The sequence below is a fragment of the Rhodobacter maris genome, assembly GCF_900217815.1.
GTDB classification, from domain to species: Bacteria; Pseudomonadota; Alphaproteobacteria; order Rhodobacterales; family Rhodobacteraceae; genus Rhodobacter; species Rhodobacter maris.
Genome location: NZ_OBMT01000014.1, coordinates 1 through 45,472, shown reverse-complemented (window position 1 = coordinate 45,472; position 45,472 = coordinate 1). Strand labels below are relative to the sequence as shown.

The 45,472-nt window shown below is 64.7% G+C and carries 48 protein-coding genes, 1 tRNA gene and 1 pseudogene; 25 read left to right on the top strand and 25 right to left on the bottom strand.

Translation table 11 applies throughout. The features are described from left to right. The first annotated feature begins 197 nt into the window (after nucleotides 1-197). The 11 genes from CRO22_RS15205 to CRO22_RS15155 all read left to right on the top strand — a co-directional run bounded on the left by CRO22_RS15205 (nucleotide 198) and on the right by CRO22_RS15155 (nucleotide 10,626). Nucleotides 198-416 (top strand): pilus assembly protein, encoded by a 219-nt coding sequence (locus tag CRO22_RS15205; RefSeq protein WP_097071017.1) that lies wholly within the window; start codon nucleotides 198-200, stop codon nucleotides 414-416. 77 nt (nucleotides 417-493) lie between these two features. Continuing rightward, entirely contained in the window at nucleotides 494-1,363 is an 870-nt protein-coding gene (cpaB, locus tag CRO22_RS15200) for a Flp pilus assembly protein CpaB (RefSeq protein WP_097071016.1), read from the top strand. Nucleotides 1,364-1,549: 186 nt separating this feature from the next. Next, nucleotides 1,550-2,968 (top strand): type II and III secretion system protein family protein, encoded by a 1,419-nt coding sequence (locus CRO22_RS15195; RefSeq protein WP_097071015.1) that lies wholly within the window; start codon nucleotides 1,550-1,552, stop codon nucleotides 2,966-2,968. Nucleotides 2,969-2,971: 3 nt separating this feature from the next. Next, a complete protein-coding gene (locus tag CRO22_RS15190; protein ID WP_394341499.1) occupies nucleotides 2,972-3,649 on the top strand; it encodes an OmpA family protein in 678 nt (225 codons plus the stop codon). A 264-nt stretch (nucleotides 3,650-3,913) separates the two neighbouring features. Continuing rightward, a complete protein-coding gene (locus CRO22_RS15185) occupies nucleotides 3,914-5,185 on the top strand; it encodes an AAA family ATPase (RefSeq protein ID WP_097071013.1) in 1,272 nt (423 codons plus the stop codon). A gap of 22 nt (nucleotides 5,186-5,207) precedes the next feature. Continuing rightward, nucleotides 5,208-6,686, top strand: a complete 1,479-nt coding sequence (locus tag CRO22_RS15180) for a CpaF family protein (protein WP_097071012.1) — start codon at nucleotides 5,208-5,210, stop codon at nucleotides 6,684-6,686. A gap of 5 nt (nucleotides 6,687-6,691) precedes the next feature. Beyond that, nucleotides 6,692-7,660, top strand: a complete 969-nt coding sequence (locus CRO22_RS15175) for a type II secretion system F family protein (protein WP_097071011.1) — start codon at nucleotides 6,692-6,694, stop codon at nucleotides 7,658-7,660. A gap of 9 nt (nucleotides 7,661-7,669) precedes the next feature. After that, complete coding sequence (locus CRO22_RS15170; RefSeq protein ID WP_097071010.1) at nucleotides 7,670-8,680, top strand: type II secretion system F family protein; 1,011 nt, start codon at nucleotides 7,670-7,672, stop codon at nucleotides 8,678-8,680. Between the two features lie 3 nt (nucleotides 8,681-8,683). Further along, nucleotides 8,684-9,238: a tetratricopeptide repeat protein gene (locus CRO22_RS15165; RefSeq protein WP_097071009.1), complete on the top strand. Its 555-nt coding sequence runs from the start codon at nucleotides 8,684-8,686 to the stop codon at nucleotides 9,236-9,238. 25 nt (nucleotides 9,239-9,263) lie between these two features. Then, entirely contained in the window at nucleotides 9,264-10,118 is an 855-nt protein-coding gene (locus tag CRO22_RS15160) for a tetratricopeptide repeat protein (protein ID WP_097071008.1), read from the top strand. Between the two features lie 4 nt (nucleotides 10,119-10,122). Beyond that, nucleotides 10,123-10,626 (top strand): prepilin peptidase, encoded by a 504-nt coding sequence (locus CRO22_RS15155; RefSeq protein ID WP_097071007.1) that lies wholly within the window; start codon nucleotides 10,123-10,125, stop codon nucleotides 10,624-10,626. A gap of 6 nt (nucleotides 10,627-10,632) precedes the next feature. Here CRO22_RS15155 and CRO22_RS15150 read toward each other — a convergent pair whose 3' ends face one another. The 3 genes from CRO22_RS15150 to CRO22_RS15140 all read right to left on the bottom strand — a co-directional run bounded on the left by CRO22_RS15150 (nucleotide 10,633) and on the right by CRO22_RS15140 (nucleotide 14,990). Continuing rightward, entirely contained in the window at nucleotides 10,633-11,502 is an 870-nt protein-coding gene (locus CRO22_RS15150; RefSeq protein ID WP_097071006.1) for a 4-(cytidine 5'-diphospho)-2-C-methyl-D-erythritol kinase, read from the bottom strand. Beyond that, entirely contained in the window at nucleotides 11,489-13,234 is a 1,746-nt protein-coding gene (locus CRO22_RS15145; protein WP_245860998.1) for a tetratricopeptide repeat protein, read from the bottom strand. The genes CRO22_RS15150 and CRO22_RS15145 overlap by 14 nt, the downstream gene beginning before the upstream one ends. A gap of 109 nt (nucleotides 13,235-13,343) precedes the next feature. Then, nucleotides 13,344-14,990 (bottom strand): electron transfer flavoprotein-ubiquinone oxidoreductase, encoded by a 1,647-nt coding sequence (locus CRO22_RS15140; RefSeq protein ID WP_097071004.1) that lies wholly within the window; start codon nucleotides 14,988-14,990, stop codon nucleotides 13,344-13,346. Between the two features lie 245 nt (nucleotides 14,991-15,235). Here CRO22_RS15140 and greA point away from each other — a divergent pair, with 245 nt between their 5' ends. Both greA and CRO22_RS15130 read left to right on the top strand, forming a co-directional pair. Beyond that, entirely contained in the window at nucleotides 15,236-15,706 is a 471-nt protein-coding gene (greA, locus tag CRO22_RS15135) for a transcription elongation factor GreA (protein ID WP_097071003.1), read from the top strand. A gap of 30 nt (nucleotides 15,707-15,736) precedes the next feature. Next, on the top strand, nucleotides 15,737-16,762 hold the full coding sequence (locus CRO22_RS15130; protein WP_097071002.1) for a hypothetical protein: 1,026 nt from the start codon (nucleotides 15,737-15,739) through the stop codon (nucleotides 16,760-16,762). Between the two features lie 20 nt (nucleotides 16,763-16,782). On the opposite strand, the gene CRO22_RS15125 is transcribed toward CRO22_RS15130, so the two are convergent. Together CRO22_RS15125 and mobA are read right to left on the bottom strand one after the other, a co-directional pair. Then, on the bottom strand, nucleotides 16,783-17,367 hold the full coding sequence (locus CRO22_RS15125; protein WP_097071001.1) for a GNAT family N-acetyltransferase: 585 nt from the start codon (nucleotides 17,365-17,367) through the stop codon (nucleotides 16,783-16,785). Continuing rightward, a complete protein-coding gene (gene mobA, locus CRO22_RS15120) occupies nucleotides 17,364-17,951 on the bottom strand; it encodes a molybdenum cofactor guanylyltransferase MobA (protein WP_097071000.1) in 588 nt (195 codons plus the stop codon). The genes CRO22_RS15125 and mobA overlap by 4 nt, the downstream gene beginning before the upstream one ends. Nucleotides 17,952-18,037: 86 nt before the next feature. On the opposite strand from mobA, the gene CRO22_RS15115 reads away from it, so the two are divergent. Together CRO22_RS15115 and CRO22_RS15110 are read left to right on the top strand one after the other, a co-directional pair. After that, nucleotides 18,038-18,757 (top strand): AzlC family ABC transporter permease, encoded by a 720-nt coding sequence (locus CRO22_RS15115; RefSeq protein ID WP_097070999.1) that lies wholly within the window; start codon nucleotides 18,038-18,040, stop codon nucleotides 18,755-18,757. Continuing rightward, nucleotides 18,754-19,095: an AzlD domain-containing protein gene (locus CRO22_RS15110; RefSeq protein ID WP_097070998.1), complete on the top strand. Its 342-nt coding sequence runs from the start codon at nucleotides 18,754-18,756 to the stop codon at nucleotides 19,093-19,095. The genes CRO22_RS15115 and CRO22_RS15110 overlap by 4 nt, the downstream gene beginning before the upstream one ends. Before the next feature lie 54 nt (nucleotides 19,096-19,149). On the opposite strand, the gene CRO22_RS15105 is transcribed toward CRO22_RS15110, so the two are convergent. The 3 genes from CRO22_RS15105 to CRO22_RS15095 form a co-directional block, all read right to left on the bottom strand. Continuing rightward, nucleotides 19,150-19,782, bottom strand: coding sequence for a hypothetical protein (locus tag CRO22_RS15105; RefSeq protein ID WP_097070997.1), 633 nt, complete (start codon nucleotides 19,780-19,782; stop codon nucleotides 19,150-19,152). Between the two features lie 163 nt (nucleotides 19,783-19,945). Then, nucleotides 19,946-20,980: an MBL fold metallo-hydrolase gene (locus tag CRO22_RS15100; protein WP_097070996.1), complete on the bottom strand. Its 1,035-nt coding sequence runs from the start codon at nucleotides 20,978-20,980 to the stop codon at nucleotides 19,946-19,948. Continuing rightward, the gene (locus tag CRO22_RS15095; RefSeq protein ID WP_097070995.1) at nucleotides 20,977-22,659 is read right to left on the bottom strand and encodes an acyl-CoA dehydrogenase; all 1,683 of its coding nucleotides are present in this window, start codon (nucleotides 22,657-22,659) and stop codon (nucleotides 20,977-20,979) included. Before CRO22_RS15095 ends, CRO22_RS15100 begins: the two co-directional genes overlap by 4 nt. A 136-nt stretch (nucleotides 22,660-22,795) precedes the next feature. Here CRO22_RS15095 and CRO22_RS15090 point away from each other — a divergent pair, with 136 nt between their 5' ends. Further along, on the top strand, nucleotides 22,796-23,749 hold the full coding sequence (locus CRO22_RS15090; protein WP_176518663.1) for an L-threonylcarbamoyladenylate synthase: 954 nt from the start codon (nucleotides 22,796-22,798) through the stop codon (nucleotides 23,747-23,749). 3 nt (nucleotides 23,750-23,752) lie between these two features. Here CRO22_RS15090 and CRO22_RS15085 read toward each other — a convergent pair whose 3' ends face one another. Further along, nucleotides 23,753-24,121 (bottom strand): ribbon-helix-helix domain-containing protein, encoded by a 369-nt coding sequence (locus CRO22_RS15085; RefSeq protein ID WP_097070993.1) that lies wholly within the window; start codon nucleotides 24,119-24,121, stop codon nucleotides 23,753-23,755. 24 nt (nucleotides 24,122-24,145) lie between these two features. After that, on the bottom strand, nucleotides 24,146-24,703 hold the full coding sequence (locus CRO22_RS15080; RefSeq protein ID WP_097070992.1) for a DJ-1/PfpI family protein: 558 nt from the start codon (nucleotides 24,701-24,703) through the stop codon (nucleotides 24,146-24,148). A 165-nt stretch (nucleotides 24,704-24,868) separates the two neighbouring features. Between CRO22_RS15080 and CRO22_RS15075 the strand changes: the two genes are divergently transcribed. The 3 genes from CRO22_RS15075 (at nucleotide 24,869) to neuC (ending at nucleotide 28,014) form a co-directional block, all read left to right on the top strand. Continuing rightward, complete coding sequence (locus CRO22_RS15075; RefSeq protein ID WP_097070991.1) at nucleotides 24,869-25,768, top strand: lysophospholipid acyltransferase family protein; 900 nt, start codon at nucleotides 24,869-24,871, stop codon at nucleotides 25,766-25,768. Next, a complete protein-coding gene (locus tag CRO22_RS15070; protein WP_097070990.1) occupies nucleotides 25,765-26,793 on the top strand; it encodes an N-acetylneuraminate synthase family protein in 1,029 nt (342 codons plus the stop codon). The genes CRO22_RS15075 and CRO22_RS15070 overlap by 4 nt, the downstream gene beginning before the upstream one ends. Before the next feature lie 87 nt (nucleotides 26,794-26,880). Then, nucleotides 26,881-28,014 (top strand): UDP-N-acetylglucosamine 2-epimerase, encoded by a 1,134-nt coding sequence (gene neuC, locus CRO22_RS15065; RefSeq protein WP_097070989.1) that lies wholly within the window; start codon nucleotides 26,881-26,883, stop codon nucleotides 28,012-28,014. 29 nt (nucleotides 28,015-28,043) lie between these two features. Here the strand turns inward: neuC and CRO22_RS15060 are convergent, their stop codons facing one another. The 8 genes from CRO22_RS15060 to ettA all read right to left on the bottom strand — a co-directional run bounded on the left by CRO22_RS15060 (nucleotide 28,044) and on the right by ettA (nucleotide 33,972). Next, on the bottom strand, nucleotides 28,044-28,991 hold the full coding sequence (locus CRO22_RS15060) for a Gfo/Idh/MocA family protein (protein WP_097070988.1): 948 nt from the start codon (nucleotides 28,989-28,991) through the stop codon (nucleotides 28,044-28,046). Next, a complete protein-coding gene (locus CRO22_RS15055; RefSeq protein ID WP_097070987.1) occupies nucleotides 28,985-29,770 on the bottom strand; it encodes an SDR family NAD(P)-dependent oxidoreductase in 786 nt (261 codons plus the stop codon). Before CRO22_RS15055 ends, CRO22_RS15060 begins: the two co-directional genes overlap by 7 nt. Next, on the bottom strand, nucleotides 29,767-30,477 hold the full coding sequence (locus CRO22_RS15050) for an acylneuraminate cytidylyltransferase family protein (RefSeq protein WP_097070986.1): 711 nt from the start codon (nucleotides 30,475-30,477) through the stop codon (nucleotides 29,767-29,769). The genes CRO22_RS15055 and CRO22_RS15050 overlap by 4 nt, the downstream gene beginning before the upstream one ends. A gap of 231 nt (nucleotides 30,478-30,708) precedes the next feature. Then, nucleotides 30,709-30,930, bottom strand: a complete 222-nt coding sequence (rpmE, locus tag CRO22_RS15045; RefSeq protein WP_097070985.1) for a 50S ribosomal protein L31 — start codon at nucleotides 30,928-30,930, stop codon at nucleotides 30,709-30,711. 11 nt (nucleotides 30,931-30,941) lie between these two features. Next, on the bottom strand, nucleotides 30,942-31,316 hold the full coding sequence (gene rplS, locus CRO22_RS15040) for a 50S ribosomal protein L19 (protein WP_097070984.1): 375 nt from the start codon (nucleotides 31,314-31,316) through the stop codon (nucleotides 30,942-30,944). A 273-nt stretch (nucleotides 31,317-31,589) separates the two neighbouring features. Beyond that, nucleotides 31,590-31,904 carry a divalent-cation tolerance protein CutA gene (gene cutA, locus CRO22_RS15035; RefSeq protein WP_176518661.1) on the bottom strand — a complete coding sequence of 105 codons (315 nt, stop codon included), beginning with the start codon at nucleotides 31,902-31,904 and terminating at the stop codon, nucleotides 31,590-31,592. 183 nt (nucleotides 31,905-32,087) lie between these two features. Continuing rightward, nucleotides 32,088-32,225 (bottom strand): entericidin A/B family lipoprotein, encoded by a 138-nt coding sequence (locus CRO22_RS15030; protein WP_097070982.1) that lies wholly within the window; start codon nucleotides 32,223-32,225, stop codon nucleotides 32,088-32,090. Between the two features lie 91 nt (nucleotides 32,226-32,316). Beyond that, entirely contained in the window at nucleotides 32,317-33,972 is a 1,656-nt protein-coding gene (gene ettA / locus CRO22_RS15025; protein WP_097070981.1) for an energy-dependent translational throttle protein EttA, read from the bottom strand. Between the two features lie 122 nt (nucleotides 33,973-34,094). Here ettA and CRO22_RS15020 point away from each other — a divergent pair, with 122 nt between their 5' ends. After that, entirely contained in the window at nucleotides 34,095-34,856 is a 762-nt protein-coding gene (locus CRO22_RS15020; RefSeq protein WP_097070980.1) for a zinc ribbon domain-containing protein, read from the top strand. 63 nt (nucleotides 34,857-34,919) lie between these two features. On the opposite strand, the gene CRO22_RS15015 is transcribed toward CRO22_RS15020, so the two are convergent. Together CRO22_RS15015 and rimO are read right to left on the bottom strand one after the other, a co-directional pair. Further along, complete coding sequence (locus CRO22_RS15015) at nucleotides 34,920-35,126, bottom strand: cold-shock protein (RefSeq protein ID WP_097070979.1); 207 nt, start codon at nucleotides 35,124-35,126, stop codon at nucleotides 34,920-34,922. 191 nt (nucleotides 35,127-35,317) lie between these two features. Next, a complete protein-coding gene (gene rimO, locus CRO22_RS15010) occupies nucleotides 35,318-36,712 on the bottom strand; it encodes a 30S ribosomal protein S12 methylthiotransferase RimO (protein ID WP_097070978.1) in 1,395 nt (464 codons plus the stop codon). A 205-nt stretch (nucleotides 36,713-36,917) separates the two neighbouring features. On the opposite strand from rimO, the gene CRO22_RS15005 reads away from it, so the two are divergent. Further along, complete coding sequence (locus CRO22_RS15005) at nucleotides 36,918-38,195, top strand: OmpP1/FadL family transporter (protein WP_097070977.1); 1,278 nt, start codon at nucleotides 36,918-36,920, stop codon at nucleotides 38,193-38,195. A gap of 355 nt (nucleotides 38,196-38,550) precedes the next feature. Here CRO22_RS15005 and CRO22_RS15000 read toward each other — a convergent pair whose 3' ends face one another. Continuing rightward, nucleotides 38,551-39,450 (bottom strand): LysR family transcriptional regulator, encoded by a 900-nt coding sequence (locus CRO22_RS15000; RefSeq protein WP_097070976.1) that lies wholly within the window; start codon nucleotides 39,448-39,450, stop codon nucleotides 38,551-38,553. Between the two features lie 119 nt (nucleotides 39,451-39,569). Between CRO22_RS15000 and CRO22_RS14995 the strand changes: the two genes are divergently transcribed. Together CRO22_RS14995 and ygiD are read left to right on the top strand one after the other, a co-directional pair. Then, the gene (locus CRO22_RS14995; RefSeq protein ID WP_097070975.1) at nucleotides 39,570-39,992 is read left to right on the top strand and encodes a DoxX family protein; all 423 of its coding nucleotides are present in this window, start codon (nucleotides 39,570-39,572) and stop codon (nucleotides 39,990-39,992) included. Nucleotides 39,993-40,047: 55 nt separating this feature from the next. Beyond that, nucleotides 40,048-40,884 (top strand): 4,5-DOPA-extradiol-dioxygenase, encoded by an 837-nt coding sequence (ygiD, locus tag CRO22_RS14990; RefSeq protein ID WP_097070974.1) that lies wholly within the window; start codon nucleotides 40,048-40,050, stop codon nucleotides 40,882-40,884. Between the two features lie 3 nt (nucleotides 40,885-40,887). On the opposite strand, the gene rnd is transcribed toward ygiD, so the two are convergent. From rnd to CRO22_RS19235, 4 genes are all read right to left on the bottom strand, one after another. Further along, the gene (gene rnd, locus CRO22_RS14985) at nucleotides 40,888-42,048 is read right to left on the bottom strand and encodes a ribonuclease D (protein WP_097070973.1); all 1,161 of its coding nucleotides are present in this window, start codon (nucleotides 42,046-42,048) and stop codon (nucleotides 40,888-40,890) included. A 110-nt stretch (nucleotides 42,049-42,158) separates the two neighbouring features. Next, a complete protein-coding gene (gene purN, locus CRO22_RS14980; protein ID WP_097070972.1) occupies nucleotides 42,159-42,746 on the bottom strand; it encodes a phosphoribosylglycinamide formyltransferase in 588 nt (195 codons plus the stop codon). Then, a complete protein-coding gene (gene purM / locus CRO22_RS14975; protein WP_097070971.1) occupies nucleotides 42,743-43,789 on the bottom strand; it encodes a phosphoribosylformylglycinamidine cyclo-ligase in 1,047 nt (348 codons plus the stop codon). The genes purN and purM overlap by 4 nt, the downstream gene beginning before the upstream one ends. A gap of 144 nt (nucleotides 43,790-43,933) precedes the next feature. Then, the gene (locus CRO22_RS19235; protein WP_245860997.1) at nucleotides 43,934-44,128 is read right to left on the bottom strand and encodes a DUF805 domain-containing protein; all 195 of its coding nucleotides are present in this window, start codon (nucleotides 44,126-44,128) and stop codon (nucleotides 43,934-43,936) included. A 456-nt stretch (nucleotides 44,129-44,584) separates the two neighbouring features. On the opposite strand from CRO22_RS19235, the gene CRO22_RS14965 reads away from it, so the two are divergent. Further along, nucleotides 44,585-44,660 (top strand) — tRNA-Ile (locus CRO22_RS14965). Between the two features lie 90 nt (nucleotides 44,661-44,750). Next, nucleotides 44,751-45,472 (top strand): annotated as a pseudogene (locus CRO22_RS18685) (hypothetical protein); the annotation flags it as partial.

The following is a 45,472-nucleotide window of genomic DNA, read 5'->3' as shown; positions in this document are numbered from 1 at the left end:
AGCACCTTCGACGCGACCGAAACCGCCGCGGAATAATTGCCGCGATCATCCATTGCCCAGGCCGCCCCTCCCGGGCGGCCTGTTGCTTTTGGCGCCAGGCCGCGCCGGTTATCGAGAATATAACCCCATTCCGCCGCAATTGCGCCGCCTTCACGGGCGAGCATCGGGCAACAGCAGTCAGATCAGGGACAATCGCCGTGACAAAGCTCGATTTCGCCACAGATTTGGGGGGGCGACTGCGCGAGGACGAGGGCGCCGTGACGGTTGACTGGGTCGTGCTGACGGCCTCGATCGTCTCGCTCGGAATGATCGTGGGCACGGTGATCTGGGGGCAGTCTGGTTCGATCGCCGGGGTCATCTCGTCCTATATTGGCGAGCAGGAGGTCATTTCCACCTTCGCCGAGGCCGGGTCCTGACCCGAAGACCGCGCGATCCGGTGTCGCGCGGCGCGTAAACGGGGCCCGGCCGGGCCCGGAAAGGATCGGGTGGACCGATGCGGATGCTTTTTGCACTGTTTCTCGTTCTGGGCGTGGCGCTCGGCGGGGCGGCAATCTACATGGCGCAGCAACAGATCGCGCAATACCAGGCCGAGCGCGACTATCTGGCCGCGAAGCGCAACGAGATGCCCCGGCTCGCAGATGTGGTGGTGGTGAAGCGCGCTTTGAAATACGGCGAACGTTTCACGCGCGAGGATCTCGACATCACCAAGATGCAGGCCGACAAGCTTCCCGAAGGGGCATTCTTGTTCCTGTCTGCGCCGGAGGGCACGCCCAAGGCCGAGCGCGCCGCCTTTGTCGAGGGCGAGACGCGCCCGCGGGCCGCCTTGCGCGCCTATGTCGCCAATGAACCGCTGCTCGCGCAGAAAGTCACCGCGCCCGGTGTCGATGCCGGCATCACCGCCGCGCTCGCGCCGAACATGCGCGCTTTCACCATCGAGGTGAACGTTTCCTCCGGCGTCTCGGGCTTCCTGCGCCCGGGCGACCGCGTCGATGTCTACTGGTCGGGCACAGTGGGCCCCCAGCCGGTGACGAAGCTGATCGATACCAATCTCAAGCTGATCGCCATCGACCAAAGCTCCGATGCCGACCGCACCGCCGAAACCAAGGTGGCGCGTACGGTCACCGCCGAGGTGACACCCGAACAGGTGGCGGCGCTGACGCTCGCGCAATCGACGGGGCGGCTGACGCTCGCGCTCGTCGGCATGCGTGACACGCTCGACGTCGGCCAGATCGAGATCGACCGCAACAAGCTTCTGGGCATTTCGGTGCAGGAGGCGGTGCAGGTCGAGGCGGAAAAAGTCTGCACGATCAAGACCCGCCGCGGCACCGAGGTCGTCGAGACGCCGATCCCCTGCAAGAACTGAACACCGGCCCGCTTTTCCCCTGCCCCCGGTGCAGCTTGACACGCTCCGGGGCAATTTTCACGCCAAACGGTTGATTCTTGCATAATTTCGCGGTTTCGGGCAATGTGGACCCAGAACGGGCGAACAGCCCATCGGACCGGGCGCAAGATCCGGACGGCAGAGCGTGATCGGAGAGGCAGGATCACAATGAAAATGAAAAGCTTTCTTCGGGCCTGCGTGCTGGGCTGCGCGCTCGGAACGTTTGGCGTTGCGCCGGTGCATGCCGAGACGCTGCGGGTCGTGTCAGGCAGTGCGAGCACGCCGCTCAACGTGCCGATGAACCGCGCCGTTGTGGTGGAAAGCGACCAGCCCTTCTCTGAACTCTCGATCGCCAACCCCGGCATCGCCGATGTCACGACGCTCTCGGACAAGACGATCTATGTGCTCGGCAAACTGCCCGGGCGCACCACGATGACGATCCTTGGCGCCGATGGCACGCTTTTGTCGAACGTCGAGGTGCAGGTCACCCCCGATATCGGCGAGTTCAAGGAACGGCTCAAACAGATCCTGCCCGGCGAGAACATCGAAGTGCGCACCGCCAATGACGGGATCGTGCTCTCGGGAACCGTTTCCTCCACCGCCCGGCTCGACCGCGCGCTCGATCTGGCCAAACGCTATGCGGGCGAGCGCGTTTCTAACTTGATGACGGTGGGCGGCACACAACAGGTGATGCTGAAGGTGCGCTTTGCGGAGATGCAGCGCTCGGTCTCGAAAAACCTCGCCTCCTCTTTGGCGATGCGCGGCACGGTGGGCAGCGGCAAGGGGGCGACCGGCGTTGCCTCCGGCACCGGCAACTATTCCGCTTCGGGCGCGGTCGATGGCGTGTTTGACAGCGGCACGATCCCGGTTTCGGGCTCTTCGGGCAACCTCAACCTCGGCTTCACCGTCGGCAACATGGAATTCGGCGTGCTGCTCGAGGCACTCGAGAGCAAGGGCATGGTGCGCACCCTCGCCGAGCCGAACCTGACAGCCCTTTCCGGCCAGCAGGCGAAGTTCCTCGCCGGCGGCGAATATCCGATCCCGGTGGTCGACGACGGGACCGTCTCGATCAAATACAAGCCCTTCGGCGTGGAGATGACCTTCACGCCACGCGTCGTCGACGGCAATCTGATCAACCTCGAGATCGCCGCCGCGGTCTCGGCGATCGACACCACGGTGACGATGTCCTCGGGCGGCTTCAGCGTGAACGCCTTCAAACGCCGCGAGACCTCAACCACCGTCGAGATGCGCGACGGCGAAAGCTTCGCGATCGCGGGCCTGCTGCAGGACGATTTCAACGATCTCAACAGCCAGATCCCGTGGCTCGGCGATGTGCCGGTGCTGGGCGCGCTGTTCCGCTCAACCGAATTCGAGCGCAAGCAATCGGAACTCGTCATCATCGTCACGCCGCATCTGGTCACGCCGACCCGTGGCGAGGCGCTGGCCCTGCCCACCGACCGGGTGCGCCTGCCCACAGAATCGGAGCTTTTCCTGCTCGGCAAAACCTCGGCCAAGCCCGTTTCGGGCGCCGCGGGCGAGGTGGCCCGGCAGGATTTCTCCGGCTCTTACGGCTATGTGATGGAGTGAGCGATGCGGCTTGATAGAGCGGGAATGCACAAAAGCGCGCGACGCTACGCTTGGATCGGAGCGCTCTTGGCGCTGGCGGCCCTTGCGGGATGCAGCGATGACCGGTTTCGCTCCGAAGTGGGCGGCGAATACGAATCCGGCGGCTTCGGCAATGCGACCATGACCAACACGCTGGCGATGACCGGGCGGGGCGATTTCGCCATCAGCCTGACGCGCAAATTCGCCGCGGATGTGCCCAATACCGTCAACTTTGCTTTCAATTCGGATGTGCTCGACGGCACGGCCCGGGCCGCACTGGTGCAGCAGGCAAACTGGATTCGGCAATTCCCCGAAGTGAAATTCCGCGTCTACGGCCATACCGACCTTGTTGGCTCGGATGCCTATAACAAGGCCCTCGGCCTGCGCCGGGCAAAAGCCGTGGTGGCGTTCCTGACCAGCGAGGGCATTTCGCGCAGCCGCCTTGAAGCGGTTGTTTCCTATGGCAAGACGCAGCCGCTCGTCTACACACCCGAACCGAATGCGCAAAACCGCCGCACCGTGACCGAGGTCACCGGGCTTCTCAAACGCGAGCCGCAGTATCTCAACGGCAAATATGCCGATCTGATCTTCCGGCAATATATCCGCGATTCCGCCCCGACCCAGGCCGCAGACATCTCCACTGTCGGCAACGGCGGCCAGTAAAGGCCCTCTTCCCGGCTCTGGCCTGCCCCAAGCGGGGCCGATCTTTGGCCGATCTTTGGTTGTCGTCGCCCGGATGCCATTCCGGCTGCCATGGCCCGATCGTCTCACCTTACCCCACAATTTGAACATTCCGGCCCCAATGTCGCCCAGATTGGTCGCGACTTTGGCGGAAGAGAAAGGCACGTCTTCCGAGTCGTGCCGGGTCGCGGCCGGTGCCCGGGTCATTGCGGGCCGGTCGACGTACCATAACAAAGGACCGAGGCCATGAGTGCAGCCCCCATTCTATCTCCCGAACCGGCGCCGATCGTCGCCTGCACGGTCTCGCGCGACGTCGCCAATTTCGACTTGCTGATCGAGGACATGGAGGCAGAGCTTGGCGAGAGCTGGGGGGACTTGACCTTCGAGGATGCCGTGATCTTCCTCAACCAGCCCGATGCCGAGATGCTCGATTTCGTCGCCATCGCGGTCGACAGCGACGATGAGGGCGATCTGACACGGATCTCCGGGATCATCACCACGGCGAAGGAAAAAGGGATCCGGGTGATCCTGATCGCCGAGGAGGTGAGCCCGATCGCGCTGCATCAACTGTTGCGCCTTGGTGCCGACGATTTTGTTCCCTACCCGCTGCCCGAGGGCGCGCTTCACGAGGCGGTCGAACGGCTCGGCCAGGGTGTGGCGCTGCCCGAACCGCAACCCGCCATCGCTGCCCCCCCCACCACGGGCCAACGTCCGGGCGGCGGGCGCGACGGCGTGGTGTTGCCGGTACACGGGCTTTCGGGGGGGACAGGGGCGACGACTTTTGCCGTCAACCTCGCCTGGGAGCTGGCCAATCCCGAGCAGTCGCGCAAGAACCCGGTAACGCCGCCGCGCGTCTGCCTGCTCGATTTCGACTTCCAGTTCGGCTCAGCCTCGACCTATCTCGACCTGCCGCGCCGCGACATCGTCTTCGAGATGCTGCAAGATACGACCCATATGGATGCCGAGAGCTTCCAACAGGCGCTCTTGAGCTTCAACGACCGGCTGCAGGTGCTCACCGCGCCCGCCGACATGCTGCCGCTCGACATCGTCACCGGCGAGGATATCGGCCGGGTGCTCGAGATGGCGCGGGCGCAGTTCGATTTCGTCGTCATCGACATGCCCACGACGGTGGTGAGCTGGACCGAGACGGTGCTGAACCAGGCGCATCTCTATTTCGCGCTGATCGAGCTCGACATGCGTTCGGCGCAAAACACGCTGCGGATGCTGCGCGCGCTAAAGGCCGAGAACCTGCCTGCCGAGAAGCTGCGCTTCGTGCTCAACCGCGCCCCGAAGCTGACCGATCTGACTGGCAAGTCGCGCGTGAAGCGGCTCTCCGAGAGCCTCGAGATCGCGCTTGAGGTGCAACTTCCGGATTGTGGCCGGGTGGTGACCCAGGCCAATGACCACGGCCTGCCGCTCGCGCTTTCAGCCGCCAAGGCGCCGCTGCGCCGGGAGATCCAGAAGCTTGCGCACTCTATTGCCGCGCTGAACCGTGCCACCGAGGCCGCAAAGGCCTGAAGCTTTTTCCGGAGGAAGGCGCATGTTCTCGCGTTACAAGAAACCCGCCGCCCCCGCGGCTTCCCCCCCCGCCGCCCCCCGCCCGGCGAGCCCCACCGTCGCCGCGCCGCCGCCGGTGCCGCTTGCTGCCGGAGGCTCCGTCCCCGCCAAGGCGCAGGTGCAGCGCCGCGCCATGCCCGCGGGCGCCCCTGTCTCCGCCCAGCCCGGCCAGGTTGACAAGGAGCGCAAGCGCAAGGAGCGGATGAGCGAGCTGAAGGTGGAGCTGCACAAGCGGCTTTTGGAAAACCTCAACCTCGCCGCGCTCGAACACGCCTCTGAAGCCGATCTGAAAGCCGAGATCGCAGCGATCTCGGGCGAGGCGATGAGCGAGATGTCGGTCGCGCTCAACGGGGCCGAACGGCAGAGCCTGCATCAGGAACTCTATGACGAGGTGATGGGGCTCGGGCCGCTTGAGCCGCTCCTGAAAGACGACACCGTCTCCGATATTCTCGTCAACGGGCCCAACCAGATCTTCATCGAGCGGTTCGGCAAGCTCGAACTTTCCGATGTGACCTTCAAAGACGAACGCCACCTGTTGCGGATCATCGACAAGATCGTCTCCGCCGTGGGCCGGCGCGTCGATGAATCAAACCCCTATGTCGACGCGCGGCTGCGCGACGGTTCGCGGTTCAACGCGATGGTGCCGCCGATTGCGGTGGATGGCTCACTCGTCTCGATCCGGAAATTCAAAAAAGACAAGCTTGCGATCGACGATCTCGTCAAATTCGGCGCCTTCACCGAGGAGATGGCGGCCTATCTGCAGGCCGCCGTTGCCACCCGCCTCAATGTGATCGTCTCGGGCGGGACGGGTTCCGGCAAGACGACGACGCTGAACGCGCTCTCAAGCTTCATCGACAACTCCGAACGCATTTTGACGATCGAAGACACGGCCGAACTCCAGCTCCAGCAGACCCATGTGGGCCGGATGGAAAGCCGCCCGCCCAACGTCGAGGGCAAGGGCGCCGTCACTCAGCGCGACTGCTTGCGCAACGCCCTGCGGATGCGCCCCGACCGGATCATCGTCGGCGAGACCCGCGGCGAAGAGGTCATCGACATGCTGCAGGCGATGAACACCGGCCACGACGGCTCGATGACCACGATCCACGCCAACAACGCGCGCGACGGCATCTCGCGCCTTGAGAACATGGTCGCCATGGCCGGGATCGAGATGCCGCTCAAGGCGGTGCGCAGCCAGATCGCCTCGGCTGTGAACCTGATCGTGCAGGCCTCGCGCCTGCAGGACGGCTCGCGGCGGATGGTCTCGATCACCGAGATCACCGGCATGGAGGGCGAGGTGATCTCGATGCAGGAGATTTTCCGCTACGAGAGGCTTGGCCTCGCCCCCGATGGCAAGATCATCGGCCGTTTCACCGCGACGGGCGTGCGCAGCCATTACTCGGACCGGTTCCGGCAATGGGGCTATGACCTGCCCGCCGCGATCTATGAACCCGTGCAGGACTGAGACCCATGCCCATCTCTCCGACCCCCATCATCTATGCGCTGATCTTCGTCGCGGTGCTTTTGCTGGTCGAGGGCATCTATCTGCTGGTCTTCGGCAAGTCGATCTCGCTCAACAACAAGGTCAACCGCCGCCTCGAGATGCTCGACAAGGGCCAACGGCGCGATCAGGTGCTCGAACAGCTCCGCAAGGAAGCCACGCAGCACATGAAGGCGCAGGGCATTCCGGTTTATGCGCTGCTCGCCTCGAAGGCGCAAAAGGCCAATATCGCCTTCTCGCCCACCGCGCTGATCGGGGTGATGGGGCTCGTGAGCGTTTTTGCCTTTCTGGGGCTGACGCTCGGCACGCAAGCCTCGCCGCCCGTGCGGGTGGTGCTGGCGCTCGTGATGGGCGTGGGCGGGGTCTATTTCTGGGTCAATGGCAAAGCCAACAAGCGGCTGAAAATGGCCGAGGAACAGCTTTCCGATGCGGTCGAGCTTATGGTGCGCTCGTTGCGCGTGGGCCATCCGTTTTCTTCAGCCATTCAGGCGGTGGCGAAGGAAATCCCCGACCCGCTCGGCACCGAATTCGGCATCATCGCCGATGAGGCCGCCTATGGGCGCAACGTGGTCGACTGCCTGCGCGATCTGGCCGAGCGGCTCGACATGCAGGATCTGCGCTTTCTCGCCGTGGCTGTGTCGATCCAGCAAACCTCGGGCGGCAACCTCGCCGAAGTGCTCGACGGGCTTGCCAAGGTGATCCGGGCGCGGTTCCGGCTGTTTCGCCGGGTGCGGGCCATCACCGCCGAGCCGAAATGGTCCGGCGTCTTCCTCTCCGGCTTTCCGATCGCCGTCCTGCTGGCAATTCTGATCATCTCGCCGGGGTATTACGACGGGGTCAAGGAAACCCCCGCCTTTGTGCCCGCGGCCATCGTCGCCTTCACGCTTCTGGGCTGCAACATGCTGTTCATGAAGATCATGACGACGATCAAGGTCTGAGGAGGCCCCATGTCCATCTCTGCCATCACAGATGCCCTCAAAGACATGTTCGGACCGATGGGGCCGATGATCGCGCTCGGCGCCCTTGCCGCGCTGATGGTGCTCGCCACCCTTCCGGCGCTCTTGAAAAAACGCGACGACCCGATCGAGAAGCTGCGCGCCTCGATCCGCACCCAGGCGGCGAACGCCGGCGCACAGCGCCCCGGCACAGCCGGAGCGCAACGCCTGCGCAACGACGGCGGCAACGACAAGCTGGAGAAATTCGCCGACTTCCTTGAACCCAAAAACAAGGAAGAGATGTCGGAAAGCCGCAAATGGATGCAAAAGGCGGGCTATCGCGGCGCCAATGCCGTGCGCACCTTTCATGCGATCCAGTTCGCGCTCGCAATCGGGCTTCTGGGGCTCGGCCTCGCCTATGTCGCCTTCTACAATGCCACCAAGGCGGTGCCGCTCGACTCGACGATCACCATCATGGCGATCCTTGGTCCCGCGGTGATGGGCTATTACGCGCCGAAATACTGGGTCAACAAACGCATCGGCGCGCGCACCGCCGAGATCGCCAACGGCTTTCCCGATGCGCTCGACATGCTTCTGGTTTGCGTTGAAGCTGGGCTCTCGCTCGATCAGGGGATCATCCGCGTCTCGAAGGAACTCGTCTCCTCCTACCCGGCACTTGCCGAGGAATTCGAGACCGTCGCCCATGAGGTCAAGGCCGGGATGGACAAGCCCTCGGTGCTGCGCGCCTTTGCCGAGCGCTCGGGCGTGCCCGATGTCGCCTCCTTCGTCACGGTGATGATCCAGTCCCAGCAATTCGGCACCTCGATCGCCGAGGCCTTGCGGCTCTATGCCGCCGATATGCGCGACAAGAGGGTCATGCGCGCCGAGGAGGCGGCCAACAAGATCCCGGTGAAGATGACGCTCGGCACGATGATGTTCACCGTGCCCCCGCTCCTGATCATTCTTGTCGGTCCCTCGATCCATGATATGATGGAAAACTTCAAGTCGATGAGCCAGTTGTAACCCATGCTCCCGCGCATCACCGGCGCCGTGCTGATCTGCCTGCTGGCCGCCTGTTCTTCGGGCGGCCTTGGCGCGTCAAAGGGCAGCCCCTATGCGCCGGGCGCGGCTGCGGGCGAGGGTGTCGACGGGCTGATTGTCGGTCACCGGCTGATGGCGGCGGGCGAGTATGAACTCGCGCTGAAGGCCTATTACCGCGCTGCGGGCGAGCAGGGCGCAACCGCCGATGTGCTCTCGGCGATCGGCTCGGCCGATCTCAAGCTTGGCCGCCTTGGCCAGGCCGAACAGATGTTGCACCGCGCGACCGAAAAAGACCCCCGGTTCGTGCCCGCCTGGAACAACCTCGGCGTGGTGCTGATGGAGCAAAACAAGCCCGCCGAGGCGGCGCGGGTGTTCCAGATCGCCTACGGGCTCGACAGTGGCGAATCGGACGCGATCCGGCAAAACCTGCGCCACGCGCTCGCAAAATCGGAAACACCCGATTATGATCCGCCGCAGAACAGACCGTTCAAGCTCGTGCGGCGCGGGGTGGGAGAATACCTGCTGCTGACCGAGCAATGAGGCCCGAGCAAAGGACGCAGTCAGCATGCGCCACCCGATCTTCATCGCCGCATTCGGTGGCATTCTCGCGCTTGCAGGCTGCATGGGCAGTGACAAGACCGAGATGAATGCCGCCCTCGATTCCGTCAATGCGGTCGATTCAACGAACCTTTCCGACATCATGCTGACGGTCGGCGACCCGCGCGAGGCCGTGAGCTATTTCACCCGCTCGACGAACGAACATCCCGAGCGGATCGATCTGCAGCGCGGCCTTGCGAAATCGCTGGTTCGGGCGGGTGAGCCCACCAAATCCGTGGTGGTCTGGACGAAGGTCGTGGCGATGCCGGGCGCCACGCCCGAAGACAAGGTGGCGCTTGCAGAGGCGCAGATCCGCGCAAGCGACTGGGACGGCGCCAAGGCGACGCTGAACACGGTCCCGCCGACCCATGAAACCTTCGAGCGCTACAAGCTTGAGGCGATGGTGGCCGACAGCGAGCAGAACTGGAAAAAGGCCGACAGTTTCTACGAAACCGCGGTCGGCCTGACCACGCAGCCCGGTGGCGTGCTCAACAACTGGGGGTTCTCCAAACTCTCGCGCGGCGATGCCAAGGGGGCCGAGAAGCTCTTCGCTGAAGCGCTGACCTACGACGCGAGCAGTTTCACCACCAAGAACAACCTCGTGATGGCGCGGGCAGCACAGCACAAATACGATCTGCCCGTGGTGGAGATGACCCAGACCGAACGCGCCAAGCTGCTTTACACAGCCGCGCTCTCGGCGATCAAGCGTGGTGATGTGTCGATCGGCAAGGGGCTCTTGCAGGATGCCGTCGACACCTCGCCGGTCTATTTCGAGGAGGCCGCGCGCGCGCTCGAGGCGCTCGACGCCGGCAAGCAGGGGTAATCCGATGCTGGGGCTGAGCCAATCCGCCGCCGCGCTGGTGCTGCTCCTCACCACCGCGCCGATCTGCGCCTGGGTGATCTTCACCGATCTGAAGTACATGAAGATCCGCAATGCGGCTGTAATTTCACTGATCGGCATCTTCGCCGTGGTGGGTTTTATGGTGCTGCCGCTCGACGTCTGGGCCTGGCGCTGGCTGAACCTGCCGGTGCTGCTCGGCATCGGGCTCTTGCTCAACATTGCTGCGGGCGTCGGCATGGGCGACGTGAAATTTGCCGCGGCTGCGGCGCCCTTCTTTGCCGCGGCGCCGAACCATGTGATGGTGACGATCATCCTGCTTCAGGCCTGCCTGCTCGCCGCTTTCGCCACGCACCGCATCGCCCGCGCGATCCCCGCGGTGCGCATGGCCACACCCGACTGGGCAAGCTGGGGGCACCGCAAATTCCCCTTCGGTCTCGTACTTGTGGGCACGCTGACGGGTTATCTCGGGATGCTGGCCGCGCTTGGCTGAGCCAGCTCAGAGGGTCCGGCGGGCGGCTGCCGCTTCGGATTGATCGCCCAGCGGGCCATGCGCGCTCCACCAACCGGGGTTAGCGGCGGCAAGCCGCGCCTGCGCCGCGGCGGCCGCTTCATCGCTTTCGAAGAGACCAAAGCAAGTTGCCCCCGAGCCCGACATCCGCACGAGCAGGCAACCGGGCAGCGCCTCGAGCGCGCCAAGCACCTCGGCAATCACCGGGGCAAGCGCCACGGCGGCGGGCTGCAAATCGTTGCGCTGGCGCGCGAGCCAGCCAATGCAATCTGCGGCATTCGCAAAGGCCGGAATCTCGTCCATCGGCGCATTGTCTTTAGATGCCAGCGCCTTGAAGACCGCGGGCGTAGACACTTCGACCCGCGGGTTCACCAGCACCGACGGCAGAGGCGGCAGCGTGACCGGGCTCAGCTCCTCGCCGATCCCGCGGGTGCGCGCGGGGCGCGGGTCAAGGCACATCGGCACATCCGCCCCAAGCTTGACAACTGCGGCGCCCGCGGCCGGGGCCACGCCACGCAGCGCAGCCATGCCCCGCAAGGCCGCCGCCGCATCGGACGAGCCGCCACCGATCCCGGAGGCGGCGGGGAGGCATTTTTGCAGATGAATTGCCGCCGCGGGGCCGGGGCCGTAAAGCGCCGCGGCCTTGAGAACGAGATTTTCCGGCCCCTCGGGCACACCGCGCGATTCCGGCCCGCGCACCGTCAGCGCCATCGCGTCAGCCGGCGCAAGGCGCAGCCGGTCGCCTGCGGGGGCAAAGGCCACGAGACTGTCGAGCAGATGATAGCCATCGGCACGCTGACCGGTGACGTGAAGCGCCAGATTGACCTTGGCGGGAGCAAAGACCTCAATTTCCGGCATGATCAGGATGGAGCGGTTCCGCCCCCTCTTCTTTCAGAACGACATCGAGCCCGACTGCGAGCTTGCGGCGCACCCGGTCAAGATCCAGATCCGGCGCGGGGCCGAAATTCAGCGCCCTGTGCCATTGGAATTCGGCCTCGCGCTTGCGCCCGGCGGCCCAGTAAACATCGCCCAGATGGTCGTTGAGCAGCGCATCGGTGGGCTTCAGTTCCACCGCACGTTCCATCTGCGCAACCGCCTCCGGATACCGGCCGAGCCGGTAATAGGCCCAGCCGAGGCTGTCGGTGATGTAACCGTCATCGGGGCGCCCCGCGACCGCCTGCTGGATCATCTGGAGCGCCTCTTTCAGGTTCTCGCGCTTTTCCACATAGGAATAGCCGAGATAATTGAGCACGGCAGGTTGGCCTGGGTTCAGCTCAAGCGCCTTGCGCAGGCCCTTTTCGGCCTCCGGCCACTGACCGGAGCGCTCCTGCGAGATCGCACGCGCATACCAGAGCGTCCAGTCCGAGGGCTTGGGCGTTCCCGCAAGCGCAATCGCCCTGTCATAGGCCTTGGCCGCCTCGGCATAACGTTCGATGCGGCGCAGATTGTCGCCCAGCGCAGACCAGACGCCGGGCTCGTCGGGCGCGCTCCGGCTGAGCTTTTCAAGCACATCTATGGCCGCGTCGGAGCGGTCAGCCGCCACCATCGCCTCGGCCCGGCCGAGCTGCGCCGCGGTGAAGGCGGGGTTGTCGGGGCTCACCAGTTCATAGGCAGCAATCGCGAGGTCATATTGCTGCACATTTTCGAGGATCACCCCGGTCAGCAGCGCCGCATCTCCGTGATCGGGGCGCAGCCAAAGCGCAAGCCGCGCATGCAGAAGCGAGAACCCGGCCACGGAATCGGCGTTGAGCGCCTGGGCCACGGAGAAATAGAGTTCCGCCACCCCGTCGCGCGCCGAGCCGATGGCGGTAAAGGGCAGCGTCTCGCCCGCCTCAAGCCGCGCCTTGAGCCCGGCCAGTTCCGCATCAAGCTTGTGACCGAAACTGTCGTCGAGCAGTTTGAGCGCATCGGCGTTGCGTTCGAGTTGCGAGAGGATCTCCAGATGCGCCAGCACGCCGCGCCGCGTGCCGTTGTACAGCGCCGCATTCTCCCCGGAGAAGATCGTCTCGGCCCCCTCGTAATCGCCCACCAGCGCCAGAGCCAGCGCGCGGTGATAGCCCGCAAAGCCCTGCAAGCCATCGATCTTGGCCACCGCGTCGAAGGCCTGCATCGCCTCCGACACCTGCCCCTCCCCCATCAGCGCCCAGGCCCGATAGAGCCCGCCCACGAGTTGCCCCGCATCCGCGCCCGCGTCGAGAAGCTTCAGCCCGTCGCCGAACCGACCCTCCTGCGCCGACTCGGCGAGCGTCACGAGAACCGCTACTTGCGTGGGTTTGCCATTGGAAAGAGCGATGATCTCCTGCGCCACGGCAAGCGCCTTGTCGATCTCGCCCTGGGCGACATGGGCGAAGATCGCGCCTTCCTGAACCTGCGTATTGGCCCCGAGGCTTTTCAGAAGCCGGTCATAATAGACCGAGGCCTGCGCAAAATCATTGTCGAGAAGCGCGGCGCGGCCGGCCAGATAGGCGCCCGCATCCTCCAGTGCGAACGCAGGCGGCGCCAGAGCGAGCAGGCCCGAAACGAGAGCACAGGCGGTCGCGGAGGCGGGGATCAGGCGCAGCGCCGGAAACAGCTTGGAGGCGAAGGGCACGGAAAAGGTCCTTGTCGTCGGGTCTCCCGAAGGTAACGGTCCGGAGCGGCCAGCGCAATCGGGGGGAGCCATGGCTCCCCCCGCAACACGTCGATGTGAGGCAAAAGGCTCACATATTGGGGTAGTTCGGCCCGTCACCGCCCTGCGGCGTGGTCCAGGTGATGTTCTGCGACGGATCCTTGATGTCGCAGGTCTTGCAATGGACGCAGTTCTGGAAGTTGATCTGGAACTTCGCCTCCGCCCCCTCGCCGAGGACCTCGTAAACCCCGGCCGGACAATAGCGCTGCGCGGGCTCGGCATATTTGGCGAGGTTGACCGAAATCGGCACCGAAGGATCCTTCAACTTCAGATGGCAGGGCTGGCTCTCCTCATGGTTGGTGAAGGAGAAGCTCACATTGGTCAGCCGGTCGAAGCTGATCTTGCCATCGGGTTTGGGATAGTCGATCGGCGCGAATTTCGCCGCCAGCCCGGTATGGGCGGCGTCGGTGCCCTTGTGCTTGAGCGTGCCGAAGAACGAAAAGCCGAAGAGCGAATTCGTCCACATGTCGAGCCCGCCGAGCGCCATCGAGGCCCAGATCCCCCACCAGGACCAGATCGGCTTGACGTTGCGCACAGGCTTGAGATCTTTCGCGATCGGGCCCGAGCGCAGATCGGCCTCGTAGGCGACAAGCTCGTCGCCCTCGCGCCCGGCCTTGATTGCCGCCGCCGCGGCATTGGCCGCAGCGATGCCCGAAAGCATCGCATTGTGGTTGCCCTTGATGCGCGGCACGTTCACCAGCCCCGCCGAGCAGCCCAAAAGCGCCACGCCCGGAGCGGTCAGTTTCGGGATCGACTGCCATCCCCCTTCCGCTATTGCCCTGGCGCCGTAAGCCACGCGCTTGCCGCCTTCGAGCAGCTGCGCCACCATCGGGTGATGCTTGAAGCGCTGGAACTCCATATAGGGCGAGAGATAGGGGTTCTCGTAGTTCAGATGAACCACAAAACCAATATAGACCTGATTGTTTTCAATGTGATAGATAAAGGAGCCGCCGCCGGCATTATGGTCGAGCGGCCAGCCCATCGTATGCGTGACCGAACCGAGCTTGTGCTTCTTCGGGTCGATCTCCCAGATTTCCTTCATGCCCAGGCCGAATTTCTGCGGGCATTTACCTTTCGAAAGGTCGAACTTCTCGATCACCTGCTTCGAGAGCGAGCCGCGCACCCCTTCCGAAAGGAACACATATTTGCCGCGCAGCTCCATGCCGGGCTCATAGTTCGGCCCCGGCGTGCCATCGGCGGCGAGGCCCATCTCGCCCGCCACCACACCGGCGACACGATCCCCCTCCCAGACCAACTCCGAACAGGCCATGCCCGGGAAAATCTCGACGCCCATCGCTTCGGCCTGTTCGGCCATCCAGCGGCAGACATTGCCCATCGAAACGATGTAATTGCCGTGATTCGACATCAGCTTCGGCATCGGCCAATGCGGGATCGTCATCTTGCCCGCAGCCGAGAGCAGGTAGAAATTATCCTCGTTCACCGGGGTGTTGATCGGCGCTCCCTTCGCCTTCCAGTCCGGGATAAGCGCATCGAGCCCGTGCGGGTCCAGCACGGCCCCCGAGAGGATATGCGCGCCCACTTCAGAGCCCTTCTCGAGCACTACGACGGTCAGATCCGGGTCGATCTGCTTGAGCCGGATCGCGGCCGAAAGGCCCGAAGGACCGGCTCCCACGATCACAACATCGTATTCCATCGACTCGCGTTCGATCTCGGCCATCTCGGGTTCCCTTCGCCTTCGGTTCTCGCGTGCACCGCGCACGTGGTAAACTACCTGTGCACACGAAGCAATTGTAACGCTGCGCTGCAAAGCAATATTCTTTCGCAAATGCAGCGGCGAGCCGCGCGCCCCGAAACGGCGCAGCAGTGCCGAAAAACGTCCCCGACTCTTGACACCGGGGCCGCTTGGCGGATTTACCTCTCTGAACGACCAAACGAGCCAGTCACAACAGGGCAAGGGCCTCCATGGAAAAGATACCGATGACTCGCGCCGGGTATGATGTGCTCGACGGGGAACTCAAGACGCTGAAGACGGTGGAACGCCCCGCCGTGATCAAGGCGATCGCCGAGGCCCGCGAGCACGGCGATCTGTCGGAGAATGCCGAATACCACGCCGCGCGGGAAAAGCAGAGCTTTGTCGAGGGCCGGATCAAGGAGCTCGAGGCGATCCTCGGGCGCGCCGAGGTGATCGACACGGTGAAGCTGTCGGGCTCGATCAAGTTCGGCGCCACGGTGACACTGGTGGATGAAGACACCGAGGAAGAACGCACGTATCAGATCGTTGGCGAGCATGAGGCGGATCTGGAGCGCGGGCTTCTGAACATCCGCTCGCCGCTGGCACGGGCCCTGATCGGCAAGGACGAGGGCGACAGCGTCGATGTCCGCACACCGGGCGGTCAGCGCAGTTATGAAATCCTCTCTGTGCGCTATCTTTGAGGCGCCGGGCAGCAGCGAGAGCGGGCGAGAATGAGCGAGCCCAAGGCGGAAACCAGTCTTTCTGATCCGGGCATGACGGCGCGGTCGGTGCCGTCGCGGCGCATGCGTGGCGAATGGCTGGCGCTCGGGCTCAGCCTGCTGTGGCTGGCGCTCGTGGGGATGTTCTGGTGGCTCATTCCGGGCGCGGGCGGGCTCAGCGCTTCCTCGCTGGTGATGACCGTGGTCGGCATCGTGCTGCCCGTGGGGATGATCTGGATGGCGGCGGTGATGGCCCGCACGGCGCAGGAGATGCGCGCCGAAGCGCAGGCGCTGAAGGCTTCGCTCGAGGCGATGCGCGCGGCCTGGGCGACCCAGGGGCCGCTGCGCTCCGACGCGGGCCAGGCGCTCGAGAAAAAGCTCGACGAGGTCGCGATCGCCGCGCGTCAGGCCGAGACGGCGCTTGCAACCTTCTCTTCGCGGCGCGATCACGTGGCGGTGCAACCCTCAGCCGACCGCAAGGCCGCGCTCGTCGTGCCGCGCAGCGCGCCGATGGTCGATGACCAGCCCGCTCTCGCGCTCGGCACGCCCGCCGAAGACCTCGCCGAACCGGTTTCGGTGGCCGATTTCATTCGCGCGATGCAGTTTCCCGACAATGCCGAAGACAAGGAGGGATTCCGGGCGCTGCGCCGCGCGCTCGAAGATCGCACCATGGCCAAGCTTCTGCGCGCCGCGCAGGATGTGCTGAACCTGCTCGCGCAAGACGGGATCTACATGGACGATCTGAAGCCCGATCGCGCCCGGCCGGAACTCTGGCGTCGTTTCGCCAAGGGCGAGCGCGGCCGCGAGATTGCCGCACTGGGCGGGGTGCGGGACCGGTCCTCGCTCGCGCTCACCGCCGGACGGATGCGCACCGACACGATCTTCCGCGACGCGGCGCATCATTTCCTGCGCCAGTTCGACCGGACCTTTACCGAATTCGAGCAGAATGCCACCGATCAGGACGTGACCGAGCTTGCCGAAACCCGCACCGCGCGCGCCTTCATGCTGCTGGGTCGGGTGACGGGCACCTTCGACTGAGCCGCGACCGAGGCCAAAACCTACCAGCGCCGTTCCATCGCCAGCACAGTCCGATAGCCGAAGATCGCCGCGGTCAGCCAGCGGTCAACGCGGCTCGTGACGGTAAAGCCGAGCCGGTCATAAAGCGCGCGCGCGCGCAGGTTCTCGCCCACCACATCGAGCCGCACGCCGGTATAGCCCTGCCGCGCCGCCTCCTCGCAAAGCGCCCGCATCAGCGCCGCACCAAGGCCAAGGCCGCGGGCGCGTTCCGCCACGGCAAGCCCGTCGATCGACACCATGCCCTCGGGTAGATCTTGTGCCAGCGTTCCGAGTGCCAGCCGCCGCCAGAACGCGCCGAAGCGGCCATAGACCGCCACAAGATCCGCGCGCGTGCCCGCGACAAAAGCCCCCTCGCGGGTACGAAAGCCGATCACGCCAAGCACCCGGCCGTTGGCATCACTGACTGCGATTACATGGCGCGGGTCGATCACCCGCTCGATATAGGCAAGCGCTTTCGGTTCCGGGCCGATCACCCGGCCGAGCTTGCCGCCGAAAGCCCGCCAGTAAAGCCGGGCGGCCTGGCGCCGTTGCGCCGGTTCGAGCCCGTGGCGCAGCACCACGTTCATTGTGCCCCCCCCGCCAGATAAGCCTCGGCGGCGGCGAGATCCTCGGGGCTGTTGAGATTGGCGAAGGGATCGGGCTTCGCATCGAATTCAACCGCCACCGCACCCGCGAGATAAGGCCGCATCCGCCGCTCGCCCGAGGCGAAAAGCGCGTCATGTCGGGCGAGATCCGCCACCGGCCAGAGCGCGGCGGTATAATGGCCGCGCCCGCCGCTTTGCGCATGCGCCGCCCCGCCCGCGGCCCCCTGAACGAGCCGCGCCACCAGATCTGCCGGCAAAAAGGGCGTATCGACCGCCACGGTCACCAGCGCCCCGGCCCCGGCCCCCGCGGCCCAGCGCAGCCCGGCACGTACGCCCGCCATCGGCCCTTCGCCTCTCTCCGCCTCCGGATCGGGCAGAACCGGCAGGTCCAGCGCCGCGAACCGCCGCGGATCGCCATTGGCGGACAGGGCGAGCACCGCCACCTGCGGCGCAAGCCGCGCCGCAACAAGCGCCACGAGCGGCTGCCCGGCGAGCGGCACAAACGCCTTTTCCGCGCCCATCCGCCGCGCCTGTCCTCCCGCGAGGATCAGCCCTGCCACATGCATATTGCCCCCGATACAATCGCGCCCTTGGCGCCGCCTCTTCCGGCCCTTACAACTCGCCCATCCAACTCTCCCGAGCAAGCCCCGCCATGACCGAAACCGTTCCGCTTTCCGCCGCATATTGGCGCGGCTTCCGACAGGGTCTTCCCTTCATGCTGGTGATCGCGCCTTTCGGCATGCTCTTTGGCGTGGCCGGAAACGAGGCGGGGCTGAACCTCGTCGAAGTGATGGGCTTTTCGGTTCTCGTCATCGCCGGCGCCTCGCAATTCACCGCGGTGCAGCTGATGAATGACCATGCGAGCACGGTGATGGTGATCCTCGCAGCGCTCGCGGTGAACCTGCGCATGGCGATGTATTCGGCCGCGCTGGCCCCCCATCTGGGCCCCGCACCCGCCTGGAAACGCGCACTTGTCGCCTATTTCATGGTCGACCAGGTCTTTGCGCTCGCCGATGCCGACTACCGCATCGCGCCGCGGCAGAGCCTCGCAGCGAAGCTCGCCTATTACGCGGGCGCCTGCACGCCGGTCTGCCCCTTGTGGTATGTCTCGACCCTCGCCGGGGCGGTGCTGGGACAGGCGATCCCGCCCGCCTTCGCGCTCGATTTCGCGGTGCCAGTGACCTTTCTGGCGATGATCGCGCCGCTCCTGCGCTCGATCCCGCATCTTGTCGCCGCCGCGGTATCAATCGTGATGGCGCTGGTCTTTGCCTTCCTGCCCGCAGGCACCGGGCTCATTCTCGCCGCGGCGTTGGCGATGGTGGCGGGCGCGCAGACGGAGCTTTTTCTCGCCCGGCGCAAGGAGCGGACATGAGCACGGCAGACTTCTATGGCCGCCCGGTGATCTGGCTGATCATTCTCGCGCTCGGCGTGGGCACCTTCGTCTTGCGCTATTCCTTCCTCGGCCTCTTCGGAAACCGGCCGCTGCCGGAATGGGCGCTGCGCTATCTGCGCTATACTGCCGTTGCGGTGTTGCCGGGGCTTGTGGCGCCGCTTGTGCTCTGGCCCGCCGCCACGCAGGGCGCGCCCGATCCGGCGCGGCTTCTGGCCGCCGCCGCAACCCTCGGAGTGGGCGTTCTCAGCCGCAACACGCTTTATGCGATCCTCGGCGGGCTCACGACGCTTTATCTGGCGCTCTGGCTGGTCGGCTGAGCCGGGCCTGAGGGCGGTCGCCCCGCCCTTTGCCCCCCGGCTCGTCTCGAGCCCTCAGTTTTGCTTGCCAATCACCGTGCCGTAATTCGCCTTCTCCTGCTGGATGATCAGCACACCGGAATTGTCGTCGGGATCATTGTCGTAATGGTCCTTGGTGACAACACCGGGCAGTTCGGCGAATGCTTTCGACAGTTTGATCGGCGAGAAAGTCGACGGAATGCTCTCGAACCCCGGTACAGAGCGCAGCACCGCCGAGGTCTGGTTGGCACACATCATCTTGGCCACCGGCCCATTCGACTGCACCCGCGCCAACAGCATCTCGGCCGTTTCGGGCGAAACCTGCAGGGTCTGCTCGCGCACGAACCAGGTCTCGCGGGCGTGGTAATCCATGTAGAACTTGTACATCTGATCGGTGATGCCGTAATCGACATCGTTGCGCTCGGGCACGGTCGGGTGATACCAGGTGCCCGCCGGGTCAAAGATCACCCGTTGCGATCCGTCGATCATCAGGGCGGAGTGACCGCCGCCGCCCGTGGTGGTTCCGATCACGGTGATCAGCGTCACCGAGGGCGGGTTGCCGGTATGCACCGCCGCGGCCCGCACCGCCTCCTCGGGCGCCCAGACGGATTTCGCACCGCAGCCCGAAAGCATGCCCAGCACGGCCAGGCAGATGAAAAGTCGGCGCATCTGCCGGACCCCCTTTGTTCCATTCTTCAAGGTGGTGCCACCTTGCCCGGTTTGCGTGAACCACGGACGACGGAAAATGAACACTCTCCGGATGCGCGCGGCGTGCGTTTTCCGACCTTCTGTTCTTTCTTGGCAACGCTCGCAAAACCGCGCGCTGACACGCTCAGCGCAACGACCAGCACCAGCACCCGTTGCGCATCTCCCTCACCGCTTCGCCGCGCAGATAGAGATGGTTGAGATGCGCCACGGCCTCGACGAGCGCGAGCCCGTATTCCGAGATGCCGATCTCGCGTTTGAACAGCACCGGGAAGCATTCCGCTGCCGTATGCGGGCGCTCGGAAAGCCGCGCGCGCAGCCGTTCCAACGCGCCTTCGTGGTTCTCGATCATCTGTTTGAGCCGCAGCGGCAGGCCATAAAACGGCGTCTTGTGGCCGGGGAGCACAAGCTGATCGTCTTGCGCGAAGGCAAGGAAGGCGCGGCAGCTCGCAAGCCAGTCCGCCACCGGATCGGCGAGCGGCTCGGTGGCGTAGACGCCGAGATTGGCGGAAATCGAGGGCAAAAGCTGGTCGCCACCGAGGATCAGACTGTCTTGCTCGCTCCAAAGCGTTGCGTGGTCGGGCGCATGGCCCTGGCCGATCCGCACCCGCCAGCTGCGCCCGGCGGCGCGGATCACGTCGCCCTCGATCATGTTGCGAAAGCCGAGCGGCAGCGGGTGGACGCAATCGGCGAAGTTGAAGGGGCGCTCGGTGGCGCGGAATTCGAGAAGCACCGGGTCCATTCCCGCCGCACGCCAGAAATCGAGCGTTTCCGGCACCGGCACCGGCTGTTCATCGAGCATCAGCATGCGGGCGAACAGCCAACTCGTGCGGGTGGTCCAAAGTTCGGCACCGCGCGCCTGCAACCAGCCGGCAAGGCCGATATGGTCAGGGTGGTAATGGGTGACGATCACCCGCCCGACCGGCTTGCCGGCGAGCGGCCCTTCGAGCGCCTTTGTCAGCGCCGCGCGGCAGGCCGCGCTGTCGATACCCGGGTCGACGAGCGTCCAGCTCTCGCCCTCGTCGAGCGCATAGGCGTTGACGTGATCAAGCGCCATCGGCAGGGGCAGGCGCAGCCAGAGCACGCCCTCAGCCACCTCCAGCGTCTCACCAAAGGCAGGGGGGGTCTCAAACGGGTAGCGCAGGCCGTGTTTTGTCTTCATGCGCCAAGGTCTTCGGGCGAAAGCGCGAAAAGGTCAACCGCCCCCGCCCGTGCCGCAGCAAGATCCGCCTCTGCCTGCGGCAGGATCCGGCGGATGTAGATCGCGGCAAGCTTCGCGCGCGCGCCATCGGCGAGCGCTGCCTGCAGATGGTAATGCGCGCCGAGCACACGGGCGAAGGCACGCAGATAAGGGACGGCGCCGGCGAACCGGTCCTGCGTGCTCTGCGCAATGAGCGCCTCGGTCGCCTCGCGCATCGTCTCGGCCGCCTGCCAGACGGCTTCGGCCAGATCGGGCAGCGCCTCGCGTGCGGCCTTTGCGGCGTCTTCCACCTCCTGCAAAAGCCGGAATGCGGCGCGCCCTTCGTCCATCATCTTGCGGCCCACAAGATCCATCGCCTGAATGCCGTTCGTGCCCTCGTAGATCGCCGTCACGCGCACATCGCGCAGATATTGCGCGGCGCCCGTCTCCTCGATGAAGCCCATGCCGCCATGCACCTGAATGCCCTGATCGGCGACATGGATGCCCACATCGGTGCCATAGGCCTTGGCGATGGGCGTGAGAAGCGCCGCGCGCGCGTGCCAGCCCTCCTTGCCGGTCGCCCGCCCCATGTCGAGCGCAACGGCACAGGCGAGCGCAATCGCGCGCGCGGCAAAGATCTCGGCGCGCATCTCGGCCAGCATCCGGCGCACATCGGCATGCGCGATGATCGGGCCGAACTGCACCCGCTCCCGCGCGTAGTCGAGCGCCTTCTGATAGGCGCCCTCGGCGATGCCGATCCCCTGCACGCCCACGGCAAGACGGGCGTTGTTCATCATCGTGAACATCGCCGCCATGCCCTTGTTCGGCTCTCCCACCATCCAGCCGGTTGCGCCCTCGAAGCTCATCACGCAAGTGGGCGAACCATGCAGCCCCATCTTGTGTTCGAGCGAAACCACCTTGAGGCTGTTGGCCACGCCCGGATTGCCTGCCGCATCAGGGAGGCGCTTGGGCACCATGAACAGCGAGATCCCCTTGGTGCCGGGCGCCGCATCGGGTAGCCGCGCGAGCACCAGATGGCAGATGTTCTCCGTCAGATCCGAATCGCCCCAGGAGATGAAGATCTTCTGCCCGGTGATCGCATAGGTGCCATCGCCCTGCGGCTCGGCCTTTGTGCGCAAGGCCCCCACATCCGAGCCCGCCTGCGGCTCGGTCAGGTTCATCGTGCCCGACCAGGTGCCCGCAATCAGCTTCGGGATGTAAAGCGCCTTGATCTCTTCGGAGGCGTGATGCTCCAGCGCCTCGATCTGGCCCTGCGTGAGCAGCGGGTTCAGTTGGAGGGCAAGGTTCGCCCCGGACATCATGTCGTTGATCGCCACGCAAAGCGTTTGCGGCAGGCCCATGCCGCCATATTCCTGCGTCGCGGCAACGGCCACCCAATGCCCTTCAGCGATTTGCGCGTATGCCTCCTTGAAGCCCGGAGAGGACCGCACCACGCCGTTTTCGAGCCTGGCCGGGTGCAGGTCGCCCGCGCGCGAGAGCGGCGCCATGACCTCATCGCAGAGCCGCCCCGCCTCGGTCAGCACCGCCTCCACCGTCTCGCCCGTCGCCTCGGCAAAGCGCTCGGTTTCGGCAAGCGGCGCGAACGGAACCACCTTGTCGAGAATGAAGCGGATTTCGGCAACGGGGGAGCGATAGGCCATGACGGTCTCCTTGGTGCACGCGTCTCGCGCTTGGCAAAGCCCCGCCACGCGCTTATGTCGGGAAGTTGATGGCAGGGTAACGCAAGGGCAGTCCCCGTCCACCGCAACGCAGCGTCACGAAGGGCCCATGCAGGAAATGACGGAACGTCTGGGAAGCGATGCCGCGGGGCTGGCGCGCGCGGCAGAGATCTTGCGTGCCGGAAAGCTCGTCGCCTTCCCGACCGAGACGGTCTACGGGCTTGGCGGCGATGCCCGAAATGGCACCGCCGTTGCGGCGATCTTTGCCGCCAAGGGGCGGCCGCATTTCAATCCCCTGATCGTGCATGTGGCCGACCTTGCGATGGCCGAAGCGGTGGCCGAGTTCACGCCCCGGGCACGCGATCTGGCGCGCGCTTTCTGGCCCGGGCCGCTCACGCTCGTGCTGCCGCTCAAGCCCGGCTCCGGGATCGCCGATCTCGTCACCGCGGGGCTCGACACGGTGGCGCTTCGCCTGCCCGCGCATCCGCTTGCCCGCGCGCTGCTCACCACCTTTGGCGGCCCGCTGGCCGCCCCTTCGGCCAATCCTTCGGGCAAGGTCAGCCCGACCGAGGCGGATCATGTGATGGAGGGGCTTTCCGGGCGCATCGCCGCGGTGCTCGATGGCGGCGCCTGCCCGGTGGGGGTGGAATCGACGATCCTGAGCCTTGACCCCCCGACCCTTTTGCGCCCCGGCGGGCTGCCCGTCGAGGCGCTCGAAGAGGCGCTCGGCGCGCCGCTGGAGAGTGGCGGCGATGCGCAAAAGCCAAATGCCCCCGGCCAGCTCAGCTCGCATTACGCCCCGGGCGCTGCGGTGCGCCTTGAAGCCACCGAAAAGCGCCCGGGCGAGGTGTTCATCGGCTTTGGCCCCGGCGGCCCGGAGGCCGACCTCAGCCTCTCGGCCTCCGGGGATCTTGTTGCCGCCGCCGCAGCGCTTTTTGCCACGCTGCGGCTGGCCGACAGGCTCGCCACCGTGCTCAAGGCACCGACCATTGCTGTCGCGCCGATCCCGGAAAAGGGCCTTGGCCGGGCGATCAACGACCGGCTGCACCGCGCCGCCGCGCCGCGCGGCTGAGGCCTAGTTCATGCGTTGAAACCGGCCCCGCCCCGCTTCCTCCCGCGCGAGGATCTCGCGCGCGGGATGGGCGGCGATCGGCACGCGCCGGTCGGGCGAGATTTCCCCCGCCGCGATCAGCGCGTGATAGCGCGCACAGCAGACCCGCAGGAACGAGGTGAAATTCCCCAGATCATGATCGGCGGCGCGCGCCTCGTGCCAGAGCCGCGTGATCAGCTGCGCCGTGGTCATGCCGTCACGCTGGCCGATCTCGCTCAGCGTCTCCCAGAAATGATCCTCGATCCGGATCGAGGTGGCGACCCCGTCGATGCGCAGGCTGTGGGTGCGGCTGTGCCACTGGCCCGCATCGGCCTTGATGAAAAGTTCGCACATCGCGGGGCCTCCCTCCCGTTGATGTCAAAGGAGCGCCATGAACTGCTTCAGCCACGCGGGATGTGCGGGCCAGGCGGGCGCCGTCACCAGATTGCCATCGGTCACCGCTTCTGTCACCGCAATTTCCGCGAAATTGCCCCCCGCGGCCGTAACCTCGTAACAGCAGGCCGGATAGGCCGAGCAGGTCCGCCCGGAGAGCACGCCCGCCGCGGCCAGAAGCTGCGCGCCGTGGCAGATGGCCGCCACGGGTTTGTCCGTCTCGAAGAAATGCTGCACCATCGCGATCACCGCAGGGTTGAGGCGCAGATATTCCGGCGCCCGCCCGCCGGGGATCACCAGCGCATCATAGCTTTCCGCCGTCACCGCGTCGAAATCTGCATTGAGCGCGAAATTGTGTCCGGGCTTTTCGGAATAGGTCTGATCCCCCTCGAAATCGTGAATCGCGGTTTTCACCGTTTCGCCCGCTGTCTTGCCGGGGCAGACCGCATCCACGCTGTGGCCGCAGGCCAGAAGCGTCTGGAACGGCACCATCGTCTCGTAATCCTCGGTGAAATCGCCGGTAATCATCAGAATCTTCGCCATCTTGCATCCTCCCTTTGCGGTGGCCTTGGCTCCAGCCTGCCGCAACTGGAAACCAAAGTGGTGGTAGCCCGATACTACGCCAGCGCCCCCCGGCCCGGGCGCGGGCGCTTGACATCGGCCGGGGCGCCGCCGAAGAGAGAGGACCGAAGGAGGGATCTGGCCGCGATGGCGCTGAACAAGGACAGGATCGAGGATGCCTTCCTGAGGCTGATGATCGGCGCGGTGAGCCGCGTTCCCTATCGCGCGCGAGTGCGGATCTTCGGTTGGCTGACCGGCTATGTGATCGCACCGCTTGCGGGCTTCATCACCAAGGGGGTGAAGAACCTGCAACTGATCTTCCCCGAGATGCCGCGGGCCGAGGCCCGGGCGATTGCCCGCCGCGTGGCGGTGAATTTCGGCAAGACCACGATCGAGAACTATTCGAAGGACGAACTCGCCGAGGTGCTGCGCCACTGCCGCATCGACGGGCCGGGGCTTGCCGCGTTCCACACGGCTTTGGCGCAGGGCCGGGGCGTGATGATCGCCTCGGGCCATATCGGCAATTACGAGACGCTGCGGGTGGCGATCCACAACATGGGGCATCCGGTCGCCGCGCTCTACCGCCCCGCCACGAACCCCTATTTCAACGAACACTACAAGACCACGATGGAAAGCCTCACGGGACCGGCCTTCGAGCAGGGCCGCAAGGGGGTCTTGGCCTTCGTGCGCCACGTGCGCGAAGGCGGGGTCGCGGCGATGCTTTTTGATGTGCGCGCCGCGCGCTATGGCGATATCGCCTTCTTCGGGCTGCCCGCGCCGACCTCCCCCTTCCCTGCCGAGATCGCGCTGAAAACCGGCGCGTTGCTCCTGCCGATCTTCACCCATCGCTGCGAGAACGGCATCGACCACGAGGTCTATTTCGACACCCCGATCGCGCCCTCGGCGCCGGAGGCGATGATGCAGGAGCTTTCGCATCGGCTCGAGGCGCAGATCCGCCGCTTCCCTGATCAATGGCTCTGGATCCATGACCGCTGGGGCAACGCAGAAGCCCGTGCAAACCGCACCGCAAGGAGTAAAGAGGCATGAAACTCGGTTCCCGCTCGATCGGCCCCGACCATCCGCCGCTGGTGATCGCCGAAATCGGCATCAACCATGGCGGCTCGCTCGATGTCGCGAAGGAAATGGTCCGCCTCGCCGCGGCCGCGGGCTGCGAATGCGTCAAGCATCAGACCCACATTCTCGAAGACGAGATGACCGATGAGGCCAAGCAGATCTTTCCGCCCAATGCCGATGTCTCGATCTGGGAGGTGATGGCGCGCTGCGCGCTCTCGCAAGACGACGAGGTGGAACTCAAGCGCTACACCGAGAGCCTTGGCATGATCTATCTCTCGACGCCGTTCTCGCGCGCGGCGGCCGAGTTTCTCGAAGAGATCGGCGTGGTGGGCTACAAGATCGGCTCGGGTGAGGCCGACAACCTGCCGCTCATCCGCCACATCGCGAAGAAGGGCAAGCCGGTGATCCTGTCGACCGGGATGCAGACAATCGAGACCATCCGCGCCAGTGTCGCGATCCTGCAGGGCTCGGGCGTCGAATTCGCGCTTCTGGAATGCACCAACCTTTACCCCTCGCCGCCGGAAATCGTCTCGCTCAAGGGCGTGAACGAATTGCAAAAGGCCTTCCCCGGCGTGCCAGTCGGCTTTTCGGACCATTCCATCGGGCCGGAGATGGCGCTCGCCTCCGTGGCGCTCGGCGCCTGCATCCTTGAGCGGCATTACACTGACAGCCGGTACCGGATCGGCCCCGACATCATCAATTCGATGGACCCGGCGGAGCTGCGCTTCCTGATCGACCGCTCGCGCGAGATCTGGATCGCGGCGAACAACCCGAAAGAGCGCACCGCTGCCGAGGAGCCGGTCTACCGCTTCGCCCGCGCTTCGGTCGTGGCGGATGCCGATCTGCCCGCAGGCCATGTGATCACCGAGGCCGATATCTGGGCGCGCCGTCCCGGTTCCGGTGAAATCCCGGGCTATGAGTTCGACAAGGTTCTGGGCAAGCGCCTGATCCGCGCAGTGACCCGCAACACCCAGCTGAAATGGTCCGACCTCGCCTGAACAGCGGGGCATCTCGGCTTCTTTCCCTTTTATTGGCGGCGCGGGAAGGCTATTCCTGCGCCCCAGACCCGTTCAGAAAGCGCGCCGATGACCATTCCAACGCCCCGTTCGATCCTGTTCGTCACCGGCACCCGTGCCGATTTCGGCAAGCTCGAACCGCTGGCCATCGCGGCCCGCGATGCGGGCTTTCGTGTCTCCTTCTTCGTTACCGGCATGCATATGCTCTCGCTCTACGGGCTGACGAAAATAGAGGTGGGCCGGATGCAGGGCGTGGCGGTGCACGAATTCCTCAACCAGCGCATCGGGGATCCGCAGGATACGATCCTCGCGAAGACCGTCGCTGGTTTTTCCGATTTCATCATCGAGCATCGCCCCGATCTGGTGGTGATCCACGGCGACCGGGTCGAGGCGCTGTCCTGTGCGCTCGTTTGCGCGATGAACTACGTGCGCTCGGCCCATATCGAGGGGGGCGAGGTTTCGGGCACGATCGACGAGATGTTCCGCCACTGCAACACCAAGCTTTCCACGCATCACTTCGTGTCGTCGGAAGAGGCAAAGCGGCGCGTGATGGTGCTGGGCGAGCCCGATGGCAATGTCCATGTGATCGGCTCGCCCGAGCTTGATTTTCATGCCGGCCCCTCGGGCGTCACGCTCGAGGCGGTGCTTGAGCGCTACCAGATCCCCTTTGCCGAGTATGGCATCGTCACCTTCCACCCGGTCACCTCCGAGGTGGAAACGATGGGCGCACAGGCGCGCGGCCTTTTTGGCGCGCTTGAGGCGAGCGGGCGCAATTTCGTGGTGATCGCGCCCAACAACGATCCGGGCTCCGAGGCGATCTTTTCCGAGCTGAAAAAGCTGCCGCCAGCGCGGTTCCGCCTGATCCCCTCGATGCGGTTCGCGCATTTTTCCGAACTGATGAAACACGCCGCCTGCATGGTGGGGAACTCTTCGGCGGGCGTACGCGAGGCCCCCTTCCTCGGTGTGCCCTCGCTCGACATCGGCACGCGCCAGACGAACCGCGCCGAGGCGCCCTCGATCTGCAAGGCCGCGGCCAGCGACGGCGCAGCGATTGCGCGGTTTCTGACCGACAGATGGGGCAAGCGATACCCCCCGCATACTGCTTTTGGCACGGGGCGGGCGGCGGAGCTTTTTTTGGAGACGCTGCGCGATCCCGCGTTCTGGAATGCGGGGCTGCAAAAGACCTTCAACGATCACGGCTGAGCCCGGGCGCATGTCCGCGCCCTTCAGCCTCAGCCCATATCAAGCGCGACATTGCCCTGAAAGACCCGCCGGCCCCAGGCCTCGGCCACCAGCCGGTCGCTCGGCAGGGTGGCGGCGAGACGCGGGGCCTGCGCGTTGATCCGCGCCCCCGCCCCCTCACGCACCAGCGCGAGGAAATCGCCCATCGCCGCAAGAAACATCTCGTTGCGCTCGAACGTGCAGGCGCGGGTCTGGCTTCCCTCGGGGGTGACGATGCGCAGCACCGGAACAAGAAAGTCGATCTCGATATTGCGCGAGAGTCCCCGCAGCCGGGCGCGGCGCAGAAAGACCGGTGAAAGGTAATCCATGCTGACCGTGCCGACCGGCCCGCCCGGAGCGGCAAGTTGCAAGGTGGTGGCAAAATCGACACCGGGGAACTCTGCCTGGCCGAGGCTGTTGACAGCGTGCAACGCGAGCCCGGGGAAAAGCAGCTGTGCCATGTCGACTTCATGCGAGAGATCAAGAAGCACGCCGCCCCCTTCGGGCCGCGCCGCATAGCTGTCGCCGAAACGCCAGTTCGGCCGCCATTGCCGTACATCGTGGCCGATCTCGAAGGCGAAGGCGTAGATGTCGGAGAGATCCTCCGCCAACAGCGCGCCGAGCAGCGGGTGGTAGCGCATCATGAAGCCGACCATGGAACGTTCCGCGACCGGAGCGGCAGCGGCATGGATCGCGGTGAGTTCCGAAAGGCTCCATGTGAGCGGTTTTTCGACATAGAAGGGCAGGCCCATGCGGGCGCAAAGCGCGATGAGCGGCAACCGGATCTGTGTGGCCGTAGCGATGACGACAGCATCGAGATCGCGGCGCGCCTCGAAGGCTGCGGCGTCGAAGTCGCGCCAGCCGATATGGGTCACGGTCGCGCCAAGCTCGGCAAGGTTCGCCGCATGACGCCGCCCGATCGAGCCCGCACCGATCACCGCAACATGGGGGCTCACCATGCGGAGAACCCGCCATCGACGTTGAGCAACTGCCCGGTGATATAGCCCGCCTGCGCCGAGCACAAAAACAGCATCGCATCGGCGATCTCGTCGGGCTTGGCCATACGCCCCGCCATGATCAGCTCGCCCACGCGGCGTTGGAACTCGTCCGAATGGCCGTTGAAAACGGCGCCCGGCGCGATCGTGTTGACGGTGGCCTTGCGCGGCGCCCAATAGCCCGCAAGCCAGACGGTGAGGCCGTGAATGCCGGCCTTGCTGACGCCATAAGCCGAGAAGTTCTTGAAAGGCATGCCGTCATAGATCGGATGATGCGCGCCATTGAGCGCATACATCGAGGCGACGTTGATCAGCGTGGCCGGGTAGCGGCCCACGATGTCACGATCCATCTGCCGCGCGATCATGAAAGCGCCGGTGAGGTTGGTGTGCAGCGTGCGCTCGAAATCGGCAACGGTCGTGTCGCAAAAATCGGGGAAGCTCTTGCCGGCCCCCATCAGCATCTCGCCGGTGATCGCGGCATTGTTGAGCACCACGTTGGGCTCCCAGCCGTCCTTGATCACGCGCTGAAAAATCTCTTCGACCTGCGCCTCTTCGCCCACATCGAGCGTGTAAAAGCGGAAGTTCGCGTTGCCCTCATGGGCCGCCTGCAGCGCCTCGGCACGCTGGCCCGGCAGGTCGGTCGCCACAACGCGCGCGCCCTCGGCGAGCATCCGGCGCACATAGGTGGAGCCGAGCACGCCGCCCGAGCCGGTGATGAAAATGGTGCGGTCGGTCAGGCTCATTGGGCGCTCTCCGGGTTCAGACGCTCGCTCATGAGCATCTCGACAAGTTTGAAATCGAACGGGCTGTCGATGTCGAGGCAGCGTTCGGGCGGCATCTCGAAGGGGATCACCCGGCCCTCGTAAATGGTTTGGGCGCGCCGCAGATAGGCGCTGTCGAGCACATAGGTGGAGGCGGCATGCTCCCAGACCTTCGGCGCCGCCTGACGCGACCAGACGCCCCCGGGCAGCGGCTTGGAGACATGGAGCGCGCCAGTCTCGTCAGCTTCCACAAGGTTGAAGTAAGGGTTCTTGCGCGCCTCGCAGACGCTCATCACCATGTCGGGCTTTTGCGCCTGAAAAAGCGCGATGGCCCCGGCCAGATCTTCGGGCAGGCGCAGCGGCGAGGTGCAGTCAAGATCGACAAAGGCCTCGACCGGGGCTCCGAGCGTGGCCTCCGCAGCCGCAAGCGCATGCTGCCAGACGCCCCATTTGGGCGCGGCATCCGTGGCGAGATGCGCAGGCCGAAGCCCGATCTCGAGTGCGCCCTTGGCAGCGGCATGGTCATAAATGCGCTCGTCATCGGTGGAAACGACAACCGCGTCGATGGCAGGGCAGGCAAAAAGCTGATCAAGCGACCAATCGATCAGCGGCTTGCCGCAGAGCGAGCGAAAGTTCTTGCCCGGAACCCCTTTCGAGCCCTTGCGGGCGCCGATATGGCCAAGGATCATCTGCAACTCCATCTTGTGGCGGGGGCCTGCGGGCAGTTGCGGCTTTATAGGACGGGGCGCGCGCCGAAGGAAGAGTGGCGCGCCAACACGTCTTGATGATCGTCTCTGGCCGTTTCGCCCCTCTCACCGGCATGTTCCGCAGCAAGTTCGCCCCCGGCGGGTCGCTTTGGCCGGCGGAAGCGAAAAGGGGCGCCAACGGCGCCCCTCTCACATCCGGTGCTGTGCTCAGGCTCAGAAGCCGAGGCCAGCGTATTTGTTCTTGAACTTCGACACACGCCCGCCGGTGTCCATCAGCTTGGCCGAGCCGCCGGTCCAGGCCGGGTGCGCGAGCGGGTCGATGTCGAGCGCCATCACGTCGCCTTCCTTGCCCCAGGTGGAGCGGGTCTGATACTCGCTGCCATCGGTCATCTTGACGGTGATGAAGTGATATTTGGGATGGGTATCGGCTTTCATCGATCCGCTCCTTACTCGGCTTTGGGCTTGTAGTTGGTGACTTCGGCGATCCGGGCCGATTTGCCACGGCGGGCGCGCAGGTAGTAGAGTTTCGCGCGGCGGACACGACCACGACGCACCACTTCGATGCTGTCGATGTTGGTCGAGTAGAGCGGGAACACGCGTTCCACGCCTTCGCCGAACGAGATCTTGCGCACGGTGAAGGAGGCGGCGATGGTCGCGCCACCCTTGCGCGCGATGCACACGCCTTCATACATCTGCACCCGCGAGCGCGTGCCTTCGGTCACCTTGTAGCCGACGCGCAGGGTGTCGCCAGCCTTGAAATCCGGGATCGTCTTGCCGAGCGCGGCGATCTGTTCCGCCTCGAGTTGTGCGATCAGGTTCATCGCATGTCCTTTCGTTGCTTGCGGTTTGTTCCGCAAAGGTGATGCCGCCCGAGAGCTCCGGTCTTCAATCGAGTCCGCCATGAGGCGCCCGCCGGAGGATCAGATCGTCTTGTGCCAACCTTCCCTGAGGCCCTCACGCGGCCACCGAAGCAGGCGGCCACAGGCAACAGGGTAAGGGTCCGAGGGCCGATTCCGGTCCGGACCCGCGCGGGATACGGCGAAAGCCGCGCCCGATCAAGGGGGATTGTGCACCCCAACGCGCCGGGGAACGCTTTAACGGGTCTGCGCTTCCGCCCAGGCGAGGTAGGCGGGGTTTGCCGCGACCGTATCGGTGAGGATCATCGGGCAGTCATAGGGATGCAGCCGCTCGATCTCGGCCACGGCCTCTGCAGCCCGCGCAGGCGTGGTTTTCAGCCAGAGCTGCACTTCCGCCGCCTCCTCCGCCTTGCCGTCCCAAGTATAAAGCGAAGTCAGATGCGCGCCGACATTGGCGCAAGCCACAAGCCGCGCCTGAACAAGCGCCCGCCCGAGCGCGAGGGCAGAGGCTTCATCGGGCAAAGTGGTGAGAATGCGAGTGAGGGGCGTCATGACCTGTTCATCCATATCAATCTGACGGTACGCGATGACCGCGGGCTCCGGCTCTTCCGATACAATCCATTCATATCAAATACCCCGGACTCAAGCCGACAAAACAATATCCACCGACGATTGCGAAACGAGAAAAGCCCCGGCTCAAAGCCGCCGGGGCATCACGCGTCCAGATAAATGGGGTTACATCTCGCTCTGAGTTTCGGCGGCTTCGGTCGTCACCGCAGCCCCGGCAGCTTGCATGTCGCGGCCAGCGCCCTTGACCGTTTCACAAGCGGTCAGCGCGAAAATGGCGAGCAGCGGAATGGCGATCTTGGTCATCGAGTCTCTCCCTGAGCTAATCTCACCTTCCAAACGCATAAAGCCGCGAAGGGTTCCCCTCGCGGCTTTCGCGATCCCGTCATACCGGTGTTTAGCGCGTGAACTTCTTGTATTTCACCCGCTTCGGCTCCACCGCATCCGGGCCGAGGCGGCGGATCTTGTCTTCCTCGTAATCCTCGAAGTTGCCCTCGAAGAATTCCACCTGTGCTTCGCCTTCAAACGCGAGGATATGAGTGCAAAGCCGGTCGAGGAAGAAGCGGTCGTGGCTGATGATGATCGCGCAGCCCGCGAAATCTTCGATCGCCGCTTCAAGCGCCTGCAGCGTTTCCACGTCAAGGTCGTTCGTCGGTTCGTCGAGGAGCAGCACGTTGCCGCCCGATTTCAGCAGCTTCGCCATATGCACGCGGTTGCGCTCGCCGCCCGAAAGGAGCCCCACCTTCTTCTGCTGGTCACCGCCCTTGAAGTTGAAAGCACCACAGTAAGCGCGCGAGTTCACCTGCGCATCGCCAAGCTCGATCATCTCCGCCCCGCCGGAAATCTCTTCCCAGACGGTCTTGTTCGCATCAAGCGCGTCGCGCGACTGGTCGACATAGGCAAGCTTCACCGTGTCGCCCAGGGTGATCGTACCTGCATCGGGGCTCTCTTGCCCGGTGATCATGCGAAAGAGCGTCGATTTCCCGGCGCCGTTCGGGCCGATCACGCCGACAATCGCGCCCGGCGGGATGGTGAAATCGAGCCCTTCGATCAGCTGGCGGTCGGCATAATGCTTGGCGAGCCCCTCGACCTCGATCACCTTGCCGCCAAGGCGCGGCCCGTTCGGGATGATGATCTGCGCGGTCGAGATCCGGTCGCGCTCGGACTGGTCGGCCATTTTTTCATAGGCCTGGATCCGGGCTTTCGATTTGGCCTGACGCGCCTTGGCGCCGGCGCGGATCCATTCGAGTTCCTTCGCCAGCACTTTTTGCTTGGCTTTGTCCTCGCGGCTTTCCTGCTCGAGGCGCTTGGCTTTCTGCTCAAGCCAGGCCGAATAGTTGCCCTCATAGGGGATGCCGCGGCCCCGGTCGAGCTCGAGGATCCAGCCGGTGATGTCATCGAGGAAGTAGCGGTCGTGGGTAACGATCAGGATCGTGCCCTTGTACTCGATCAGGTGCTTTTGCAGCCAGGCGATGGTTTCGGCATCAAGGTGGTTGGTCGGTTCGTCGAGAAGCAGCATGTCGGGCGCTTCAAGGAGCAGCTTGCACAGCGCCACCCGGCGCCGCTCGCCGCCGGAAAGGGTCGCCACATTGGCATCGTCCGCCGGGCAGCGCAGCGCTTCCATCGCCACGTCGATCTGGCTGTCGAGATCCCAGAGGTTCTCGGAATCGATCTCGTCTTGCAGGGTCGCCATTTCCTCGGCGGTCTCGTCCGAGTAGTTCATCGCGAGTTCATTGTAACGCGCGAGCTTTGCGGTTTTCTCGGCCACGCCGAGCATGACGTTTTCTCGCACACTCAAGCTCTCGTCGAGCTGCGGCTCCTGCGGCAGGTAGCCCACTTTCGCCCCTTTTGCCGCCCAGGCCTCGCCGGTGAAATCCTTGTCGATCCCGGCCATGATGCGCAGAAGCGTCGATTTACCGGCGCCGTTGACCCCCACGACCCCGATCTTCACCCCGGGCAGGAAGTTGAGGCGGATGTTTTCGAAGCATTTCTTGCCACCCGGATAGGTCTTGGAGACACCATCCATGTGGTAGACATATTGATAGGAAGCCATGCGCGCACCTTTGGAATGGGGGTTTGGTGGCTAGATAGGGGAAATGGGCGCGCGGGGGAAGGGGCGGAAGGGCGCAGTTGGCAAGGCGGGAAGGCTGTTTTAGCCTGATTGCGGAGGTGCGGATGCTCAGAACTCTGAAACAGCTCTACCTCGGCCGCTCGAAACGCGCGCAGGCGTTCCGCTATGCGCTTTTGGGCTTTGACCTCGTGACGATCCTCTTCGTCATCGCCACCTCGTTCTTTGCGCCTACCGCGTTGATCGAAGCCATCGACGCGGTGATCGGTGTGGGGATCGTGGCCGACTTTCTGGCGCGCTTTGCCATTGAGCCGCGCAAATGGCTGTTCTGGGCGCGGTTCTCCACCTGGGCCGATCTGGTGGCGCTGGTTTCCTTCCTGGCCCCCATCGCCGGGGAGAGCTTTGGCTTTTTGCGGGTGCTGCGCACGCTCAGGCTGCTCCACGCCTATCAGATGCTCTCGCGCCTGCGGCAGGATTTCCCGCTGTTTCGCCGCAACGAGGCGGTGATCCTCGCCACGATCAACTTGGCCGTCTTTCTCTTCGTGATGACCGGGTTGATCTATGCCACCCAATTTCCCGCCAATCCGCAGATCCAGAATTATGCCGATGCGCTTTACTTCACCGTCACCACGCTGACCACGACGGGCTTTGGCGACATCACTTTGCAGGGCACCTCGGGGCGGCTGCTCTCCGTTGCGGTGATGATCTTTGGTGTCACGCTGTTTTTGCGCCTCGCGCAGGTGCTCTTCCGCCCGGTGAAGGTGCGCCATGAATGCCCGACCTGCGGGTTGAAGCTGCATGATGCCGATGCGGTCCATTGCAAGCATTGCGGCACGGTGGTGCATATCGACACCGAAGGTTTAAGCTGAGCCGAAACGAAAAACGCGGCCCCCGGGGAGGCCGCGTTTCAAATTCCAATGGATCCGAAGATCTCAGGCGAGGGCGAGGTTGATCGCCGATTCGCGGCCGTCGCGGCCTTTTTCGAGATCGAAGGTCACCGCCTGGCCATCATTGAGGCCACGCAGGCCGGCGCGTTCCACCGCCGAGATGTGGACGAACACGTCCTTGCCGCCCGTCGCCGGGGCGATGAAGCCGAAGCCTTTGGTCTGGTTGAACCATTTCACGGTGCCGTTGGCCATCCGTTTTCTCCTTTGTCATGCCGCCCGCGAGATTGCGGCGGCCCGGCTCAGTCACGTCACGATCGAGAACTGAAGCCGAAAGGAAGCAGGTCGTCGAGCTAGCGCGTTGCGCGTTCACGATATGCAGCCGGAACGGGAGAAAAGCAAGAAAATTACGCGAGACATTCTGGCGCGGGGGGGCATCGCGAGGGTCAGACAAGCCGCCCCCAGAGGTCGTAATCCGAAGCCTCCTCGACCTCGACCGTCACCATGTCGCCCGGCGCCAGCCCCTCGAAGCCCTCGTCGATGAAGAGGTTGCCGTCGATCTCGGGGGCATCGGCGCGGGTGCGGCAGGTGGCGCCCTCGGCATCGACGGCATCGACGAGCACCTGTTGCAGCGTCCCTACTTTTTCCGCCAGTTTTGCCTCGGAAATCGCCTGCGCCTTTTCCATGAAGCGCTCCCAGCGCTCCTGCTTCAGCTCGGGCGCGATATGGCCGGGCAGGTCGTTCGAGCGCGCGCCCTTGACGTTTTCATACTGGAAGCAGCCAACCCGGTCGAGTTGCGCCTCCTCCATCCAGTCGAGCAGAAACTGGAACTCCGCCTCCGTCTCGCCGGGATAGCCAACGATGAAGGTGGAGCGCAGCACGATCTCGGGGCAATCGGCACGCCAGGCGGCGATCTCGTCGAGCGTTTTGGCCGAGGCCGCGGGGCGCGCCATGCGCTTGAGCGTTTCCGGGTGAGCGTGCTGGAATGGAATGTCGAGATAGGGCAGCACCAAGCCATCCGCCATCAGCGGAATGAGCTCGCGCACATGCGGATAGGGGTAGACGTAATGAAGCCGCACCCAGGCGCCCGAGGGCTGGGCGAGCCTTCCGAGCTCCCGTGCAAGGTCGGTGATATGGGCACGTACCTCCGCCCCCTTCCAGGGGCTCGCCTCATGGCGGCGATCAAGGCCATAGGCAGAGGTATCTTGCGAGATCACCAGAAGCTCGCGCACGCCCGCCTCCAGAAGCTTTTCCGCCTCGCGCAGCACCGCATGGGCCGGCCGGCTCACCAGCTTGCCGCGCATGTCGGGGATGATGCAGAACTTGCAGGCGTGGTTGCAACCCTCGGAGATTTTCAGATAGCTGAAATGGCGCGGCGTCAGCTTCACCCCCGTCGGCGGCAGCAGATCAACGAACGGGTCGGGCTTTGGCGGCGCCGCCAGATGCACGGCGTCGAGCACCTGCTCGTATTGCTCGGGCCCGGTCACCGCCAGCACCTTGGGATGCACCCCGGTGATGAACTCGGGTTCGGCACCAAGGCAGCCCGTCACGATCACCTTGCCGTTTTCCGCGAGCGCCTCGCCGATCGCCTCAAGGCTCTCCGCCTTGGCGCTGTCCAGAAACCCGCAGGTGTTCACGATCACCGCTTCCGCCCCCTGATAGGAGGGGGAGATCGCATAACCCTCGGCGCGCAACCGGGTCAAAATGCGCTCGCTGTCCACCAATGCTTTGGGGCAGCCCAGCGAAACCATGCCGATCATCGGCTGGCCGGGGCGGGGCGCATCGGAAAAGCGCGCCTGCGGCGCAAGATCGGGGCGGAGGTCGGGCGGGTTCTGGCTCATGGGAGCGCTATACACCGCCTTGGGGGGCGGCGGGAAGCGCCGAGATGGCGCCCTGCTCCCGAACCAGCGCGATTAGTCTATTAAAATTACATATATGATTTTGGGCACGGAATTGTTACCCTCGCCGCGCCCTGCCCCAAAAGGGCGGGCGATGCCGGGGCCGCGTTCGGGAGACGCGGGGCCTTTGGCGCTCAGGGAGGGAGCCATGATGTTTTCTGCACAACCCCGCTTTGCGGGGCTGGCAGTTCTGTGCCTGACGGCCGGACTGCCCAGCACGTCCAGTGCCACCGAGGGGTATTTCGCGCTCGGCTATGGCACGGCCCAGCGCGGCCTCGCCGGGACCGGCGTTGCCTTTTCGCAAGATGCGATGTCGGGGGCGATCAACCCGGCCTCGGTCGCCTCGGTCGGCCATGAGCTGAATTTCGGGCTTGAGCTGTTCGCGCCGAGCCGGGAGTTCAGCACCGGGGCCACGGCAATGCTGCCCGCCAATACCACGGTGAAAAGCGGCCACGATCTCTTCGCGATCCCGAATTTTGCCTATAACCACCCGCTGGCGAACGGGGCGGTGCTCAACCTCGCGGTTTATGGCAACGGGGGGATGAACACCTCCTACCCCAATATCGCGAATGCCAATTGCGGCCCCTTCACCGGCATCTTCTGCGATGGCAAGGCGGGGGTGGATCTGACCCAGCTCTTCGTTTCCACCACCTATGCGAAGAAAACGGGCGCCTTCAGTTGGGGGATCGCGCCAACACTCGCGGTGCAGAGTTTTGCCGCCCGCGGGATTTCCTCTTTTGCCGCCTATTCGAGCGACCCCGCGCATATGACAGGGGGCAAGCACGAGCTTTCCTGGGGCCTCGGCCTGCGCGCCGGGATACAATACGACCTGAGCCCGCAGGTCACGCTCGGCCTCACCGGGCAGACCAAATTCAACATGAGCAAGTTCGACAATTACGCGGGCCTGTTCGAGAATGCCGGCGAATTCGACATTCCCGCTGCAGTGGCTCTGGGGGTGGCCTTGCACGCGAGCCCCACGGTCACCCTGCTCGCCGATTACCAGAAGATCTTTTACAGCGACGTGCCCGCGGTGGGGAATACCTCGACCACGCTCGGGCTCTTGCCCTTGGGCAGCGCGGGCGGGCCGGGTTTTGGCTGGCGCGATGTCGAGGTGATCCGGATCGGCGCGGAATGGCAGCACTCGCCCAGCATGACCTGGCGCGCGGGCTATGCCCATGCCTCAAACCCGGTGCGATCGGAAGATGCGATGTTCAACGTCTTTGCGCCGGGCGTGGTGGAGGATCATTTCAGCCTCGGCGGCACGAAGCGGCTCAACGAACGCGACCGGCTCGATTTCTCGATCAGCTATGTGATGGCGAACACGGTGTCGGGCTACGAACGCACCCCGGCGAGCACGGCGGCGAGCACGATCACGTTGAAGATGCATCAAGTCTCGGCCGCAATAGGCTGGAGCCGGAAGTTCTGAGGGCAACGCCCGGGGCCGCGTCTCCGAGTGACCCCGGGCGAGCACGACCGGAGTGCGTCGTTCAGATGGGAAGATTTCGCGCCCCGCCCTCCGAGGCCAAATGGAACAGGATGCAAGGATACTCCGCGTCACCGGGCTTTTTCTGACGCTGCACGAGATGGGCAATGCGGGGGGCCGTCAGCATCTCGGCTGTGTTGTTTCCGGCTGCGCTTGGTGGACTTGGGGCTGCGGTGGCGCCGGGTGCGGCCCCGTCCGTTGGCAGCCTCATCTGTGCCGACCGCAGGGTATTGGCGCAGAATGGGGCGCAAGCCTCTTTCCCGGAGAGCGGCGGCATTGAGCATGGCGCAAGCCCGTTTCAAAGGATATCGGCGCGGTGCAAGTCTTCGGCGGCGAAGTCGATCAGGGCGCGAACCTTGTGCGGCAGCGCCCGGCCTTCGAGCCAGACCGCCGACAACGGCGCGCTGTCGCCCAAATGATCAGGAAAGAGCCGCACCAGCCGCTCGGCCTCGAGCGCGCCGGAAAGCGCAAAACGCGGCACATTGGCGATGCCAAGCCCATGCTCGGCGAGCGCCACTGCGGCGCGGGCGGAATTCACCTGATAGCGTCCGGAAACCTCAACCGGTATGGTCTCGCCCTCCGGGCGGTGCAGATCCCAGCGGCGCGGCCGGCGCCGGTTGGTGTCGACGATGCAATCAAACCTGGCGAGATCCGCAGGGGTCTCGGGCCGGCCCGCGCGGGAGAGATACTCCGGGCTCGCGACGATCAGGCTCTGGAAACTGCCGAGTTTGCGCGTTTTCAGCGAGAGCATGTCGGAGCGGCCGATGCGGAAGGCGACGTCGATCCCTTCGCTGGCCAGATCGACGAAGCGGTCGTCGAGCCGCAGATCTACTGAGAGCCGCGGCGCGGTGGCGGCGAAACGCTCAAGCATGCCCGCCACCCAGATCTCGCCGAAAGTGACAGGCGCCGAGACCCGCACAAGGCCGGAAAAGCCGTGCGAGCCCTCCGCGACTTCGGCAAGCAGCGCATCGAGATCATCGAGCAGCGCGGGGGCGCGGGCGAGCAACTCGGCCCCGGCCGGGCTAAGCCCCACCCGCCGCGTGGTGCGCTGAAAAAGCCGCACGCCGAGCCGCGCCTCGAGCTCGGCGACATATTTTGAGGTGAGCCGGTTCGAGACGCCCAGTTGCTCGGCCGCCCCGGTGAACGAGCCCGCCTGAGCCGTCGCCACGAAAGCGCGTAGTTCATCGACCAGATCCATGGGGTCTCATTTGGAACATTGAGGCGAAAGTCAGAGAACAACGTCGCCATTTTATGGAGAGACGTCAAGCCCTAGATAGAGCGTATCGAAGCGCTCCCGCGCCCCTTCTGGAGAAAACCATGACCTCGACCTTTTCGACCGACCTCACTGCCCTTCTGTTGCGCCTCGGCAGCGGTGTGTTGTTCCTCGCGCATGGGCTGATGAAGGTCTTCACCTTCACCATTCCCGGCACCGTGGCCTATTTTGAAAGCCTCGGCCTGCCCGGAGCCTTTGCCTATCTGACGATCCTCGCTGAACTGGGCGGCGGGCTGCTGCTCCTTTCAGGCCTCGCCACCCGGCTTGTTTCGCTGCCGCTCGTTCTCGTGCTGCTCGGTGCGACCTGGGTGCATTCGGGCAATGGCTGGACCTTCTCGAACGCCAATGGCGGCTGGGAATTCCCGCTGTTCTGGGCGCTGGTGCAGGCCACGATCGGCATTCTGGGCGCTGGCGCCTACCGGTTGCGCGTGCCCGCGCTGCAACGCGCCCTTGGCGCTTTCGCCTGAACCCAAACCTTCGGGTGGCCCCCTCCGGGGCCTCCCTTTCGAGAGGAGACCCCGGATGAGCACCGCACAACAGCTGAACAACCTGGCCGAAAGCCTGCCCCGCACCGATCGGATGCCGCTCGTTTTCCTTGGCCATGGCTCGCCGATGAACGCGATCGAGGATACACCCTATGCGCGCGCCTGGACCAGGCTTGGCCAGAGCCTGCCGCGACCGCAGGCGATCCTTGTCGTTTCGGCGCATTGGATGACGCAAGGCACGACGCTTGTCGATGTCTCGGCGCTGCCGCGCACAATCCATGATTTCTACGGCTTCCCGCAGCCGCTTTACGAGATGAGCTATCCCGCGCAGGGCGCGCCGGACCTTGCGCGAGAAGTGGTGAGCCTGCTGGCAAGTCACCATGCCGAGGCGGATGACCGTTGGGGCCTCGATCATGGCGCGTGGACGGTGCTGAACTTCCTTTACCCTGAGGCCGATGTGCCGGTGTTTCAGGTCTCGATCGACATGACCCGCGACCTGCCCGAACACCTCGAGATCGGGCGCGCCCTCTCAACCTTGCGAGATCGCGGCGTCCTGATCCTCGGTTCGGGCAATGTCGTGCATAACCTTCGCGCGATGCGGATGGGCGGGCGCCCGCAGGATTTCGCGCTTGAGTTCGACACGCTCTTTGCCGAGCGGCTCGACGCGCGCGATTTCGGGGCGCTGAGCAACCGCGCGGGCCTCGGCCATCTGCTCACCATGGCGCATCCCTCGATCGACCATTACCTGCCCGCGCTGACCATCGCAGGTGCCTCCGATGATCGCGATGCGCTCAGCTTCATGACCGATCAGATCGACCTTGGCTCGGTCTCGATGCGCTCCTTCGTGTTTCACAGCGCCGCAGCACAACGCTGAAGCTCAGACCGCGGGGACGACCCGCACCGCGCCGCCCGCGGCGGTCAAAGCGATCTCGCCGCGGGCCAGCCGCAGCGCATCCTCGCCAAACACATCAAGCCGCCAGCCGGAAAGCGCCGCCACATCGCGCTTTCCGGCGGCGATACGGTCAAGATCCGAAGCCGTGGCAATGAGTTTTGCCGCCACCCCGGCCTGTTCCGATTTCGCTTTCAGAAGCACCCGCAACAGGTCTGCCAGCGCCGTATTCACCTGCAATTGCGCATCTTCATCGGGCAGGCGCGGAAATTCTTCAGGTTTCACCTCAAGCCCCGCCTTCACCGCGGCGATGATCCCCTCGGCAATCTCGCCCCGGCGTGCCTCGCGCAAAAGGAGCCGCGATTTGCCAAGTTCTTCGAGCGTCGCCGGCTTGGTGGAGGCAAGCTCCAGCAGCGCATCATCCTTGAAGATCCGCGAGCGCGGGATATTGCGGGCCTGCGCAAAACCTTCGCGGAACCGCGCGAGTTCGCGCACCACCGCCATGAACCGGCCGGAGTTGGTCCGCGTTTTCACGCGCATCCAGGCCTCTTCGGGGCGGTTGATATAGGTCTCGGGGTTGAGCAGGATCGCCTCTTCTTCCTCGACCCAGCGCTCGCGTCCGGATTTTTTCAGCTCTTTCGAGAGAAATTCGTAGATCATCCGCAGATGGGTGACATCGGCGATGGCGTAGTTCTTTTGTGCCTCGCTCAGCGGGCGGCGCGACCAGTCGGTGAAGCGGGACGTCTTGTCGAGCGACTGCTTGGCGATCTTCTTCACCAGGGTCTCGTAGCCCACCTGTTCGCCAAAGCCGCAGACCATCGCGGCGACCTGGGTGTCGAAGAGCGGCACCGGGAAGACATTCGCCTCGGTAAAAAAGATCTCCAGATCCTGCCGCGCGGCATGGAACACCTTCACCGTCGCCTCATGGCGAAAGAGGTCGTAAAGCGGCTCGAGCGAGAGCCCCTCGGCCAGCGGGTCGAGCAGAACCGCTTCCCCCTCCTTGCAGGGCGGCAACGCCAGCTGCACGAGGCAAAGCTTGGACCAGTAGGTGCGCTCACGCAGAAACTCGGTGTCGACCGTCACATAGGGCGCGGCTTTCGCTCGGGCACAGAAATCGGCCAGGGACTCGGTTGTGGTGATCGTCTGCATCGCGCCCTTCCTGTTTCACGGGGTCATCCCGCCTCACTTTTCCTTTAGGCGCTCGGCGCCACGTTGGAAAGCACGGATTTCAACCGGAGGCGCGGCTACGCGAGGACGGTTCAGAGGTCGATCCGGCTCCGGTTGCCCGCAATGACGCGGCGCAGAACCGCCGGATAGAGCCGGTGTTCCTGCACCAGCACCCGCGCGGCGAGAGTTTCTGCCGTGTCGCCCGGTTCCACGGCGACCCGCGCCTGACCGAGGATCGGCCCGTCATCAAGCACCGGAGTGACCTCATGCACGGTGCAGCCCGCTTCCGCATCGCCCGCCTCGAGCGCGCGCTGATGCGTGTGAAGGCCCGGATATTTCGGCAGGAGTGAGGGATGGATGTTGAGCATTCGCCCCTCGAACCGGCGTACGAAATCGGGGGTCAGCACACGCATGAAGCCCGCAAGGCAGAGCATATCGGGCTTTGCCGCGAGGATCGGCTTCAAAAGCTCCGTCTCGAAAGCGGCGCGATCCTTCCCGAACGGGCGATGGTCGATCACCGCGGTGGGCACACCAAGCTGCGCGGCGCGGGCGATCCCCGCCGCCGTCGGGTCGTTCGAGGCCACAAGGACCGGCGCAGCATAGCCCAGCGTCTGCATGTCCTCGACGAGGCGCAGCATGTTCGAGCCGCCCCCCGAGATGAGGATGACAACGCGTTTCAAAGGAGCTGGCCCCGGTAGGAAACCCCCTGCCCCTCGGTCACCGTGCCGATCACGGTGACGCTCTCGCCTTCGGCCTCCAGAAGCGCCTTCAGCGCTTCGGCGCGCGCGGCCTCGACCACGCAGATCATGCCGATGCCGCAGTTGAAGGTCTTGAGCAGTTCGGCCTCTTCCATGCTGGCGGTCTCGGCAAGCCAGCGGAACACGCCGGGGAGTTGCCAAGAGGAAAGATCGATCGTCGCGCCGAGCCCCTCGGGGAGCACGCGCGGCAGGTTCTCGGTGAGGCCGCCGCCGGTGATATGCGCGAGCGCGTGCACGCCCCCTGCACGCACCGCGGCGAGCGCCTGTTTCACATAGAGCCGGGTGGGGGCAAGGAGCGCGGCCCCGAGCGTGCCATCGGAAAACGGCGAAGCCGCCTCCCAGCCGAGGCCCGAAAGCGCGACCACCTTGCGCACGAAGCTGTAGCCGTTCGAATGCACCCCGTTCGAGGCGAGGCCGAGGAGCACATCGCCCGCCTCAACCCCCGCAGGCAGATCGCTGCCCCGTTCCATCGCGCCCACGGCAAAGCCCGCAAGGTCGAAATCGTCCTTGGCATACATGCCCGGCATTTCGGCGGTTTCCCCGCCAATCAGTGCACAGCCCGATTGCGCGCAGCCCTCGGCAATGCCCTCGATGATCCGCGCCGCCTGATCGACATCTAGCTTGCCGGTGGCGAAATAGTCGAGGAACAGGAGCGGCTCCGCGCCCTGACACACGAGGTCGTTCACACACATCGCCACAAGGTCGATGCCGATCGTATCCACATTCCCGGTGTCGATGGCGATGCGCAGTTTCGTGCCCACGCCATCGGTGGCGGCCACGAGGATCGGGTCATCGTAGCCCGCCGCCTTGAGGTCAAAGAGCGCGCCAAAGCCGCCGAGCCCCGACATCGTGCCGGGCCGGATCGTGCGTTTGGCGGCGGGCTTGATGCGTTCGACGAGCGCATTGCCCGCATCGATATCGACCCCCGCTTGGGCATAGGTCAGGCCGTTCTTGCGCGCGCTCATTCGGTCACTCCTCGGGCTCGGTCGCGGGGGATTCGTCGGGCAAGCCCTACCGCAAAGGCCCTCTGCCCGCAACGCCCCGAAACCGCGGGCCGGCACCGTTGCCGCTCGCGATTCCGGATTTGCGGTTTCGCTCCGTCGGCCGCCCTACCAGCGCTTCACCGGGACGCCGAAGCGGTTTTCATGCGGCTGACCGTCCATCAGGCCGATCAGCAGGATCCCGATGAAAGCGATCAGTTGTCCGACCCAGGGGATCAGGCCCACGAAGATGAGGATCAGCAGAATCCAGCCCGGCTGCCCGATGTCATGCAACCGGCGCACCGCGAGCGCGAGGCCGGGCAAGAACGCCCCGCCTTCGCCGAAATAGCGGCGCTCATCACATAAATCTCGCGGGCAGCACCCCCCTGAGGCTCGAAGTCGACGTCCATGCCGGCTGCGGGCTGGACCGGCTGTTTCAGGTCCGACAGGCCAAAGTTGTAACGCTTGCCATCGGCGCCGGAGATGCGGCCAGTCGCTCCGGTACCGTCGAAGACTATGACTTTGCCTTGCTATAGTTATCTTCTTGTTCTGAAAATGCTCGGCGCCCCGAACGTGCACATTCTCCCGTGGCGCAATCCTTCCGGAAATTACTATGCACGACCTTTCTGCCCAGTTCGTTACGCCCCATGGCGCGGCGTCGCACGAAAGCGTGGCTCTCACGCAATACTGGCGCTGACACCGGGAGCGGAGGATCATCCGTCGCGACCCTGCGCCAACTTGACCGAACCGGGCTTCACCCGTAAGGCTGTCCCCACTCTGGGGCCTGTAGCTCAATGGTCAGAGCAGGGCGCTCATAACGCCTTGGTTGGGGGTTCGAGTCCCTCCGGGCCTACCAGAGCATCCCTTTGATATTAAATAATAACCTTGCTTATCCAAGCCTTGTGCCATTTTGGTCCCAGAGTTGGTGCCAGAATCGGGGTGCAAGATGGCTGGGAAGATTCGGTATTGGAAAGAGAAGGATGGCCGCTTCTGGGCAAGAATTTCCGTTCCTGAACGGCTTCAACCGTATCTTGACCACCCGCGGTGCGAAGTTTCTGAACCGCTTGGGGGAGATCGTCGCACCGCCCTGCGCCTGCATCCGGCCGCGGTTGCGCGTCTTCAGCAAGTAATCGCCATCGCTCAAAGCAAGGCCGACGCCGCAGCGCCGAACCTTAAAGCGTCAATCTCGCCCCGTCCGGCGATCACCCTTGCCGACTTCGGCCACGCAGTCTGGCAACGGTATTCGACCGCACTGGACGCTGACAAGGCAGCGCGCGCTTCATATCCGCGCGCAGACAAGATCGAGGCCGAGCGTGAAAAGCTCACGCGGAAAGCGCAAGCGGGAGAGATCGCCAATGAGCCATCCGCAATTCTCGACGCATCTCTCGACTTCTTGCTCCTTCTAGATGCCCAAGACTGTGATCGGTTTACACGCGAAGCAAGGCTCGCCGCTTTGAAAAGGGAACTGGCCGCCGGGCAGACACATCAAGTCGAGCACGAAATTGACGCCTATCTCGCGGAACGCGGTCTGAGTGCCGAACCCGACAGCGCCGAGCGAAATGTCCTTGCGAAGCATATGTGGACACCCCCTTCGTCAAGTCTTTCCTCAAAGCGCGTCGAATCCGGTTGGGTGCTTGCATATGTCCGGCCTCGTAGTGCGGCCGGTTG

What these genes read in the sequence shown, in the direction of transcription:
- cpaB (WP_097071016.1), top strand. Translation starts at nt 494, where the DNA reads ATGCGGATGCTTTTTGCACTGTTTCTCGTTCTGGGCGTGGCGCTCGGC.
- CRO22_RS15195 (WP_097071015.1), top strand. Translation starts at nt 1,550, where the DNA reads ATGAAAATGAAAAGCTTTCTTCGGGCCTGCGTGCTGGGCTGCGCGCTC.
- CRO22_RS15190 (WP_394341499.1), top strand. Translation starts at nt 2,972, where the DNA reads ATGCGGCTTGATAGAGCGGGAATGCACAAAAGCGCGCGACGCTACGCT.
- CRO22_RS15185 (WP_097071013.1), top strand. Translation starts at nt 3,914, where the DNA reads ATGAGTGCAGCCCCCATTCTATCTCCCGAACCGGCGCCGATCGTCGCC.
- CRO22_RS15180 (WP_097071012.1), top strand. Translation starts at nt 5,208, where the DNA reads ATGTTCTCGCGTTACAAGAAACCCGCCGCCCCCGCGGCTTCCCCCCCC.
- CRO22_RS15175 (WP_097071011.1), top strand. Translation starts at nt 6,692, where the DNA reads ATGCCCATCTCTCCGACCCCCATCATCTATGCGCTGATCTTCGTCGCG.
- CRO22_RS15170 (WP_097071010.1), top strand. Translation starts at nt 7,670, where the DNA reads ATGTCCATCTCTGCCATCACAGATGCCCTCAAAGACATGTTCGGACCG.
- CRO22_RS15165 (WP_097071009.1), top strand. Translation starts at nt 8,684, where the DNA reads ATGCTCCCGCGCATCACCGGCGCCGTGCTGATCTGCCTGCTGGCCGCC.
- CRO22_RS15160 (WP_097071008.1), top strand. Translation starts at nt 9,264, where the DNA reads ATGCGCCACCCGATCTTCATCGCCGCATTCGGTGGCATTCTCGCGCTT.
- CRO22_RS15155 (WP_097071007.1), top strand. Translation starts at nt 10,123, where the DNA reads ATGCTGGGGCTGAGCCAATCCGCCGCCGCGCTGGTGCTGCTCCTCACC.
- CRO22_RS15150 (WP_097071006.1), bottom strand. Translation starts at nt 11,502, where the DNA reads ATGCCGGAAATTGAGGTCTTTGCTCCCGCCAAGGTCAATCTGGCGCTT.
- CRO22_RS15140 (WP_097071004.1), bottom strand. Translation starts at nt 14,990, where the DNA reads ATGGCCGAGATCGAACGCGAGTCGATGGAATACGATGTTGTGATCGTG.
- greA (WP_097071003.1), top strand. Translation starts at nt 15,236, where the DNA reads ATGGAAAAGATACCGATGACTCGCGCCGGGTATGATGTGCTCGACGGG.
- CRO22_RS15130 (WP_097071002.1), top strand. Translation starts at nt 15,737, where the DNA reads ATGAGCGAGCCCAAGGCGGAAACCAGTCTTTCTGATCCGGGCATGACG.
- CRO22_RS15125 (WP_097071001.1), bottom strand. Translation starts at nt 17,367, where the DNA reads ATGAACGTGGTGCTGCGCCACGGGCTCGAACCGGCGCAACGGCGCCAG.
- mobA (WP_097071000.1), bottom strand. Translation starts at nt 17,951, where the DNA reads ATGCATGTGGCAGGGCTGATCCTCGCGGGAGGACAGGCGCGGCGGATG.
- CRO22_RS15115 (WP_097070999.1), top strand. Translation starts at nt 18,038, where the DNA reads ATGACCGAAACCGTTCCGCTTTCCGCCGCATATTGGCGCGGCTTCCGA.
- CRO22_RS15110 (WP_097070998.1), top strand. Translation starts at nt 18,754, where the DNA reads ATGAGCACGGCAGACTTCTATGGCCGCCCGGTGATCTGGCTGATCATT.
- CRO22_RS15105 (WP_097070997.1), bottom strand. Translation starts at nt 19,782, where the DNA reads ATGCGCCGACTTTTCATCTGCCTGGCCGTGCTGGGCATGCTTTCGGGC.
- CRO22_RS15100 (WP_097070996.1), bottom strand. Translation starts at nt 20,980, where the DNA reads ATGAAGACAAAACACGGCCTGCGCTACCCGTTTGAGACCCCCCCTGCC.
- CRO22_RS15095 (WP_097070995.1), bottom strand. Translation starts at nt 22,659, where the DNA reads ATGGCCTATCGCTCCCCCGTTGCCGAAATCCGCTTCATTCTCGACAAG.
- CRO22_RS15090 (WP_176518663.1), top strand. Translation starts at nt 22,796, where the DNA reads ATGACGGAACGTCTGGGAAGCGATGCCGCGGGGCTGGCGCGCGCGGCA.
- CRO22_RS15085 (WP_097070993.1), bottom strand. Translation starts at nt 24,121, where the DNA reads ATGTGCGAACTTTTCATCAAGGCCGATGCGGGCCAGTGGCACAGCCGC.
- CRO22_RS15080 (WP_097070992.1), bottom strand. Translation starts at nt 24,703, where the DNA reads ATGGCGAAGATTCTGATGATTACCGGCGATTTCACCGAGGATTACGAG.
- CRO22_RS15075 (WP_097070991.1), top strand. Translation starts at nt 24,869, where the DNA reads ATGGCGCTGAACAAGGACAGGATCGAGGATGCCTTCCTGAGGCTGATG.
- CRO22_RS15070 (WP_097070990.1), top strand. Translation starts at nt 25,765, where the DNA reads ATGAAACTCGGTTCCCGCTCGATCGGCCCCGACCATCCGCCGCTGGTG.
- neuC (WP_097070989.1), top strand. Translation starts at nt 26,881, where the DNA reads ATGACCATTCCAACGCCCCGTTCGATCCTGTTCGTCACCGGCACCCGT.
- CRO22_RS15060 (WP_097070988.1), bottom strand. Translation starts at nt 28,991, where the DNA reads ATGGTGAGCCCCCATGTTGCGGTGATCGGTGCGGGCTCGATCGGGCGG.
- CRO22_RS15055 (WP_097070987.1), bottom strand. Translation starts at nt 29,770, where the DNA reads ATGAGCCTGACCGACCGCACCATTTTCATCACCGGCTCGGGCGGCGTG.
- CRO22_RS15050 (WP_097070986.1), bottom strand. Translation starts at nt 30,477, where the DNA reads ATGATCCTTGGCCATATCGGCGCCCGCAAGGGCTCGAAAGGGGTTCCG.
- rpmE (WP_097070985.1), bottom strand. Translation starts at nt 30,930, where the DNA reads ATGAAAGCCGATACCCATCCCAAATATCACTTCATCACCGTCAAGATG.
- rplS (WP_097070984.1), bottom strand. Translation starts at nt 31,316, where the DNA reads ATGAACCTGATCGCACAACTCGAGGCGGAACAGATCGCCGCGCTCGGC.
- cutA (WP_176518661.1), bottom strand. Translation starts at nt 31,904, where the DNA reads ATGACGCCCCTCACTCGCATTCTCACCACTTTGCCCGATGAAGCCTCT.
- CRO22_RS15030 (WP_097070982.1), bottom strand. Translation starts at nt 32,225, where the DNA reads ATGACCAAGATCGCCATTCCGCTGCTCGCCATTTTCGCGCTGACCGCT.
- ettA (WP_097070981.1), bottom strand. Translation starts at nt 33,972, where the DNA reads ATGGCTTCCTATCAATATGTCTACCACATGGATGGTGTCTCCAAGACC.
- CRO22_RS15020 (WP_097070980.1), top strand. Translation starts at nt 34,095, where the DNA reads ATGCTCAGAACTCTGAAACAGCTCTACCTCGGCCGCTCGAAACGCGCG.
- CRO22_RS15015 (WP_097070979.1), bottom strand. Translation starts at nt 35,126, where the DNA reads ATGGCCAACGGCACCGTGAAATGGTTCAACCAGACCAAAGGCTTCGGC.
- rimO (WP_097070978.1), bottom strand. Translation starts at nt 36,712, where the DNA reads ATGAGCCAGAACCCGCCCGACCTCCGCCCCGATCTTGCGCCGCAGGCG.
- CRO22_RS15005 (WP_097070977.1), top strand. Translation starts at nt 36,918, where the DNA reads ATGATGTTTTCTGCACAACCCCGCTTTGCGGGGCTGGCAGTTCTGTGC.
- CRO22_RS15000 (WP_097070976.1), bottom strand. Translation starts at nt 39,450, where the DNA reads ATGGATCTGGTCGATGAACTACGCGCTTTCGTGGCGACGGCTCAGGCG.
- CRO22_RS14995 (WP_097070975.1), top strand. Translation starts at nt 39,570, where the DNA reads ATGACCTCGACCTTTTCGACCGACCTCACTGCCCTTCTGTTGCGCCTC.
- ygiD (WP_097070974.1), top strand. Translation starts at nt 40,048, where the DNA reads ATGAGCACCGCACAACAGCTGAACAACCTGGCCGAAAGCCTGCCCCGC.
- rnd (WP_097070973.1), bottom strand. Translation starts at nt 42,048, where the DNA reads ATGCAGACGATCACCACAACCGAGTCCCTGGCCGATTTCTGTGCCCGA.
- purM (WP_097070971.1), bottom strand. Translation starts at nt 43,789, where the DNA reads ATGAGCGCGCGCAAGAACGGCCTGACCTATGCCCAAGCGGGGGTCGAT.